The 56,809-nt window shown below is 67.4% G+C and carries 50 protein-coding genes and 4 tRNA genes (1 of these 54 cut by a window edge); 14 read left to right on the top strand and 40 right to left on the bottom strand.

What is annotated here, in order from left to right:
• From HMPREF0043_RS09895 to HMPREF0043_RS09830, 13 genes are all read right to left on the bottom strand, one after another.
• Positions 1-1,226: the 5' portion of a formate--tetrahydrofolate ligase gene (locus HMPREF0043_RS09895; RefSeq protein ID WP_084432582.1), read on the bottom strand. 565 nt of this gene lie to the left of the window's left edge; the window shows 1,226 of its 1,791 coding nt (coding positions 1-1,226); it begins with the start codon at positions 1,224-1,226; the stop codon falls past the left edge of the window.
• A 1,249-nt stretch (positions 1,227-2,475) separates the two neighbouring features.
• Entirely contained in the window at positions 2,476-3,519 is a 1,044-nt protein-coding gene (locus HMPREF0043_RS09890) for an NAD(P)H-dependent glycerol-3-phosphate dehydrogenase (protein WP_021602952.1), read from the bottom strand.
• Positions 3,520-3,527: 8 nt separating this feature from the next.
• Complete coding sequence (locus tag HMPREF0043_RS09885) at positions 3,528-5,087, bottom strand: xylulokinase (RefSeq protein WP_021602951.1); 1,560 nt, start codon at positions 5,085-5,087, stop codon at positions 3,528-3,530.
• 342 nt (positions 5,088-5,429) lie between these two features.
• Positions 5,430-6,989 carry a xylulokinase gene (locus HMPREF0043_RS09880; RefSeq protein WP_021602949.1) on the bottom strand — a complete coding sequence of 520 codons (1,560 nt, stop codon included), beginning with the start codon at positions 6,987-6,989 and terminating at the stop codon, positions 5,430-5,432.
• A gap of 69 nt (positions 6,990-7,058) precedes the next feature.
• Positions 7,059-8,120: an NAD(P)H-dependent glycerol-3-phosphate dehydrogenase gene (locus HMPREF0043_RS09875; protein ID WP_021602948.1), complete on the bottom strand. Its 1,062-nt coding sequence runs from the start codon at positions 8,118-8,120 to the stop codon at positions 7,059-7,061.
• Between the two features lie 121 nt (positions 8,121-8,241).
• A complete protein-coding gene (locus HMPREF0043_RS09870) occupies positions 8,242-8,943 on the bottom strand; it encodes an L-ribulose-5-phosphate 4-epimerase (protein WP_021602947.1) in 702 nt (233 codons plus the stop codon).
• Positions 8,940-10,622 (bottom strand): ribulokinase, encoded by a 1,683-nt coding sequence (locus HMPREF0043_RS09865; RefSeq protein WP_021602946.1) that lies wholly within the window; start codon positions 10,620-10,622, stop codon positions 8,940-8,942. The genes HMPREF0043_RS09870 and HMPREF0043_RS09865 overlap by 4 nt, the downstream gene beginning before the upstream one ends.
• Before the next feature lie 37 nt (positions 10,623-10,659).
• Positions 10,660-12,027: a sn-glycerol-1-phosphate dehydrogenase gene (locus HMPREF0043_RS09860; protein WP_021602945.1), complete on the bottom strand. Its 1,368-nt coding sequence runs from the start codon at positions 12,025-12,027 to the stop codon at positions 10,660-10,662.
• Between the two features lie 96 nt (positions 12,028-12,123).
• Positions 12,124-13,671: an FGGY-family carbohydrate kinase gene (locus HMPREF0043_RS09855; RefSeq protein WP_021602944.1), complete on the bottom strand. Its 1,548-nt coding sequence runs from the start codon at positions 13,669-13,671 to the stop codon at positions 12,124-12,126.
• Positions 13,672-13,797: 126 nt separating this feature from the next.
• Positions 13,798-14,646, bottom strand: coding sequence for an HAD-IIA family hydrolase (locus tag HMPREF0043_RS09850; protein WP_021602943.1), 849 nt, complete (start codon positions 14,644-14,646; stop codon positions 13,798-13,800).
• Positions 14,647-14,716: 70 nt separating this feature from the next.
• On the bottom strand, positions 14,717-15,781 hold the full coding sequence (locus tag HMPREF0043_RS09845) for a hypothetical protein (RefSeq protein ID WP_021602942.1): 1,065 nt from the start codon (positions 15,779-15,781) through the stop codon (positions 14,717-14,719).
• A gap of 185 nt (positions 15,782-15,966) precedes the next feature.
• Positions 15,967-16,437, bottom strand: a complete 471-nt coding sequence (locus tag HMPREF0043_RS09835) for a ribose-5-phosphate isomerase (protein ID WP_021602941.1) — start codon at positions 16,435-16,437, stop codon at positions 15,967-15,969.
• A 178-nt stretch (positions 16,438-16,615) separates the two neighbouring features.
• The gene (locus tag HMPREF0043_RS09830) at positions 16,616-17,431 is read right to left on the bottom strand and encodes a DeoR/GlpR family DNA-binding transcription regulator (protein WP_232206128.1); all 816 of its coding nucleotides are present in this window, start codon (positions 17,429-17,431) and stop codon (positions 16,616-16,618) included.
• A 357-nt stretch (positions 17,432-17,788) separates the two neighbouring features.
• Between HMPREF0043_RS09830 and HMPREF0043_RS09825 the strand changes: the two genes are divergently transcribed.
• Positions 17,789-18,376, top strand: a complete 588-nt coding sequence (locus tag HMPREF0043_RS09825) for a GrpB family protein (RefSeq protein WP_021602938.1) — start codon at positions 17,789-17,791, stop codon at positions 18,374-18,376.
• Between the two features lie 413 nt (positions 18,377-18,789).
• On the opposite strand, the gene HMPREF0043_RS09820 is transcribed toward HMPREF0043_RS09825, so the two are convergent.
• From HMPREF0043_RS09820 to HMPREF0043_RS09795, 6 genes are all read right to left on the bottom strand, one after another.
• Positions 18,790-20,163 carry an MFS transporter gene (locus HMPREF0043_RS09820; protein ID WP_021602937.1) on the bottom strand — a complete coding sequence of 458 codons (1,374 nt, stop codon included), beginning with the start codon at positions 20,161-20,163 and terminating at the stop codon, positions 18,790-18,792.
• Positions 20,164-20,292: 129 nt separating this feature from the next.
• Complete coding sequence (locus HMPREF0043_RS09815) at positions 20,293-21,243, bottom strand: sugar kinase (protein ID WP_021602936.1); 951 nt, start codon at positions 21,241-21,243, stop codon at positions 20,293-20,295.
• Complete coding sequence (locus tag HMPREF0043_RS09810) at positions 21,236-21,907, bottom strand: L-ribulose-5-phosphate 4-epimerase (protein ID WP_021602935.1); 672 nt, start codon at positions 21,905-21,907, stop codon at positions 21,236-21,238. The genes HMPREF0043_RS09815 and HMPREF0043_RS09810 overlap by 8 nt, the downstream gene beginning before the upstream one ends.
• A 36-nt stretch (positions 21,908-21,943) precedes the next feature.
• Positions 21,944-22,894: an L-ribulose-5-phosphate 3-epimerase gene (locus HMPREF0043_RS09805; RefSeq protein WP_021602934.1), complete on the bottom strand. Its 951-nt coding sequence runs from the start codon at positions 22,892-22,894 to the stop codon at positions 21,944-21,946.
• Positions 22,891-23,568, bottom strand: coding sequence for a 3-dehydro-L-gulonate-6-phosphate decarboxylase (locus tag HMPREF0043_RS09800; protein ID WP_021602933.1), 678 nt, complete (start codon positions 23,566-23,568; stop codon positions 22,891-22,893). Before HMPREF0043_RS09800 ends, HMPREF0043_RS09805 begins: the two co-directional genes overlap by 4 nt.
• A 1-nt stretch (position 23,569) precedes the next feature.
• Complete coding sequence (locus tag HMPREF0043_RS09795; protein WP_021602932.1) at positions 23,570-24,562, bottom strand: phosphotriesterase family protein; 993 nt, start codon at positions 24,560-24,562, stop codon at positions 23,570-23,572.
• 383 nt (positions 24,563-24,945) lie between these two features.
• Here HMPREF0043_RS09795 and HMPREF0043_RS09790 point away from each other — a divergent pair, with 383 nt between their 5' ends.
• Complete coding sequence (locus tag HMPREF0043_RS09790; RefSeq protein ID WP_021602930.1) at positions 24,946-25,941, top strand: sugar-binding transcriptional regulator; 996 nt, start codon at positions 24,946-24,948, stop codon at positions 25,939-25,941.
• 144 nt (positions 25,942-26,085) lie between these two features.
• Here the strand turns inward: HMPREF0043_RS09790 and HMPREF0043_RS09785 are convergent, their stop codons facing one another.
• Both HMPREF0043_RS09785 and dtd read right to left on the bottom strand, forming a co-directional pair.
• Entirely contained in the window at positions 26,086-28,668 is a 2,583-nt protein-coding gene (locus HMPREF0043_RS09785; protein WP_021602929.1) for an ATP-dependent Clp protease ATP-binding subunit, read from the bottom strand.
• 1,075 nt (positions 28,669-29,743) lie between these two features.
• Positions 29,744-30,190 (bottom strand): D-aminoacyl-tRNA deacylase, encoded by a 447-nt coding sequence (gene dtd / locus HMPREF0043_RS09780; RefSeq protein WP_021602926.1) that lies wholly within the window; start codon positions 30,188-30,190, stop codon positions 29,744-29,746.
• 298 nt (positions 30,191-30,488) lie between these two features.
• On the opposite strand from dtd, the gene HMPREF0043_RS09775 reads away from it, so the two are divergent.
• Positions 30,489-31,337: a class I SAM-dependent methyltransferase gene (locus tag HMPREF0043_RS09775; RefSeq protein WP_021602925.1), complete on the top strand. Its 849-nt coding sequence runs from the start codon at positions 30,489-30,491 to the stop codon at positions 31,335-31,337.
• Positions 31,338-31,548: 211 nt separating this feature from the next.
• On the opposite strand, the gene HMPREF0043_RS09770 is transcribed toward HMPREF0043_RS09775, so the two are convergent.
• From HMPREF0043_RS09770 to HMPREF0043_RS09755, 4 genes are read right to left on the bottom strand one after another with little or no spacing between them, the layout of a single operon-like run.
• Positions 31,549-31,911, bottom strand: a complete 363-nt coding sequence (locus tag HMPREF0043_RS09770) for a DUF2516 family protein (RefSeq protein WP_198010333.1) — start codon at positions 31,909-31,911, stop codon at positions 31,549-31,551.
• Positions 31,912-31,915: 4 nt separating this feature from the next.
• On the bottom strand, positions 31,916-33,298 hold the full coding sequence (ygfZ, locus tag HMPREF0043_RS09765) for a CAF17-like 4Fe-4S cluster assembly/insertion protein YgfZ (protein ID WP_021602923.1): 1,383 nt from the start codon (positions 33,296-33,298) through the stop codon (positions 31,916-31,918).
• The gene (locus HMPREF0043_RS09760) at positions 33,295-33,870 is read right to left on the bottom strand and encodes an FABP family protein (RefSeq protein WP_021602922.1); all 576 of its coding nucleotides are present in this window, start codon (positions 33,868-33,870) and stop codon (positions 33,295-33,297) included. Before HMPREF0043_RS09760 ends, ygfZ begins: the two co-directional genes overlap by 4 nt.
• Before the next feature lie 9 nt (positions 33,871-33,879).
• Positions 33,880-35,037 (bottom strand): hypothetical protein, encoded by a 1,158-nt coding sequence (locus tag HMPREF0043_RS09755; protein ID WP_156897591.1) that lies wholly within the window; start codon positions 35,035-35,037, stop codon positions 33,880-33,882.
• 185 nt (positions 35,038-35,222) lie between these two features.
• On the opposite strand from HMPREF0043_RS09755, the gene HMPREF0043_RS09750 reads away from it, so the two are divergent.
• The 3 genes from HMPREF0043_RS09750 (at position 35,223) to HMPREF0043_RS09740 (ending at position 38,203) form a co-directional block, all read left to right on the top strand.
• On the top strand, positions 35,223-35,897 hold the full coding sequence (locus HMPREF0043_RS09750; RefSeq protein WP_198010332.1) for a winged helix-turn-helix transcriptional regulator: 675 nt from the start codon (positions 35,223-35,225) through the stop codon (positions 35,895-35,897).
• A 663-nt stretch (positions 35,898-36,560) separates the two neighbouring features.
• Positions 36,561-37,187, top strand: coding sequence for a DUF47 domain-containing protein (locus tag HMPREF0043_RS09745; protein ID WP_021602917.1), 627 nt, complete (start codon positions 36,561-36,563; stop codon positions 37,185-37,187).
• Between the two features lie 2 nt (positions 37,188-37,189).
• Positions 37,190-38,203 (top strand): inorganic phosphate transporter, encoded by a 1,014-nt coding sequence (locus HMPREF0043_RS09740; protein ID WP_232206126.1) that lies wholly within the window; start codon positions 37,190-37,192, stop codon positions 38,201-38,203.
• A 12-nt stretch (positions 38,204-38,215) separates the two neighbouring features.
• On the opposite strand, the gene HMPREF0043_RS09735 is transcribed toward HMPREF0043_RS09740, so the two are convergent.
• On the bottom strand, positions 38,216-38,839 hold the full coding sequence (locus HMPREF0043_RS09735; RefSeq protein ID WP_040318303.1) for a hypothetical protein: 624 nt from the start codon (positions 38,837-38,839) through the stop codon (positions 38,216-38,218).
• A 315-nt stretch (positions 38,840-39,154) separates the two neighbouring features.
• Here HMPREF0043_RS09735 and HMPREF0043_RS09730 point away from each other — a divergent pair.
• Positions 39,155-39,226: transfer RNA gene (locus HMPREF0043_RS09730), tRNA-Lys, on the top strand.
• Between the two features lie 155 nt (positions 39,227-39,381).
• Here HMPREF0043_RS09730 and HMPREF0043_RS09725 read toward each other — a convergent pair.
• From HMPREF0043_RS09725 to HMPREF0043_RS10380, 10 genes are all read right to left on the bottom strand, one after another.
• Entirely contained in the window at positions 39,382-39,834 is a 453-nt protein-coding gene (locus tag HMPREF0043_RS09725) for a Dps family protein (RefSeq protein ID WP_021602914.1), read from the bottom strand.
• Between the two features lie 428 nt (positions 39,835-40,262).
• On the bottom strand, positions 40,263-40,526 hold the full coding sequence (locus tag HMPREF0043_RS09720; protein WP_021602912.1) for a hypothetical protein: 264 nt from the start codon (positions 40,524-40,526) through the stop codon (positions 40,263-40,265).
• Between the two features lie 227 nt (positions 40,527-40,753).
• On the bottom strand, positions 40,754-42,112 hold the full coding sequence (locus HMPREF0043_RS11285) for a trypsin-like serine peptidase (RefSeq protein ID WP_156897590.1): 1,359 nt from the start codon (positions 42,110-42,112) through the stop codon (positions 40,754-40,756).
• 392 nt (positions 42,113-42,504) lie between these two features.
• Positions 42,505-44,391, bottom strand: coding sequence for an alpha-amylase family protein (locus HMPREF0043_RS09710; RefSeq protein ID WP_021602907.1), 1,887 nt, complete (start codon positions 44,389-44,391; stop codon positions 42,505-42,507).
• A 1-nt stretch (position 44,392) separates the two neighbouring features.
• Positions 44,393-44,920: a universal stress protein gene (locus HMPREF0043_RS09705; RefSeq protein ID WP_021602906.1), complete on the bottom strand. Its 528-nt coding sequence runs from the start codon at positions 44,918-44,920 to the stop codon at positions 44,393-44,395.
• Positions 44,921-44,928: 8 nt separating this feature from the next.
• The gene (locus tag HMPREF0043_RS09700; RefSeq protein ID WP_232206124.1) at positions 44,929-46,260 is read right to left on the bottom strand and encodes an MFS transporter; all 1,332 of its coding nucleotides are present in this window, start codon (positions 46,258-46,260) and stop codon (positions 44,929-44,931) included.
• A 59-nt stretch (positions 46,261-46,319) separates the two neighbouring features.
• Positions 46,320-46,793: an SRPBCC family protein gene (locus tag HMPREF0043_RS09695; RefSeq protein WP_021602904.1), complete on the bottom strand. Its 474-nt coding sequence runs from the start codon at positions 46,791-46,793 to the stop codon at positions 46,320-46,322.
• 252 nt (positions 46,794-47,045) lie between these two features.
• Positions 47,046-47,837, bottom strand: coding sequence for an endonuclease/exonuclease/phosphatase family protein (locus HMPREF0043_RS09690; protein WP_232206122.1), 792 nt, complete (start codon positions 47,835-47,837; stop codon positions 47,046-47,048).
• 50 nt (positions 47,838-47,887) lie between these two features.
• On the bottom strand, positions 47,888-48,295 hold the full coding sequence (gene msrB, locus HMPREF0043_RS09685) for a peptide-methionine (R)-S-oxide reductase MsrB (RefSeq protein ID WP_021602902.1): 408 nt from the start codon (positions 48,293-48,295) through the stop codon (positions 47,888-47,890).
• A 307-nt stretch (positions 48,296-48,602) separates the two neighbouring features.
• The gene (locus tag HMPREF0043_RS10380; RefSeq protein ID WP_021602901.1) at positions 48,603-50,489 is read right to left on the bottom strand and encodes a mechanosensitive ion channel domain-containing protein; all 1,887 of its coding nucleotides are present in this window, start codon (positions 50,487-50,489) and stop codon (positions 48,603-48,605) included.
• Between the two features lie 286 nt (positions 50,490-50,775).
• Between HMPREF0043_RS10380 and HMPREF0043_RS09675 the strand changes: the two genes are divergently transcribed.
• From HMPREF0043_RS09675 to HMPREF0043_RS09660, 4 genes are all read left to right on the top strand, one after another.
• Positions 50,776-50,848, top strand: a tRNA-Glu gene (locus tag HMPREF0043_RS09675).
• Positions 50,849-50,867: 19 nt separating this feature from the next.
• A tRNA-Asp gene (locus tag HMPREF0043_RS09670) sits at positions 50,868-50,941 on the top strand.
• Between the two features lie 37 nt (positions 50,942-50,978).
• Positions 50,979-51,051, top strand: a tRNA-Phe gene (locus HMPREF0043_RS09665).
• A 127-nt stretch (positions 51,052-51,178) separates the two neighbouring features.
• The gene (locus HMPREF0043_RS09660) at positions 51,179-51,472 is read left to right on the top strand and encodes an antibiotic biosynthesis monooxygenase family protein (RefSeq protein WP_021602900.1); all 294 of its coding nucleotides are present in this window, start codon (positions 51,179-51,181) and stop codon (positions 51,470-51,472) included.
• Between the two features lie 128 nt (positions 51,473-51,600).
• Here HMPREF0043_RS09660 and HMPREF0043_RS09655 read toward each other — a convergent pair whose 3' ends face one another.
• From HMPREF0043_RS09655 to HMPREF0043_RS09645, 4 genes are all read right to left on the bottom strand, one after another.
• Positions 51,601-52,443 carry a PRD domain-containing protein gene (locus tag HMPREF0043_RS09655; protein WP_021602899.1) on the bottom strand — a complete coding sequence of 281 codons (843 nt, stop codon included), beginning with the start codon at positions 52,441-52,443 and terminating at the stop codon, positions 51,601-51,603.
• Positions 52,444-52,475: 32 nt separating this feature from the next.
• A complete protein-coding gene (locus tag HMPREF0043_RS09650; protein WP_021602898.1) occupies positions 52,476-53,882 on the bottom strand; it encodes a glycoside hydrolase family 1 protein in 1,407 nt (468 codons plus the stop codon).
• An 88-nt stretch (positions 53,883-53,970) separates the two neighbouring features.
• Positions 53,971-54,399: a PTS sugar transporter subunit IIA gene (locus HMPREF0043_RS10375; protein ID WP_084432565.1), complete on the bottom strand. Its 429-nt coding sequence runs from the start codon at positions 54,397-54,399 to the stop codon at positions 53,971-53,973.
• Positions 54,345-55,070, bottom strand: coding sequence for a PTS transporter subunit EIIC (locus tag HMPREF0043_RS09645; protein WP_021602896.1), 726 nt, complete (start codon positions 55,068-55,070; stop codon positions 54,345-54,347). Before HMPREF0043_RS09645 ends, HMPREF0043_RS10375 begins: the two co-directional genes overlap by 55 nt.
• On the opposite strand from HMPREF0043_RS09645, the gene HMPREF0043_RS11815 reads away from it, so the two are divergent.
• The 3 genes from HMPREF0043_RS11815 to HMPREF0043_RS09635 form a co-directional block, all read left to right on the top strand.
• Positions 55,069-55,233 (top strand): hypothetical protein, encoded by a 165-nt coding sequence (locus tag HMPREF0043_RS11815; RefSeq protein WP_021602895.1) that lies wholly within the window; start codon positions 55,069-55,071, stop codon positions 55,231-55,233. The two genes, HMPREF0043_RS09645 and HMPREF0043_RS11815, sit on opposite strands and share 2 nt — an antisense overlap.
• Before the next feature lie 114 nt (positions 55,234-55,347).
• Positions 55,348-56,418 carry a Fic family protein gene (locus HMPREF0043_RS09640; protein ID WP_021602894.1) on the top strand — a complete coding sequence of 357 codons (1,071 nt, stop codon included), beginning with the start codon at positions 55,348-55,350 and terminating at the stop codon, positions 56,416-56,418.
• Positions 56,419-56,494: 76 nt separating this feature from the next.
• A partial coding sequence (locus HMPREF0043_RS09635) for a hypothetical protein (RefSeq protein WP_021602893.1) occupies positions 56,495-56,809 on the top strand: 315 nt, incomplete at its 3' end.

Below are 56,809 nucleotides of genomic sequence, written 5' to 3'. Positions count from 1 at the left end.
CCCAGTGGCGCCACCGCCTCCTCGATGGCGGCGATCTCGGCGGAGGTGTCGGCGGCGAACCGGTTGACGGCCACGACGACGTTCTGCCCGAAGACTCCGGCGAGGTTCTCGCAGTGCCGGACGAGGTTGGCGCTCCCGGCGCGCACGGCACCGGCGTCCTCCGCCTCCAGGTCCGCCAGGGCGACGCCGCCGTGGTATTTCAATGCCCGCACCGTCGCGACGACCACCGTCAGGTCGGGGGCGAGGCCGCTCTGGCGGGCCACGATGTCGATGTACTTCTCCGCTCCGAGATCCGCGCCGAAACCCGCTTCCGTCACGACGATGTCGCCGAGCTTCGCCGCCGCACGCGTGGCGATGACGGAGTTCGTGCCGTGGGCGATGTTGGCGAAGGGCCCTCCGTGGACGAACGCGGGGGTGCCCTCCAGGGTCTGGACGAGGTTCGGGGCGAGGGCGTCGCGGAGCACGGCCGTCATGGCTCCGACGGCGCCGAGATCCGCCGCGGTGACGGGCTCTCCGGCAGACGACGTGCCGACGACGATCCGCCCGAGCCGCTCGCCCAGGTCCGCGAGGGAGTCAGCCATGCAGAAGGTGGCCATCACCTGGGACGCCGCCGTGATGTCGAAACCCGTCTCCCGCGTGACTCCTCCGGTCCGGCCCCCCAGGCCGGCGACGATGCTGCGCAGTGCGCGATCGTTGATGTCGATGGACCGGCGGATCGCCACGCTGCGCGGATCGATGTCGTGCGTGCCGAAGTGCAGCGCGTTGTCGACCATCGCGGCCAGCAGGTTGTTCGCCTCGGCGATGGCGGCGAAATCGCCGGTGAAGTGGAGGTTGATCTCGTCGCCGGGAGTCACCTGGGCCTTTCCCCCGCCGACGGCTCCGCCCTTGATGCCGAAGACCGGCCCCATGGACGGCTCGCGGAGGGCGAGCACTGGGCGCCTTCCTATCCGCGAGAGGCCGTCGGCCAGGCCGATCGACGTGGTCGTCTTCCCCTCGCCTGCGGGCGTCGGGGAGACAGCGGTGACCAAGACGATCCGGGAATCCCGCTCGGGCAGGCCTCGCAGATAGTCGAGATCGATTTTCGCCTTGCCGTGGCCGTAGACGAGGACGTGCTCGTCCGGGACTCCCAGGGCGGCGGCAACGTCCCGCATCGGCCTGACGGCGATAGTGGATTCAGCCGGGGTGGTGGTTCCGGCCGGGGCATCCGGTTCGGTTGCAGCTGGCATCGGTCCGATCTCGGCAGACGGGCCGGCTGGGGATCGGACTGCGGCGGGCGTCGGTTCGATCCCGGCGAATGGCCCGAGTTGGCTGGTGTTCACAACGACTCCTCGTTTCTTTCAGCGCATCGCGGCGTTTCTTTCAGCGCCTCACGACGCCGCCCCTTCCGGTGCACCGGAAGGCGGTCGCCCTGCGCCACAGACTGCCCAGCTCTTTCGATCTAGCGACGATTGGTCTGCAACCCGGGCGATTGGCCTGTGGTCTAGCGACGTTCGCCGCGGGGAAGACGAATGGCAGCCGTCGGCCAATGTTATGCCAGCCGGCGCGGCGTCCGTCAACCGCGCGCACATATACGATACCGGCAGACGCATGGCATGGGCGCAAGCGGTGCGTCGGCGGGCCAGACAGCGAGCGGGCGGTGGACGGTTAGCCCGGCGATACCCAAAGCCAGCCTGGTGACACTCACAACCGGCCTAGTGATACTCAAAACTCCGGTGAACTGACATCTCACCGGGTCGAAAACCGGTGAAATATCGGCGTTACCTGAGTGTCACCGGGCACAAGATTCACCCTTCGGCACCAATCTAGGTTTCACCGGGTGCGAAATCTAAACACAGAGATACACTACGACAATAGAGTGAATTATATTCACTTTAATGCTTATATGTAATAGCTTTACAATAATTTACGACTTTAAGCAGGCGAAAGAATGTACAACTACACGACGGAGCGCCTGGCCGACGCCCGGCTGCAGCAAGTCATGCTGCCGAAATGCCCGCCTACACGACGACGAGACGCCAGGCGAGATACGAGACAGAACCAAAGGGGCTGGAAACGCCACGCATACGACGGGATGCCCGGCCGTCAGGCCGGACACCCCGTCTTGCTTCCCCTGAAGGGACCCGTATTCGATTGAGTCAGGTCGAAATAGGCTTCCCAACATCCGGGCGAAATCCCGTCGCGATATCCCAAGGCCTTCTTCACGAAGCCGCTTCCAGCCATTTCAAGCGGAAAGCGTCCCCGAGATCGACGAAGTCGACTGCGTCGTCCGCCGGTCTCAGGCGGAAGCCCGCCCGAGGCCCTTAACGCCCATCCCTCACCGCGCGAGGGCGGGCCGGCGCTGGGACGCCGCGCTGCCAAAGCCCAGCATTGAAAGCCGGCATCGCGGAAACCCAGCGCCGCCGACGCCTGGCATCGGAAGCCTTGAAGCCCGACATCGCCAATGCCCAAAGCAAGGCGCCGCCCCTCGGCTCTCGCTCAGGGGCGAGGGGGAAGCACAGCCTGCGCCACGATGTCCGCATAATCCGGGTCGTCGGCCTCGACGACCCGGCGTGCAGCGTACAGAAGTGGCAGCTTCTCTTTGATCTGAGGCGCAGACTGCTCCACCAGCTGAATAGCCAGCGGAAGTGCGGGAACCCCTTCGACGGTCTGCTCGAGGCCGGCCATCGTCGCCAAGGCCGCCTTGGCGCCCTCGCCGCGGCCGATGCGCACGCCGTAGACCTTGTTGCGCCCGGACAGTCCGGTCACCTCGAGGTCTCCGACGCCCGGCAGGCCGTAGGCCGTGGCCGGATCGGCGCCCAGCGCCGTCGAAAGGATCGACATCTCGCGCACCGCCTCGTTGAACGTCGCGGCCTTGAGGTTGTGATGGGGCTTGCCCGTCTTCTCCTCCAGCCCGTCGGCGATGCCCAGCATGATCGCGTACACGTTCTTCATCGGCGCGCAGATCTCAACGCCCACTTCGTCGTCCGTGGCCTCGATGCAGTAATGCTCCGAGCGGGCGGCGCGCGCGAACTCCACGGCGACGTCGCGGCTCTTGCATCCGAAGATCGTGGCCGTAGGCTCGCCGGCCGCGCACTCGTTGGCCTTGACCGGCCCGGCGATGGCGACGATCGGCGGAAGTTCGACGTCGGCGGCCTTCGCGATCGAACGGATCCCTTCCGGCAGAAGGAGGATCTTGCCGTCGACCGGCATGAACCCCTTCGACGTCAGCCACAGCGCCTTCGCCTTGGCGATGCCGGGCAGGGCCATCTCGGTCACCTTCGGCACGCCCTGGGAGGCGACGGAGACGACGACGACGTCGACGCCGTCGAGCGCATCCTCCAAGCCGGCGGACCGGAACGGATGGACCTTGCCGGAGATGACCACGTTGATGCGCGGATGCGGGCGGCCCTCCTCGATCGCGTCGATGAGATGGTCGTCCAGCCACGTGCCCCACAGGTTGACGTCCCAACCGGCTTGGACGAGGGCGTTGGCCAGGCCGGAGCCCATTGCCCCGGCGCCGAGTATCGCGACTTTCGGCATGTCTCCTCCTATTCCTCGGCTCCCGAGAGCTCGGCGTCGGGGTGACGCTTGGCGAACTCGTGGAGCAGATCGTTCGTCTCCTTGAGGTTCGAGTACAGGCGGCCCTGGATTTCCCCGAGTTCGGCGTAGACCTCGTGCTCGTCCATATTCGGCTCGGTCACGTCGGTGAACTGCGCCATCCTCTCGGCCGCCGTCGCAATCGACGTGTCGCCGAACACGCCGGTGGAGGCCATCGCGACGATCGCGGCGCCCAGCGCGGAGATCTCCTCCTCCTTGCACCCGGTGATCGGCAGGCCGATGGCGTCGGTCATGATCTGGCGCCACAGCGGCGAGCGCAGCCCGCCGCCCATGCCGCGCACCGCGGTCAGCTTGACCCCGGTCGCCTCCTCCATGGCGTGCAGCGAGCGCGACATCTCGATGCAGATCGCCTCCAGGAGCGAGCGGTACATCGAGCCCTTCCCATGGGTTCCGCGCCAGCCGACGATCGCGCCGCGGGCGACCGGCTCCCAGTAGGGCGACTGGACGGCGTTCCAGTACGGGAGCGTGACGAGCCCGCCGCTGCCGGGCGTGCGCGCCGCGGCCAGCGCTTCCAGCTCCGGGTCGGGCGCGCCCGCCAACTCGGGCCTGCCGAGGGCCCGCCGGAACCACGTGGCCAGGTAGTTGCCCGAGGATTGCAGGACCTCCAGGATGTACGTGTCCGGGATGCCGCCCGCGAGGGTGCGGTAAACCTGACCGAACTGGTACTCGGGGGACGTGACGCCGGCGTTCACGGCGGTGCCCATGTTCAGGTAGGCGACGTCAGGGGTGACCGCCGCGGCGCCGACGCCGGCCGCCTGGCCGTCGCCGCAGCCGGCGATGACCGGGATCTCGGCGACCCCCCATTCCTTGGCGAGCTCGGGCTTGAGCGCGCCGAGGGTCTGCCCGGGCTTGACGAGGCCGGCCATCTGATCGCGGCGCACGCCCGCGATCTGAAGCAGGCCCTCGTCGTAGTCGAGCTTGGCGATGTCGAAGAGGCCCAGGGAATCGGCGCAGGCGGTCGAATCGACCCACGAGCCGGTCAGACAGAAGGCGATGTAGGCCGAGACCGTGGTGACCTTCTCGGCGCTCGCCCACAGGTCGGGCTGGTGCTCCTTGACCCACGCCATCTTGTAGATGGCCGGGGTGACGTCGGCGGGCTTGCCGGAGAGCTGGTGGATCTCGGGCGTGCCGTACCTGAGGATTTGGTCGGCGGCGCGGATGTCGAGCCACAGGATGCCGTTGCGCAGCGGCGTGCCGTCGGCGGTGAACGGCGCGAAGGACTCGCGCTGGTGCGTGATGCCGAAGGCCGCGATGCGCTCCTTCTCCGCCGGGGTCAGCTTGCCCACGGCCTCCCCCACGGCCTCGTGGGTGGAGGTCCACCACTGGCGCGGGTCGTGCTCGCCGAACCCCTGCTCCGGTGAGAGCAGGGCGATCTCCCGCCTGCCCAGAGAGATGACGTTTCCTTGCGTGTCGACGACGATCGCCTTGGTCGAGGTCGTCGACGAATCGATGGCTATAACCAGGGGGTCGTCAGCAGATATATGTGACATGTTCAGTCCTTTGTTTCGTCATTGAATCGATAGATGGGTGCGTGAATTCACTGATAGTGAATAGATGAAGTTATGCGTGATCTGCGATTGCGATAAACGGATACCTGCGTGGGTCGACGGGCGGCGGCCGTTGACGGGATCCACACCGGATACCGAGGTCCCTGTCGGATGCCCTGTGGCCGGGCATCCGACAGGCGATGTACTCGACGCCGGAATGCACAGAATTCCGGCCCCATTGCCGAGATATTCCCGGCGCCGAGCGCTTGTGATGGGCGCGGGCAGAACGTCGCGGCCGAAGGCGTCCGCCGAGCTCGCCCGCTGCCCGTCATTCCTCGTGGACGGTCACTCCTCACCACCGGTCAGCTCGGCGTCGGGATGCCTGCGGGCGAACTCGTGGAGTTGCGCGTCGGTCTCCTTCAGGTTCGAGTACAGGCGGCCTTGGATGGCCGAGAGCTCGTCGTAGATCGCGTGATTGCCCATGTCGGGCTCCGTGACGTCGGTGAACTGCGCCATCCTCTCGGCGGCCGTGGCGACGTCGTTATCGCCGAACACGCCGGTGGAGGCCATCGCGATGATCGCGGCGCCCAGCGCGGAGATCTCCTCCTCCTTGCACCCGGTGATCGGCAGGCCGATGGCGTCGGTCATGATCTGGCGCCACAGCGGCGAGCGCAGCCCGCCGCCCATGCCGCGGACCTCTTTGAGCGGCACGCCCGTGGAGGCCTCGAGCTCGCGAAGGGATCGCGCCATCTCCAGGCTGACGCCCTCCAGGAGCGAGCGGTACATCGAGCCCTTCCCGTGGGTTCCGCGCCAGCCGACGATCGCGCCGCGGGCGACCGGGTCCCAGTGCGGGGACTGGACCGCGCCCCAGTAGGGCATCGTCACGAGCCCTCCGCTGCCGGGCGTGCGGGCCGCCGCGAGCTCCTCGAGCTCCGGGTCGGGCGCGCCCGCCAGCTCGGGCCTGCCGAAGGCGCGACGGTACCACCCGGCCAAGTAAGCGCCCGAGTTCTGGACGAGTTCGAGGATGTAGGTGTCCGGCACGCCTGCGGCTTCGGTGCGGAAGAGCTTCTCGTAGCGGTATTCGGCGGAGGGGACGCCCGCCACCACGGCGGTGCCCATGTTCAGGTAGGCGACGTCGGGGCTGACCGCGGCGGCGCCGACGCCGGCCGCCTGGCCGTCGCCGCAACCGGCGATGACCGGGATCTCGGCGACCCCCCACTCGTCGGCGACGGCCCGCTTGAGCGTTCCGAGGACCTGCCCGGGCTTGACGAGCTCGGCCATCTGATCGCGGCGCACGCCCGCGATCTCCAGCAGGCCCTCGTCGTAGTCGAGCGTCCTGATGTTCGACAGGCTGAGCGAGTCGGCGCAGGCCGCCGAGTCAACCCACGAGCCAGTCAGGCAGAAGGCGATGTAGGCCGAGACGGTGGTCACCTTGTCGGCGGCGCGCAGCGACTCCGGCTCGTGCTCCTTGAGCCAGGCCATCTTGTACAGACCGGGTGTGACGTCCGCCGGGCGCCCGGACAGCGCGTGTATCTCGGGGGTGCCGTAGCGCTGGGCCTGGTCGGCGGCGCGGATGTCGAGCCACAGGATGCCGTTGCGCAGCGGCGTGCCGTCGGCGGTGAACGGCGCGAAGGACTCGCGCTGGTGCGTGATGCCGAGCGCGGCCACGCGCTCCTTCTCGGCCGGGGTCAGGCCGGCGAGGGCTTCGGCGATGGCGTCGCGGGTGGAGGTCCACCACTGGCGCGGGTCGTGCTCGCCGAACCCCTGCTCGGGCGAGAGCAGGGCGATGTCGCGCTTGCCGAGCGCGAGGACGTTTCCCGCGGCGTCGACGACGATCGCCTTGGTGGCCGTCGTCGACGAATCGATGGCGACGACGAGGGGACCGTCGGTGGGTGTGGATTGCATGCATGCTCCTTGGAGAGGGGTGGGGTTGCGTCCCGGCGGCGTGGGCTCCTGCCGGGACGCAACCCGGGATTACTTGAGACCGCCGAAGAACCGGTCCCACGGCATCTCAAGCGGCGCGTCCTCGGCCACGACCGAGTAGAGGAACCGGCACAGGGAGTACTCGTCGGGTCCGATGACGCCGCGCTCGGTCAACGGGCCGAGCGCCTTGCCGATCACCTTGATAGCCGCGACGCCTTCGAGCGTCACGCCCTTCATAAGGCGATCCTGAACTTCGGAGAAGGGGACGCCCTCGCCGACGTATCCGCCGGCCTTGACGTTGCGGCCGCCCATCGAGGTGACGAACATGTCGCCCACCCCGCCCAGGCCGTCGGCCGTCACGGGATCGCCTCCCATGAGGGTCACGAAGGACCTCAGCTCCTTCTGCCCCTGGGCGAAGACGGCCGCGCCGTAGTTGTACATGACGTAGCGGTCGTTCTCCTTGCCCGCCGCGCGCAGCATCCCCTGGGCGAAGCCTGCGGCGAAGGCGTAGACGTTCTTCGTAGCAGCGCCCGTCTCGTGCCCGACGAAGTCCGTGGACGTCCACACGTGGTAGTAGTCCGTGCGGAACAGGTCGGCGAGGTAGTCGAGGTCGTCCTGGTCCTGTCCGCAGAAGACGACGCAGGTGTCGTGGTGGACGGCCAGCTCGCCGGCGATCGACGGGCCGACGATGGCGTTCCAGGAGACGCTCTCGGCCAGCTCGGGGTCGAAGTAGGAGCGCAGGACGTCCGGGAGGATGCGCATCGTGCCGTCGTCGTCGGCGCGCATCCCCTTCGTGACGGTCAGGAGCTTCTGGCCCGGCTTCATAAGCCTGGCCAGGTGCTCGCCCGCCCATTCGATGCCGAAGGAGTTGACGCCGCACATGACGACGTCGGCGCCGTCGAAGGCTTCCTCGGCCTGTTCCAGCTGGTAGGCGGTCACGCCCGGATTGACCTTGAGCCCGAGATCGGGGTGGACGCCCGTCGACTGGATCGAGTCGATGATCTCGCGGTCGAGGAAAGTGCCGACCAGGCGCACTTCGTTGCCGTTCTCCGACGCCGGGAACGAGAGCGCCGTCGCCATGATTCCACTGCCCAGCACTGCGATTCGTGCCATTGCTCATCCTTCCTCATGCTGCGCGTCGCGCGCATGTCTTTCCTTGCCGTTCCAGGCCGAAGGCGCCGGGCGGGCGGCAGGTCCGGGTATCGGAGCCGGCGCCGCCCGGCGCGGTCCGGCGTCAGTGTTGACCGTACACATTCTGATAGCGGGCGTAGAGGGAGTCGATCGCCCCCTGCGCCACGGGGACGGGGTCGCCCAGCAGCTGCGCCATGGCGACCGTGCGCGCCACTTCCTCGACCATCACGGCGGCCTTGACCGCGGCCTGGGCGTCCTTCCCGATGGTGAACGGGCCGTGGTTGGCCATGAGCACCGCGGGCGAGCGCGAATCCCTCAGGGTCTCCACGATGCCGCGCCCGATCGAGTCGTCGCCGATGATCGCGAAGGGGCCCACGGGCACCTCGCCGCCGAACTCGTCGCCCATCATCGTCAGGACGCACGGGATCGGGCGGTGCAGCGAGGCGAAAGCCGTCGCGTACGTGGAGTGGGTGTGGACCACCCCGCCGACGTCCTCCATGTGCCGGTAGACGTAGGCGTGGGCGGCCGTGTCGGACGAGGGGGTCAGGGCGGCGGGCGTGCCGTCGTCGATCTTCTCGCCGTCCAGCGTGCACACCACCATGTTGTCGGCGGCGAGCTCGTCGTAGCGGACCCCGGAGGGTTTGATGGCGAACAGGTCGGCGCCCGGGACGCGTTCGGAGACGTTGCCGGCCGTCCAGACCACGAGGCCGTTGGCGGGAAGCTCGGCGTGCAGCCGCGCCACCCGCTCCCTCGTGGCCCGGACGGAGGCCTGAACGTCCGGTGCGAGCTCGGACAGGCGGATCACTGCTCGGCGTCCTTGTCGCGGAAGACGCGCGCGCGGATGTCCTTCAGCCGGTGCATCGGCGAGACGCCGTTGTAGCGGCCGAAGAAATCGTGCAGCTCCTTGTAGATGTCGTATACCTCGTCGTAGCGGGCGGAGGCTTCGAGATTCGGCTCGTAGGCGTGCTTCTCGACCGAGGACATGGCGTCGGCGGCGGCGAAGACGTCCGGGTAGACGCCGGCCGCGACCGCGGCGAAGACGGCCGAGCCCAGCGCGCCGGTCTGCTCGGCGGCGGAGACCGAGATCGGGCGGCGCGTGATGTCGGCGAGCATCTGCATGTAGTACGCGTTCTTCAGTAGGCCGCCGGCGGCGACGATCTCGTCGACCTTGATGCCGTGCTCGACGAAATTGTCGATGATGACGCGGCAGCCGAAGGCGGTCGCCTCCAGCAGCGCACGGTACATGTCCTCGGGGCGGGTCGTCAGCGTCTGGCCGACGATGAGGCCGGAGAGACGGGCGTCGGCCAGGATCGAGCGGTTGCCGTTGTGCCAGTCGAGGGCGACCAGGCCGTGCTCGCCGATCTCCTGGTCCTTCGACTTCTCCACGAGCAGGTCGTGGACGGAGACGCCGCGCGAGGCCGCCTCCTCCTTGTACTCGACCGGCACGCAGGTGTCGACGAACCACGCGAAGATGTCGCCGACGGCCGTCTGGCCGCCCTCGAATCCCCAGTAGCCGTCGACGGCGCCGCCGTCGACGATCCCGAACACGCCGGGGCAGTCACGGTACTCTTCGCCGTTGAGCACGTAGCAGGAGGACGTGCCCAGGATCGCGGTGAGCTGGCCCGGGCGGACGGCGTTCGCCCCGGCGACCACGACGTGCGCGTCGATATTGCCGGACGCGACGGCGATGCCCTCGGGCAGGCCCGTCAGCTCGGCCATCTCCTTCGTCAGCCCGCCGACCTTCGCGCCGAGCGGCAGCACGGGGGCGCTCATCTTGTCCTCGAACACGGTGCCGAAGCCGGGTTTGACGGCTTCGAGGTACTCGTGGGAGGGATATGTCCCGTCCTGGAGCATGCGCTTGTAGCCGGAGTCGCCCGCCGACTGGGTCAGGGTGCCGGTCAGGCGCCACGTCAGCCAGTCGAGGAGGTTGCACACCACGGCGGCCTCTTCGTAGACCTCGGGCGCCATCTCGAAGACCTCGAGGACCTTCGGCAGGAGCAGCTCGGAGGAGAGCACCCCGCCGTAGCGGCCCAGCCACCATTCGCGCCGGGCCTCGGCGACCTTGACCAGGCGGGTGGCCTGGTCCTGGGCGCCGTGGTGCTTCCACAGCTTGACGTATGCGTGGACGTTGTTCTCGAAACCGGGCTTCTCGCACAGCGGCACGCCGTCCTCGTCGGTGAAGAACACCGTGGCGGAGGTGGCGTCGACGCCGATGCCGACGATGTCGGCGGGGTCCACACCGGAGGCCTTGACGGCCGCGGGCACGGATTCGCGCAGCACCTTGATGTAGTCGGCGGGGTTCTGCAGGGCGAATTCGGGCGGGAGCGGCTGGTCGTCGCCGGCGGTCAGGGTGCGGTCCATGACGCCGTGCGGGTATTCGGTCACGTGCGTGCCCAGCTGCTCGCCTGTCGCGGCGTCGACGACGATGGCGCGGCCGGAGAGCGTTCCGTAGTCGATGCCGATCAGGTATTTCTTGTCGGACATGGTCTCTCTTCTCCTCGGAGGTTTCAGGGGGTTCGGGTCATGCGGACGGATGGCGGTGCCGGCCCCAGAAGCCCTCGGGCGAGAACAGCCTCTCGACGACGTCGCCGTAGACCCCGAGGTCGACGAGGATGTCCAGAACCGTGTAGCGGTCGCGGATCATCTGGGCCTTGAAGTGGGTCTGGCGGAAGCGGTCCCAGTCGATCTCGATGAGTTCGGGGTGGTAGGGCGCGCCGACGGTCTTCAGGCGGTCCATGACCTCGCCGGGCGCCATGAGCTGGGCGCGCAGCCTCTCGCGCAGTTCGGGCCACTTCTCCTTGAGCAGTTCGATGCGGGCGACGAGCTCCTCGCCCTCCGTCCTCTTCTTCAAGGAGTGGCGGACGGCCTCGTCCTGCATGCGCGGCTTGAGGGCCGCTCGCACCTCGGATTCGACCTGCTCGGGCGTCTTGACGGCCGCGAGCGCGCGGTCGACGTCGAAGTCCTCGGCCTCCATGGCCAGGAACTCTTCCCAGATGGCGCAGGAGGCGATCGTCCCGATTCCCACTTTGAACCCGTGGGAGAGCGGGGGCTCCCAGTCCAGGCCGTGGCCCTCCATCTCCCACGTGTGGGAGAACTGGTGGCCGGCACCGGATGCCGAACGCGAGGACTGGCCGGCCTGCATGGCCAGACCTGACATGAGGTTGCCCTCCATGAGGCCCTCGATGGCCTTCTTGTCGCCGTTGCCGATGGCTTCGGGATCGGCGAGGGAGCCGCGCAGCGGCCCCTGGACCATGTCCCACACGTATTCGTTGATGGGCTCGATCCCCAGGGCGTCGGCGAGGATCCAGTCGGCGCCGGCGGGGATCTTCTCGATGAGGTCGCCGTATCCGGTGGCGGTCAGGCGCTTGGGCGCGTGGCAGACGACGTCGTTGTCGGCGACGAGGCCGGCGGGGCCGGGGCACGAGCGGGTGATCTTGAATCCGTCGCGCGAGATGGAGGCGCCGAAGGCGGCGAATCCGTCGACCGAGGCGGCCGTGCACACGTTCATGTACGGGCGGCCGAGCTCGCCGGAGGCCAGCTTGGCGATGTCGTTGAGCGTGCCCGATCCGATCGAGCATACGATCGTGTTCTCGAGAGGGGCGATGTGGTCGCGCAGGATCTCGACGTTCTCGTACCCCGCGTACAGGGTGGGCTTCCCCGGGAAGATGTAGGGGTCTTCGGCGAATTCGACTCCGGCCGCCTCGAGCGAGGCGACGACTTCCTCGCCGGTCGCCTCGAAGGTGTTGCCGTCCGCGACGACCAGGGCCTTCGCCCCGGGGAACAGCTTGGTGAAGATTTCGCCTGTCTGGTCGGTGACGCCGTCGCCGAAGACGATGTCCTTCGTCTCGACGGCCGTCTTGAGGGCCTTCGCGATGAGATCGCTCGACATTGCTTTCCTCCTCCGTTCCGAGCCGGTTCGGCTCCTTGGTTGATCTTGCTGCGAGGCCCGGGGCCTTCCTCGCCGGATGGGCCCCGGGCCTGGTGGCTATTCGGCTGCGTGCTCGGCGGCGACGTGGTCCACGGTGTCGTGGATGAGGTCCTGCACCAGCGGGAACTGCCTGCAGTACTGGTCGGCGTAGAACTCGTACTGCTCGTGCTTTTCGGCGTCGGGTTCGATGCGCTCGCGCTCGTGGACCATCGCGTCGGCGGCCTCTTGGACGGAGCCGTACAGGCCGGCCCCGGCGGCGGCGAGGATGCACGAGCCGAGGGTGACGGCGTCGCCCACCTCGGTCAGGGTGATCGGGACGCCGGTGACGTCGGAGTGCATCTGCGTCCACATAAGGGATTTCGTCGCGCCTCCGCAGGCCACGAACTCCTCGACCTGGAATCCGGCCTCGCGCAGCTTGCGCAGGTTGGCTTCGACGCCGTAGCAGACGGCCTCCTGGATGGCGCGGTACATGTGCTCGCGGCTGTGGGCGAGCGACAGGCCGGTGAAGACGCCGCGGGCCTTGGAGTCCGAGTAGGGCGTGCGGTTGCCCTGGAAGGACTCGTTGATGACCAGCCCGTCGCAGCCGATCGGGATGTCCGCCGAGCGCTGGTTGAGGATGTCGTAGGCGTTCAAGCCGGTCTGCTCGGCGGCCAGGTTGATGTCCGGGCAGAAGTTGTCCTTGAACCACTTGAGCACGGACCCGGAGGAGACCAGCGAGATCTCGACCGTGTACTGGCCTGGGACGACGCCGTCGGTGTAGCCGCCGAAGAAGCCGGGGCCGGAGACGGGGTCGGGCGACTGTCCGGACATGACGTGCGAGGAGCCGGTCACGAGCGACATCTTGCCCGGGCGCAGGACGTTGAGGCCGATCTGGCCGTGCCACGCGTCGCCGCCGCCTTGGGCGACGGGCGTGCCGGGGATGAGGTCGAGGGCCTCGGCCGCGGTCTTGGACAGGCCGCCGACGAGCACGCCCAAGTCGTTGACCACGGTGGGGAGCTTGTCGAAGACGTCGCCGGCGCCGGCCTCCTCGTAGAGGTCGGTGGGCCAGCCGCCGTTGTCGCGGTCGTAGTACATGCGGTGGGCGGCGGTGTTGATGTTCTGGGTCCACTCGCCGGTCAGCTTGAAGGTCAGCCAGTCCGGCGCGTCGACCAGGCGGTAGGCCTTGTCGTAGGTCTCGCGCTCGTTCTCGCGCAACCAGGCGGCTTTGAAGGGGAACCATTCGGCGGTCGGGGGCAGGGTGCCGCCTCCGGTGTAGCGCCGGGCGGGCGACGTCGTATCGACGACGCGGGCGGCCTGCTCGGTGGCGCGGACGTCCATCCACATGATGGCCGGGCGCAGGGCCTCCCCGCCGTGGTCGAGGGCGACGACGGTCATCGTCGTCGCGTCGTAGGAGATACCCTTGATCTCGTGCGGCTGGACGCCGGAGCGCTGCATGACGCTGTGGACCGAGGCGCGCAGGGCGTTCCACCAGTCGACCGGAGACTGCTCGGCCCAGCCCGGCGCCGGATGGGCCGTCGGGTAGGCCGTCGCCGCGAAGGCGACGGGCGCGCCGTTCAGATCGAAGATCCCCACTCGGCACGACTCCGTGCCGAAGTCGATGCCCATGACGTACGGACCGCCGGTCAGGGAGTTGGGGTTGGAGAAGACGGACAAGAATACCTCCGCGTTGAGTCTTGTTGGTGCGTGATTATGCGTGATGTATTTAGTTTTGGATGTATTGAATTTTAGGCGTCAGCTGTCGCCGTCGGACCAGCCCCACTGGAGCCGCGTGCTCTCGGGGATGAGGTGGTCGATGCGATCCAGGACGTATGTGGGTTGATCGGCGGGGTCGAGCGCCTCGGCCTCCTCCAGCGTCGAGTCGCCGGTCAGGAGCAGGCACGAGGCCATTCCCGTCTTGATGGCCATGCCGATGTCGGTCATGAGCCGGTCGCCGACCATCATGCAGTCGGCCGGGTCGACGTCCAGCCCGTCGATGGCGGCGGAGAGCATGGTGGCCTCGGGCTTGCCCATGTTCGCCTGGCACGTGGCTCCCGTGCAGGCTTCGATGGCAGCCACGATGGAGGCCGCGTCGGGCTCGCCGCGTCCGCCCGGGAAGGGGCAGTAGCGGTCGGGGTTGGTCGTGATGAGGAAGGCCCGCTTGTGGAACCAGATGGCGTCGAAGGCGATCTGGAGCTTCCGGTATTCGAAGGTGCGGTCGTAGGAGGCGATGACGATGTCGATGCTCTCCGGGTCCTCGCTCATCGCTATGCCCGCTTCGGCGAGGGCTTTCTTGAGGGGCTGCTCGGAGATCGGGAAGACGACGGCGTCGGGGTGGTTCGCCTTGAGCCATCGGACGGTCGTGACGACGGTGTTGGCGATCTCCTCGATCGGCGTGGGGATGCCTAGCTTCTCCAGCTTTTCGACGTAGAGCTGGGGGTCCTTCGTCGGGTTGTTCGACAGGAACCGGACTGGCCGTCCCAGGGAGCGCAGTCCCTCGACGAGCCGCTTCGCGCCCGGGAGGAGATCATCCCCAAGATAGATGGTCCCGTCCATGTCGAAGATGTAGGCGTCGAAGAGGCGCTCGGGCGAGGTACGTTGCATGACTGTGCTCCCTGGGAGGTATTGGGCCGCTCGGGTTTCCGGCTTCCCCGAGCGGCGGGCGGGTTGATCCTTAGAAGAGAAGCGCCAGGCTCACAACGGCGGTGTTGCAAATCCAGATGGAGGCGGCCGGAGGATCGATATGGGACGTGCCGCGGTTGTACCAAAGCCGTGCGAAGAGCTCGCAGAGGAAGGCGGCGAGCAGGCCGGCGAGGAGGGCGGCGGCGAGGGCTCCGATGGACGGGCCCACGTTGGCGGCGATCCACCCCTGCGTGTCCGTCTTCATCACGAATTCTCCGCCGAATATCGGGAAGAACTTCAGGGCGGCCAGGCCGGCGGTGATGGTCACGTGGTGCTGGACCGGCATGTTGCGGTTCGTGATGAGGAACAGGATGATGATCGCCGAGATTCCGAAGGTGAAGGTCTGGGCGTTGTTGACGGCCGCACTGGAATCCAGGCCCCTGGAGTGGAGGGACGTCCCGATCTGCGACGCGAGGAAGATCGACGCTCCGCCGGCCAGGATGCCGAAGAGCGAGCCCATGGCGAACAGCTGGCCCGGCTTCTCCTGCCACTCGAGCCAGCGGCCGTTCGGGCCGGGCTTGATCTTGGCCATCAGGCCCTTGCCCTCGGCGTACAGGTGGGAGCTGTGGAGAGAGCCTTTGAAGAGCCCCTTGCCGGGGTCGCCGCCGAACAGAACGCGGGCGACGATGCCTGAGATGACGACGGTCAGGGCCACCGAGTCAGTGTGCGTGCCGAACCACGGAATCTTCGCGATGCCGATCTGGACGGCGTATCCCAGGATGCCGAAGATCGCGCCGACGTAGATGACGTCCGGACGTCCCAGCCCCGCCAGCGGAGAGTTGACGTCCTTGCCGTCGTCCATGTACCCCTTGTACCTCGCGTAGATGGCGGCTGCGGCGCCGCCGGCGAAGATGATATGCGGGCCCATGAACGGGCCGAAGGCCAGGTAGTCGAGCGCGAAGGTGCTGCCCGTGGCGGCGAGGATGCCCCAGGAGGCGAGGACCGTGAAGCCCGTCAGCACGAAGCCGTAGTTACCGCCGATGGAGGCGCCGACGGCCCCTCCTGCGATGGCGGCAAGGAGTCCGAAGACGAAGACTCCGATCGAAGCTGTAAACATCGATGTTCCTTTAAGTCAGGCGGATGGACATCCGCTGTATTTGTCGTGACGGTCCCCGTCGTTGGGAACCGCGTGGAAATCCCAATTGTGATTGCGGCCGGCGTGGATGATCCTCAACCGGCCATGCACGGCGTTGAGTCCGAAGGTCGTGCGTGCTCGCTCCGGCTCGCGAGGGGAGCTGGGTTTCAACAGCCTTCCGCCGTGCCGTTCTCGTACTCGACGAGGACGTCGATGTTGGCCTTCGAGTGCGAGGATGGGTCGAAGGTGTACCCGAGGAACTCCCGGGCAAGGCGTCGAGCCAGTTCACGCCCGATCACACGCTGACCCAGGCACAGGACGTGGGCGTCGTTGGAGAGGATGAGCCGCTCGACCGAAAAGCTGTCGTGAGCCGTACTCGCCCTGACGCCCGCCACTTTGTTCGCTGAAATGGCCATGCCCATCCCCGTGCCGCAGAAGAAAATGCCACGGTCGGCCTTCCCCTCCGCGATCACGCGCGCGCCGGCGACTCCCACGTGAGGGTATAGCGTGGTCTCCCCCTCGGAAACGCCGACGTCGATGACCTCATCGACGCGTTCGTCCTGCTCAAGATCCTTTTTGATGATCTCTTTGTAGTCGTAGCCTGCGATGTCCGCAGCGACGACGATGCGCAATCCCATGCTGTGCCCTTCCTCGTGACACTGATCCGGCAGAACGGAGATGCGTGCTCTCCGTCCGTGAAAAGAAGACTAACACCGGACATGTTATTTTCCCCGCATGCGATGTTAGCTTGAACATACTCCCATCCGAGCGGCCGGAAGTGAGAGGAGTTGCAGAGGCGGGGCCGCCTCGGCGCGGTCAGGGTGTGCCGGTGGCCACGACGACCTCCACGCCCTCGGCCCTCATCCCTTCGACCGTCCCCTCGGGCGTCCCCCGGTCGACGATGACCGCCGAGAACTCGGCCATGCTCGCGAAGCAGAAGAGCGCCTTGCGCGCGAACTTCGTGTGGTCGAGCAGGAGGAACGTGGTGTCGGCGGCGTCCAGCATGGCCCTCTTGACCGCGACGATGTCCTCGTAGGGGTGATAGCAGCTCCAGTCGGAGATGCCCGAGGCCGAGACCATAGCGTAGTTGGCATACATCTGCCCGATCATGGCGACCGCCGAGGGCCCCACGAGGGATTCGGCCCAGCCCTGGTAGACGCCTCCCACGATGATGAGGTTGCCCGCCCCGAGCCTCTCGGCCTCCTCGGCCACGAGGAGGGAATTGGTGACGATCGACATCGTCTCGATTTCCCAGAGCGCGCGGACGACCCACACCCCCGACGTCGAGTCGTCGAGCATGATCGAGCTTCCCGAGGGCACCATCGCCGCTGCGCACGACGCGAGCTCCTGCTTGGCCTCATGATTCTGCTCGAGCCGGAACCTGGCGGAGGCCTCGTGCAATCCGGACGCCTTGGCCGCCACCTTCCCATGGTGGCGTTGCAGCATCCCCGCCTCTTCGAGCCGGGCGACGTCCCTGTAGACGGTCATCGTCGACACGCCCAGATGCGCCGCCAGGTCCTCGACGGAGACGGCCCCTCTCCTCATGATGTATTCGGCTATCCGCGCCCGCCGGGCCTGGGGTCCTTCCACCTGTCCGGCCACGATTCCTTCGTCGGATGCTGGAAGTCTCACGCTCACCTCTCTCATGGGGTTCCGAAACCCTCGCCGGGCCGATCCCTCGTCTCCCGGATGCGCCCATCCGAACGCCCCTTCGGCTCCCGATCCCCGCCGGACGTCGCACCCCATGCGCCGGTATGCGACGTCTGACCGCAGCCTACCCCGAGCGGGACCGACGGCGGCAACGGGCCCGCCGGAGGGCCGGCCGGACCGGCGGGGGAAAGGCCGGAACGGCGGGGGAAAGGCCGGAACGCGACCCACGCGTGGGACGTGCCGGATGGGGCGGACAGCAGCGAAGACGGGGGCGGTCAGACGTCCCATCAGACAGGAGCGACCGCGGCAGCGTCGGCGCCGGCGGGTAGTGTCGGGGCCATGAAGGACCTGACGACGATGAGCCTCGAGGAACTCTGGCAGCTTTTCCCGATCGTCCTTAAAGAGCACGATCCCGCCTACCGCGAGTGGTACGAGGAGGAGCGCGCCAGGCTGTCGGCCGTGTGGGGGCCGCGCCTGGCGCGCATCAGCCACATCGGCTCCACGGCGGTTCCCGGGCTGCTGGCCAAGCCCACGGTGGACATCCTCATGGAGCTGGACCCCGACGTCGACCCGAGGGAAGTCCTCGACCGCACCCTCGACGAGGGGTGGCTGGCGATGTCGGGGGCGCCGACGCGTCCGGTGAAGCTCGTCTTCAACAAGGGGTACACGCCCGAGGGGTTCGCACGGAAGGTCTTCCACCTGCACGTGCGCACGCCCGGGGACTGGGACGAGCTCTACTTCCGCGACTACCTGATCGACCACCCCGGCAGGGCGCGCCAGTACGCACATCTGAAAATGGAATTGAAGGGCAGATACGAACACGACCGCGACGCCTACACGCAGGCCAAGGGAAGCTTCATCGGCGAGACGACGGCGCTGGCCCGGGCAGCGTATCCGGGCAGGCATCTCCCGCGGCCGCGCGGTTGACCCCGCCTCGCACCCTCCACCGCTCTCCGAGCCCCGCACCGGCCGCGGCCGCGAGCAAACGAGGAGTTCCACTCCAGCCGAGCACCGGCGCCTGCCGCGGCCATAAGACTGGAATCGAGGCCGGCGAGGACGGCGCCGGCTGTCCACTCGCCCGACCCCGCTTTAGCCCGTCCCCGCCTGCGCGCAGACGAGGACGGTGCCCCGCACTTCGAATGCGTTGAATTTCGAGGCGTCCCGCTTCCGCCCGGACGAAAGCCGTGTGGGCGGGCTGGGGGCCCGGCAGCGAGGTGCTGCCCCGCTTCCGCGCGGACGAGGGCCGTGTGGGTTCTATGGCGCGAGGGCGGTGTGCGGCCGCAAGCGGCCGCACACCGAGGGCCGGGCACGCAGGAACGGGCGCGGAATCGGCGGTCCGGTTAGATCTCCTCCAACGCCCTGCCCTTCGTCTCCTCGGCGAAGAGGTAGACGATCCCGCCGAGGAAGAGCAGACCAGCGAAGATGAGGAAGGGGATGAAGACGACCTCGGGCGAGAGCTTGTCGCTGCCGACGAGCAAGCCGAGGAGGTAGGGGCCGGCGACCTTCGCCACGGCTCCGATGCCGTATCCGAGCCCGAGGCCGGTGGAGCGGGCCTCGGTCGGGAACTGCTCGCCGCCGAAGGCGTTGAGGATTCCGAAGGCGCCGTCGCCGAACGTCATGATGACGAAGATCCCCGCGAAGAAGACGTAGCCGGCGGCGCCGACGTCGTCGCCGTCGACCATCTGGGTCGAGAAAGCGGCGACGAGAGCGCCGAGACCCCCGATGACCCCACAGCCGAACATGGTCCAACGCCGCCCGATGCGGTCGGATATCCACGCCGATCCGAGCCGCCCGAGCAGGTCTCCCAGGGAGACGAGCATGAAGAGCGTGGAGACCGAGCCGGCGCTGAACTTGAAGGACTGGCCCAGCAGGGACTGCCCCCAGGACTGGACTGTGAAGGACCCCAGGATGAAGGCGAAGGAGCCGAGGGACACGACGAGCAGCTGGCGGGGGTACTTCCGGAAGATCACCGAATAGGATGCTGAGCTAGCCGCGGGCAGGGGCGGAAGCGCGGCGACCTGCTCGACGGGGATCTCCATCGCCCACGCGTAGGCCCGCTTGGCCTCCTCCTCCCGTCCCTTGGACTGGAGGAAGCGAGGGGACTCCGGGATGAACCGGGCCCAGGCCAAAAGGACGATCGGAATGCACCCGATGGCGATGAGGCCGCGCCAGCCCAGCGGGCCTCCGAGGTACTTGGTGACCAGGCCGCCGAGGAAGATGCCCGCGGGGATGAACACGGAGGTCAGCCCTGCCAGCAGGCCGCGCTGCTTGGCGGGAACGAACTCCTGTACGAAGGGAACGGATGTGATGTTCAGGCCGCCGACGCCGATGCCGACGCCGGTGCGCAAAACGGCCAGGAGGACCCAGCCGTTGACGGGTGTGAATGCCGAGCCCGCGGTGAAGACCACGAGGACGATGATGCAGGCGACGAAGGCGTGCTTGCGTCCGAAGACGTCCGCCAGGCGGCCCCACAGGATGGAGCCGATGACCGTGCCGAGGCCTGCGCCTGCCAGGATGACGCCGGACTGGAAGCCGGTCAGATCCCATCCGGGGGTCTCGATCAGGAGGTTGACGATGAATCCGATGAGGAACATGTCGAAGAACTCCGACACGTTTCCCACGATCGCCATCCCTATGAGGGACTTCTGATGGCCCGTCAGGCGATGGTTGTCGATTTGTTCCGGGGCCGTGCGCCCCTGCGGTGCTGCGCTCATCTATGTCTTTGACCAATCGTGAGTAGAGGTGGGAGGGGTCGAGGCGGCGGGCATGGCCGGCCGTCGACGGGTGGGCCCGTCCTCCGCCGCCCGGGCCGGCCCGTCGGTGGACCGGCCCGGGCGGCCGACTCAACGGAGGATGTCCGTGGTCGTCGGGAGGTCGAGCTCGTGCGGAGCCACGTGGGTCAGGTCGCCGTAGTGCGTGAGGGCGTAGGAGGACGTCCGCAGGCCGTAGCCGATCCCGGCCTCGACGTCGCCGTCGAGGAAGCCGTGGAGCGTTCCGGCGACGAAGGAGTCGCCGGCGCCGGGCCTGTCGACGACGGGCACCTGGATGACCTCGAATCGGCGGTCCTTCTCGGCGGTGGACAGGTAGACGCCGTTGATCTGGTCGGTGGAGACGACGACCGGCACGTCGAAGGCCTCTCGGAGGGTGCGGCACACCGTCATCCCGTCGCCCGGGATTCCGAAGACCCTCGTCCCGTCGGAGCGCGAGCAGAAGACGATGCTCGACTTGCGGGCGATGGGCTCGAGCACCCTGCGCGCCGAGTCGGCGTCCCACAGCAGCGAGCGGTAGTTGACGTCGAGGGCGACGTCGATGCCCCGCTCGGCGGCCTGGTCGACGAAGTATCCGACCACCTTGGCCGTGTTCTCCGTGAGGGCCGCGGTGATCCCTGTGACGAAGACGAGCCTGGCGTCCAGCATGGACTCCCAGTCGAAGTCCTCGATTCCGGCGTCGCGGAACGGTGTGTACAGGCGGTCGTAGATGACCTTGGCGGGCATGGGGTACTCGCCGGGCTCCATGAAGTAGAGCGCGACGCGGCCCCTCTCGGTGCGGACGATGTTGCCCAGGTGCACTCCCACGGAGCGGAACTCGTCGAGCACGCGTTCGCCGAGCTCGCCCTTGGGCATGACCGACGCCCACGAGGCGCTCCGCCCCAGCTGGGAGAGCAGCCCGGAGACGTTGGCCTCCGAGCATGCGGCCGTCATGCGCAGCTCGCGGGCCGTGACCAGCCTGTCCCCCTTGTGGCAGGTCAGGCGGATCTGTCCCTCTCCGATGGTGGAGATGTCGAATCTAGGCATGGCTGACTCCTCGGGATGCTGCGGCTGTTCCATAGCGGTGCGTGTAGCGGTCGTAGTTCGCCTCGATGTCCGCCGCGGGCAGCTCGGCGACTTCGCCGATCCCCTTGGCGATCGCGACGGTTCGGGCGACGTCCTCGACCATGACGGCCGCCTGGACGGCCTTCTCGATGGTCGGGCCGATGGTGAAGACGCCGTGCTTGGCCAGGAGGATCGCCGGGCTGTGCCCGATGTTCTCGACGATCTGCACGCCGATCTCCTCCGTTCCGATGGCGGCGTAGCCTCCGCACGGCACGGGGCCGCCGAATTCGTCGGCCATGGCGGTCAGGCAGCAGGGGATCGACCGGCCCGTGGCGGCCCACGCCGTGGCGTAGGTGGAGTGGGTGTGGACGACGCTTCCCACGTCCTCGCGACGCCGGTAGACGTACAGGTGCGAGGCGGTGTCCGAGGAAGGCCCCCTCTTGCCCTCGACGATCTTTCCGTCGAGGTCGACGACGACCATGTCCTCGGGCGTCATCCGCTCGTAGCGCAGCCCGGAGGGTTTGATGACGACCAGGCCGCTCTGCGGATCCCGCGCGGAGAGGTTCCCGCTGGTCCACGTGACCAGACCGTGGCGGGGCAGTTCGAGGTTGCCTTCGCAGACCTCTTCTTTGAGTGCTTCTAGCATGCGGTTCTCGTTTCCTCGAGTAGTGGTGGAATCGGGTCAGGCGATGTGGAATCCGGCGCCGAGGGCCTTGTCCTGGATGAAGCGGCGGGCGGCCTGGCAGCGTTCGATCGAGTCGGGGGCGTCGTCGTTCCACATCTCGATCATGAGCCGGCCGGACCAGCGCTGGCGGGCCAGCAGGGCGAAGGAGCCGTCCCAGTCGACGACGCCCTCGCCCATCGGGACCCGGCGCGGTTCGCCCCGCCGGACGTCTTTGGCGTGCATGGCGACCATGTGGCCTTCGCCGGCGGCCAGCTCGGCGGCCGGGTCCAGGCCCTGCTCGGCGATGTTGCCGATGTCGGGGTAGACCTGGAGCCACGGGGAGTCGATCGCGTCGACCACCTCCATGGCCCGGGTGATGGACGTGATGTCCCTGCCGTCGACGTTCTCGATGCCGAGCATGACTCCGTACGTCGCGGCCTGGGCCGCGGCCTCGGCCAGCATCTCCCGGTAGTGCCGGGCGGCGTCGGGGTTGGGTTCCTCGTAGTAGCAGTAGTATCCGGCGACTTGGAGCACGGGGATGCCCAGGTCGTGGCACAGGCGGATCCCCCGGGTCATCGCGTCCCGGGCCCGCTCGCGCACGCCCGGGTCCGCGCTGCCGGGGCCGATCTTGCGGTGCACGGACAGGCACAGTCCGCCGATGGCCGTCCCGACCGTCTCCACGGCGCGTCTGACGACGCCGCGGCGGGCGCGGTCCCAGTCCAGGCGGGCCTCCCGCCGGGGGCTCTCGTCCACGGACATGTCCACGAAGGAGAACCCGGCCTCGGGGACCTGGGCGAGGAAGGCTTCCCAGTCGGCGCGTGTGGCCAGCTCGTTGCCCCGCAAAGCCTTCTCGTAGATGCCCAGCGTGATCGTCCCCGCGCAGTCCCGCGCATCCCGGCCGTCTCCCGCACGGGCCGCGGCCGGCCGCTCGGCCGAGTCCCGGACGGCCGAGGCGTCTCGCCCGCTCACGGCCAGACCTCCGCGATCGTCTCCTGGAGTTCGGCGGCGGCCGCCGCCGGATCCTCCGCCTCGACGATGGCGCGGCCGGCGATGACGATGCCCACCGGCTTGCCCGCGAACGCCGGGAGGTCCTGCGCCGAGACTCCGCCCGTGACGGTGACCGTGAACCCGATGGAGGCCAGCTCGTCGATCCTCGCCAGGTCCTCGGGCTTCCACGACAGGTCGCCGGCGGCCTCGCGATCGCGCGATCGCTTGACGATGACGTGCTGCACGCCGATCTCGCGCCAACGCCTGGCCCGTTCGGGGTCGTACCATTCGTCGGCCAGCTCGACCTGGACCTCGCCGCCGAACTCCTCGGCGACCTTGCACACCTGCCGGATGGTGGTCAGGGACGCCCCGGCCACGCACGAGACGAGGTCGGCTCCCGCCTCGAACGCCAGACGGGCGATCTTCGACCCGGCCTCGGCGATGCGGACGTCTGCGAGGACGGGCTTGTCGGGGTAGAGTGCACGGACGACCCGAACCGCGCGATAGCCCTCGCACAGGATCAGGATGGTGCCGCATTCGATGACGTCGACGTTCGCCGAGGCCTTCTGGAGGGGGCCGAGCGCGCTGGGAAGGTCGAAGGAGTCCAGCGCGATCTGCAGCCTGGGCCTGTCGGTCAGCCTGGATCTCTCGGTCATCTCAGGCCTTCACGGGGTCCCAGGCGAAGAAGGCCGCCGCGTTGCCCACCAGGAGGTCCTGGACGTAGGCGCGGTCGAAGCCCTCGTCGTCGATGAGGCGCGGGGCGAAGACGGCCGGATCGAAGTCGATGCCGGTCACGGACCCGTAGGCCTTCTGGTAGGAGGACTTGCCGGAGTCGGTGCCCAGGAGGATCCGCTTGCCGTAGCCCTTCTCGCCGAGGACCCGCAGGAGGTTGACGCGTGCGTGGTCGGGCACGTACTTGATGCGGTTGGTGCCGTCGAGTTCGACGTAGCATCCGAGCTTCACGATCTGCTCCTGCACCCAGGGGTCCCAGTTGCGCTGGATGTGGCCGATGGCGACCTTGGCGGGGTCCACGCCCTGATCGACCAGGAAGCGAGCCTGCTCGGGGCCGCACGTCCCGGCGGTCACGTGGGTGTTGACTGGGCAGCCGGTCTCCTTCGCGGCGATGGCCACCGCCTTGCCCGTCTTGACCTCCCACGGGGTGATCCTGCCGTAGGCGGTGGCCCACTTGATGACGCCGGCCCTGACGTCCGTGCGCTCGACGATGGGGCCCATGTAGTCGAAGCGGTCGACGCCTTCGGTGATGTCGGCTATGAGCAGGTCCGCGATCTGGGCGACCGTGTACTGGTTGACCCAGCTCTGCCGCCATTCCAGGTAGACCTTCTGCTGGTGGAAGCCCGTCGTCTGGACGACTTGCAGGCCGGGCACGCGGCCGGCGACTTCACGCAGCTTGAGGACGTCGCGCCCCGAGGAGGCGGGGCACATGTCGACGATGGTTCCGCCGCTCGCCCACTTCTTCGAGGCCTCGACGAAATACGTCGCCTCCTCGACCGCCTTGTCGACGTCGTCGAGGAGATGGTCGGGATCGATGTAGACCTCTCCCGCGCCGACGCGGATGAGGTGGTCGTGGGCGTTGACGACTCCGAGTGTCTCGGGCGCGACGTCCCCGTCGATGGTTCGTACGATCGCCATCGGTTCTTCCTTTCCTTGCTTCTTCGCCTGGTTGTTATGCGCCGCCTGCGTTTGCGGTGCGCGCCGCCTTCCGCGGCGGCCGCCCCAGCGCGCTGCACGCCGGCTCCGCCTTGTCCGTCCGGTGCGGGGCTAGAGGCGTCCGGTCCGCCTGGACGGCGGACCAGCGCCGACCGGGCGATGGCGGTGGGCCGGCCGCTCGGCCGGCGCACCGCCGGTGCCGTTCATCCGCCGACGTTGCCGGTTGGCGACACCCCCGATCCTGCTACGACATCCCCCGTCGCCCAAGGCAGGAAATGCACATACGTACTTCAGCACCCCGGAGATATTGACAAATAAGGCCTTTAATCTAAAGTTTTAGAATATGCACCTAAGGAGTCACGCACATGTGTGCATTGTTTTCCATTGAGCGGGATCGGGAGCGCCTTCAGCTGCTTCTGAGGGTCGCAACGCTCTACTGGATCGAGGGCGAGTCCCAGGCGGACATCGCCGTCGAGCTCGGCTACTCTCGGCCGCAGATCTCGCGTCTGCTCGCCGAGGCGCGACGGCGCGGAGTGGTCAGCGTCAACGTCCACCATCCCCTCGAGCGCGCGCTGGAGCTGGAGGCAGCCCTCACCGAGCGCTTCGAGCTGGCGAGCGCGCGCGTCGCCACCCACATCGACGACAACGACGCCGAGTCGACGGCTCCCGTGGCGGCCCTGGCGGCCGAGACCGTCCTGTCGATGATCCGGCCGGATTCCGTCATCGGGGTGACGAACGGCCGGGCCGTGTCCCAGGTGGTCGCCGCCCTGCCGTCGACGCGCTACTCGGAGGTCACCGTGGTCCAGGCGATCGGGACCATCGCCCACGAGAACCACATGGTCGACTCCCCCGAGCTGTGCCAGAGGATGGCGTCCGTCCTCGGTGCGAACTACCGCATCCTGCCCGCACCGCTGTATCTGGACAATTCGCGGACCGCTGCGATTCTGCGGCGGGAAAGCTCGATCGGCCTGACGATCTCGATGGCGTCACACGCCGACATCCTCCTGACCGGCATCGGGGCGACGACGAAGGCCGGCTCGGGAGCCATCTTCGACCTGTGGCTCAGCCCGGAGGAGATCGGCGAACTGCGCAAGATGGGCGCGGTCGGGCACATCGGCGGGCATCACATCGACGTCGACGGCCGGCACATCGACGGCGAGCTGTGCCGTCGCATCCTCGGCGTTCCCTTCAACCGGCTGCGCGAATCGTCCCTCGTCGTGGCGGTGGCGTGGGGAGCGCAGAAGGTTCCGGCCATCACCGGGGCGCTGCGCGGCGGCCTCGTCTCGCATCTCGTGACCGACATGCGCACGGCCGGAGGCGTCCTCGCCTTCGACAACCGGCTCGGCGAGGAGGGCAGGTAGAAGGGGCAAACGGGCGGGAAGCCACCCATAGAACCGGGCGCCCATAAGACGACGAAGCGTGGCCCCACGGATGGGGCCACGCCAAGGGGTCGAACTGGCTTCCGGGCCGGCCGAACCGGAGCGCCGGCGGCGGCCGTCGGAGCCTCAGTTGGCGGCGGACAGGCCGCTCGGCTGCGTTCCGGCGTCCTGCCGCCGGTGGTCGACTCCCGCGGTCAGACCGTCCATGTTCTCGGGTTCGGCGATGGCGACCACGTCGTCGGGAAGCGGCGCGTCGGGGTCCTGCCCGGTGAAGGTGAAGGTCACCGGGATGTTCTCCTCGTCGACGTCGACCACGATCGTCTGCCCCTTGGCGAAGTCGCCGAAGAGCAGCTTCTCGGACAGGACGTCCTCGATGTCGCGCTGGATCGCCCGGCGCAGCGGACGAGCGCCGAGGACCGGGTCGTAGCCGCGGTCGGCGAGCAGCTCCTTGGCCCGCCGCGTGAGCACGAGGCGCATCTCCTGCTTGGCCAGGCGCTTGTCGAGCTTGCCGATCATGAGGTCGACGATCTTCAGGATCTCCTCGCGCTGCAGCTGCGGGAAGACGATCATGTCGTCCACGCGGTTGAGGAACTCGGGGCGGAAGTGCTCTTTGAGGGCCTCGCCCACGCGGCTCTTCATCCGCTCGTAGGTCGAGGACGTGTCGCCGTCGAACTGGAATCCGGTGGTCACGCCCTTGGCGATGTCCTTCGTGCCGAGGTTGGTGGTCATGATGATGATCGTGTTCTTGAAGTCGACCATCCGGCCCTGCGAATCCGTCAGCCGCCCCTCTTCCAGGATCTGGAGCAGGGAGTTGAACAGATCGGGATGGGCCTTCTCGACCTCGTCGAAGAGCACCACGGAGAAGGGCTTGCGGCGGACCTTCTCGGTCAGCTGGCCGCCCTCGTCGTAGCCGACGTATCCGGGAGGCGCGCCGAAGAGGCGCGAGACCGCGTGCTTCTCCGAGTACTCGGACATGTCCAGGGTGATGAGCGCCGACTCGTCGCCGAAGAGGAACTCCGCCAGGGCCTTGGCCAGCTCCGTCTTGCCGACGCCGGTGGGCCCGGCGAAGATGAACGAGCCGCCGGGGCGGTTCGGGTCCTTCAGGCCGGCACGGGTGCGGCGGATCGCCTGGGAGAGGGCGACGACGGCCTCGTCCTGGCCGATGACCCGCTTGTGCAGCTCCTCCTCCATGCGCAGGAGCTTGGCGGACTCCGCCTCGGTCAGCTTGAAGACCGGGATGCCGGTGGCCATGGAGAGCACTTCGGTGATCAGGTCCTCGTCGACGACGGAGACCACGTCCATGTCGCCGTCCTTCCACGCCTGCTCGCGCTCGGCGCGCATGGCGCCCAACCGCTGCTCCTCGTCGCGGAGGGCGGCGGCCTTCTCGAAGTCCTGGCCGTCGATGGAGGCCTCCTTGTCGCGCCGCACCACGGCGATCTTCTCGTCGAGCTCGCGCAGCTCGGGCGGGGCGGTCATCTTGCGGATGGCCAGGCGCGCACCGGCCTCGTCGATCAAGTCGATGGCCTTGTCCGGCAGGAAGCGGTCGTTGATGTAGCGGTCGGCGAGGGTGGCCGCGGCCTCCAGCGCGTCGTCGGTGATCGTCACGCGATGGAAGGACTCATAGCGGTCGCGCAAGCCCTTGAGGATCTCGATGGTCTGGGCGGTGGTCGGCTGGTCCACCTGGATGGGCTGGAACCGGCGTTCCAGGGCGGCGTCCTTCTCGATGTGCTTGCGGTATTCGTCGAGGGTCGTGGCGCCGATGACCTGGAGTTCGCCGCGGGCCATCATGGGCTTGAGCAGCGACGCCGCGTCGAGGGCGCCCTCGGCGGCGCCCGCGCCGACGAGCGAGTGGATCTCGTCGATGAACAGGACGATGTCACCGCGGGTGTTGATCTCCTTGAGGATCTTCTTCATGCGCTCCTCGAAGTCGCCGCGGTAGCGCGAGCCCGCCACGAGCGAGCCCATGTCGAGGGCGTAGAGCTGCTTGTCCTTAAGGGTCTCGGGCACGTCGCCCGCGGCGATGGCCTGTGCGAGGCCTTCGACGACGGCCGTCTTGCCGACGCCCGGCTCGCCGATCAGCACGGGGTTGTTCTTGGTACGGCGCGACAGGACCTGCATGACCCGTTCGGTCTCCAGGTGGCGCCCGATGACGGGATCGAGCTTGTGGTCGCGCGCCGACTGCGTCAGATTGCGGCCGAACTGGTCGAGGATGGTCGACCCGGCCTTCTGCCCTTCCCGGGCGCCTCCGCCGACGCCGACGGGCTCCTTGCCCTGGAAGCCCGAGATGAGCTGGTTGACCTGCGAGCGCACGCGCGGCATGTCCGCGCCGAGTTTGGTCAGAACCTGCGCGGCGACGCCGTCGGGCTCACGCGTCAAGCCGAGCAGGAGGTGTTCGGTTCCGATGTAGGAGTGGCCGAGCTGGAGGCCTTCGCGCATAGCGTATTCGATGACCTTCTTGGCGCGCGGCGTGAAGGGGATGTGGCCCGACGGGGGCTCCTGCCCCTCGCCGATGATCTCGATGACCTGAGCACGCACCTCGTCAAGGGTGATGTCCAGAGCCTCCAGCGCCTTGGCGGCAACGCCTTCGCCCTCGCGGATGAGGCCGAGAAGAATGTGTTCTGTGCCGAGGTAGTTGTGCTTGAGATTGCGCGCCTCATCCTGCGCAAGCACGATCACCCGGCGAGCACGGTCGGTGAACCGTTCGAACATTGGTACTCCTTGAGAGATTTGCGGCGCCGCAGATGCGTGACTCCTCAGCGGTGCACTCGCTGTCAACGAGCACCCGGTGCGGGCGATCCCTTCGCGAACCGGTTCCACACCGGAGATCTCCGTACCGGAGACCCGTTCGTGGCCGGACGCCTCTTGACGGAGAGCGGGAGAAAGCGGACCTGCCCCGGCGCCCGGTCGGACTTCCGGCGCCCGGTCGCGTTCACGCTCCCGGCTCCCTCGCGAAAGGGCCGTCCGCGCGGCGGGCCGACGAGTGCCCGCACCGCGGCGGTTTGACCCCACTCTAACGACGATTTCCCCGGCGGGATCCACCTGTTCGCCAGGGGCGTGAGTCAGGCGGTTCCCCACCCCGACCCCTCCCCTCCGGCCCGACCGTCAGATCCTCCGGCTGGTTCCCCCGCTTGCCGGTTCTTCTGACTCTTGATCTTCTCGTCTCCCGGGTCCTTCGTCTCCATCGTGCCTCTTCGTCGAACCACTTATGCCTGGCCCCCTTGACCTCCTTGGCAAACCCCTATTTACCCGTCTACTCGGTGAAACCCAGGTAGAGGGCAGATTTCACCTGTGAATCGACCGGTGAAATCTCAATCTGGCGAAGTTTCAGCGGAATAGGAACAACAGGAACAGAGGTTTCACCGGAGAGACACCGTCACAACCGATACTCCACCGTTTAAGGTCGGTGAAGCACCGTCGAAGACCAAGGCAGCTACCCCTTCGACTGCGTCCCAGTTCGACTGGGTCCCGGCCATCGGACTGCGCTCCCAACCATCCCCTTCAAATGCCTCAGTCCGTCCCTTCTCGCAGTCTCGGTTTCGCGTCCACACCCACAACTCGACGGTCTAGGCCTCAGAAGGCGGCGATAAGCCCCCTCCACTCCCCGCAGCTCCACCGTTTTGATCAGTGTGGACATTGGAAGCATAGGGTGTCATGCAGACGTGCAGGTTTTAAACACGAAGCAATATTTAGAAAAATAAGATTTAGATATAACATGAGATTTGAGGACGGCACGGGATTTACGAGTAACGTGAGGTTGAGGGGTGATTCAATCTCCTCCTCGCTCTCACGCTTCAACGAGGATCGTGAACGGTCCGTCGTTGACGAGTTCGACGTCCATCATCGCCCCGAATCTTCCTGTCTCGACGTGCAGTCCGTAGACATCGCGCAGCTCGCGCGCCACTTCTTCGACGATCGGCTCAGCGACATCGCCTGGGGCGGCGTGCGACCAACCCGGCCGCCTCCCCTTGCGGACGTCGGCGTATAGCGTGAACTGGGAGACGAGGAGCACGGCTGCCCCCGCTTCCTCGGCCGAGCGGCGTTCGTCGTCACCGCCGTCGGACGAACGCAGAATCCGCAGCTGGGCGATTTTGCGAGCGGTCTTCTCGATCTGCGCCCGCCCATCTCCGTGCGTCACTCCGACAAGCACGCACAGTCCGGAGTCGACCGCCCCGACGACGGCGCCGTCCACTCGCACCTCGGCGCGTCGAACCCTCTGAATGACCGTCCGCATGCCGCTCCTCTCCCCTTCCTCGTCCTTTGGCCGACAACACTCTATTCCTCGGCCGACGGCCGCCAACTCCGCAGTCCACATGGTCCGCAGTCCACTCGCCTCCTCTCGGTCCGTGCGCCGCTCATTCAAACGAAACGAGTTTCGGGCGGGCTTGGAGGCAGATCCCTCGCAATTCGCCTGGACATCAAGCGCGAAGTCGGCGACAAGGCGAGCGGCGAAACGCTGAGCCGGCCAGGAAACCCGGCCGACGAGAGCGACAGATCGCTTCCGCGTCTGTGCCAGCCTAGGCTGACAGTCTATGACGTCCTATTGGAATCACAACACGGCTTATCACAGAGAGCTCGTCAACGCGGTTCCCGTCAGGAGGCCCGCACCGGCCGCTGGGGACGCCCTCGATCCGAACGGGGTCAACGATGCCGCCTCACATCGGGGCCCCGTCACCGTCCTCGACATCGGCTGCGGCGACGGGCTGCTCGTCGAGCGCCTGCTGGCCACGGGGGCAACGGTGACCGGAATCGACGCCGATGCCGCGGCGGTCGTCCAGGCCAGCCGTCGCCTCGGACTCCCCTGCCGCCTCGGCGCTCCCGGCCCCGCGTGCAGCACCCCGCCGGGCCCCATGTCCATTTCCGATCCGTTCTCCGGCACTCCCGCGGATCCCGCCGAGGCCTCTTCTCCGCTCGATCCCGTCCAGACGGACCGGCGCACCGCCGGCGGACCGAAGGCGACGATCCTCCACGGGGACGCCCTGACCGTACCCGAACTCGACGGTCAGAGCTTCGATCTCATCACCTGCGTGGCCGCCCTGCACCACATGCCGCTGGAGCCGGCCCTTCTCCGCATGCGCGAGCTTCTGGCTCCCGGCGGCCGGCTCCGCATCGTCGGGCTGGCGGCGAACGCGTCGGCGGTGGACTGGATCGTCTCCGCTGCTCTGCTCGTGCCAGTCAGGCTCGCCAGCGCCATACATCGGGAATCCCGCGACATCGGAGTGCCCACGTCGCATCCCCGCGAATCCCTCCGCGAAATCCGCGCCGCCGTGGCGCGCCTTCTGCCCGGCTGCCGGATCCGACGCCGTTTCTACTACCGATACACGATCGCTTGGGACAAACCGAGAGCCCAACCGGAGCCGCAAAACCGACCGGATCCATAGACCCCCGGATCGCAGGGAACCCGTCCGAAGCCCGATCGCTCGGTCCGGAATCCAATCGCCCCGGCCGGAGCCCGGTCCCCGGCCGGAGTCGTGACGGCTTCAGATACCCGATGCTGGCTACGCGTGGACAATACGCAATGGCCGCTAAGCGGACATCCGTGACAGTCCGCTACAGGCCATTAGCGGACTACTAGGCGAACGGCCCTGCAGGCTACCAGCCGCCGCGACCGGAGCCGCCGCCTCGACGCCTTCGACGCCATGTGCCCCTCGAGCCCATCCGCTGCTGCTCGGGGCCGAGGTAGAACACCGAGGCGATCACGGCCGCCAGCCGCAACCATGAGGAAAAGGGCAGGACGACGGGCATGATGTACGGCCACACCATGACGAGCGCTCCCGCGCCCAAGGCGCCCATCCAGAAGCCCTTAGGCCTGCGAGCCAATCCGAAATCGCCCGACGGGCGCAGGAGGCAGGCGATCAACGCGAACAGGACGAGACCCGAGAGCGCGATCCACACCCCGAACGACAGGTAGGAGCTGAAAGCATACGTGTCCGACGCTGCGTCGATCGTCTTCATCTTCTCATTTCCCTCCGTCATAGTCTGGCGACGCTTCCATTCCGTCGCCGTCCGGCGACGCCTCAGTTCCGCCATGGCGCGGCGATGCCTCGGCTCCGTCGTAAGAAGTCTCGCCGTCCAGCGAACCGACTCGCCGAGCGGCGCTGGGACGGTCAGCTCCGCCGGCAGCGCCGGAAGCGCCACCTGCACGCGATCCACCACCCGGCAGCCGGCGCGAGCCGCGGAACTCCGCGCCAGGCCGTTCGGCGGGGGACGCGCTCGACTTCCCGCCGGGATCGACGATCGCTTCCTGCCCGGCGGTGAAGCCTCCGACGTCGACGACGGCGTCTACGGCGACGGCCCGCCTGATCAGGGCGAGGGCGATCGGCCCGTCCTCGGGGTGCCGCACGGAGGCCAGGACCGTTCCCGCGACCCGTCCGTCGACCTCGACCGCGGTGCCCGGCGCCGGCAGTGCGTCGAGCGAGCCCTCCAGGTACAGTTCGACCAAGCGCCTCGGCGGACGTCCGAGGTTGACGAGTTTGGCAACCGTCTCCTGCCCTCGATAGCAGCCTTTGTCCAGGTGCACGGCCGTGCGCAGCCAGTCGAATTCGTGCGGCAGGGACTTCGCCTCGACGTCCTTGGCCTGCGGGCGCCAAGCCGCAAGCCGCGCAGCCTCCCATGCGAGCGCGCCGGCGGGCGTGTAGCCGGCGTCGGCGAGCCGCGCGACCGCCTCGTTCAGGTCCCTCCGCTCGACGAGGACGACGAACCTTCCCCACCCCTCAGCCGGGTGGGCCGATCCGGGCGGCGTGTAAGTCGCACCGCCCGCGGCCGGACCCGGCCATGGATCGGTCCATATGAGGGGGACGGTTTCGGCGTAGGCGATCTCCCGCCACGCATCGCTCGGCTGCGCGCCACGATCGATCGCACTCCGGACAAGCCCATCGGCCGCATGTCGGCCGAGACCTCCGATCGCGGCGAGGTCCTCGCGGATCGCGACTTCGACGCGCATCGTGAAGCGCATCGAATCGAGGAAGTCGACCCACCCGGCTCCGTGGCCGGGATCGGTGACAAGCCAGGTCGCCTCGCCGTCCTCGACCGCGAAGGCGGCGTTCTCGACGTGCCCGGACGGGCCGAGGAGCAGGGTCTCCGTCGAATCGCCGGCTCGGAGCCCGATCATGCGCTGGCTCGTCAGGGAGTTGAGCCATCCCAGCCGGTCCGGCCCCGAGACGCGCACGACGTCCCAGTCGGAGAGGTCCACGAAAGCCCGGCCGCCGTCGAGCGCCCGGTACTCGGCGGACGGGTCGCCGTAGTGCAGGGCCGGCCCGCAGGCGTCCGTCGGCCCGGAAGCGAGCATCGTCTTGGCGTCGGGGACGCCCGCCGGCACCGCACCGTCCAGATCCAGCGTCATTCGCGTCCCACACGGGTCAGGCGCCCGGCCATGTAGCTGCGGAGCTCGTGCCCGAACGCCGCTATGTCGTAGGCGACGAACAGATCCGAGGCGACCAGCCCGGCCATGATCCGGGCGCCTTCGAAGGCTGCCGCCGTCGGCGTGGAGGCGATGGCGTCGGCCGTCATCTGCACTTGCGGGCCTTTGATGACCCCGCCCCACGTCATGCAGTGCCCGGACGGGTTGGCGGTGACGGCTTCGAGGATCGTCGCGCCCTCGCGCCGGTCCACGCCGGGAGCCGCGCGGACGTATCCCGTCAGGCTCGACCACAGCCGGTCCTTGGTCAAGCGGGAGTACGCGACGTCCCCGCGCTCCTCTCTGTCGACGGCGCCCGGCCCCTCCGAGGCGAGCCACGTACGGGAGGAGAGGGCGAGATAGGGGCCGCCGTCGTCATTGCCGACGGTCATCTCGTGGAGGTAGGCAGCGGCTTCGACGTCCTCGTACTCGAGGATCCCCGCACCCCGCCACGACCCGACGAGCCAGGCCATCGGATACGCCTCGGGCGCAAGGCCCTCGGGAATCTCAAAAACCATGGCCTCAGGCTACGACAGGAACAGCGCCGCGGCATAGGAGATCACGCCGAGGGCACAATGCGGGACGACGGCGAGGCTGATCGCGACCCTGCACCCCTTCAGGCTCCTGGCCGCCAGATCGGTCAGACCGGCCACGACGCCGTACATGAGCGCGACGCCGAAGACCCAGACGAACGCCTTGAGCAGATAGGGCGGGCCGATGACGAATACCAGCACGAGTCCGCCGATGTAGGCGTAGAAGGTCAGCCAGGCGATGAGCCATCCGCTGCGGCGCTCGCGTTCGAAGCGCGCCCCCGTGGCGTACCTGCCCAGGGAGCCGGACAGAATGCAGACCGCGACGACCGGTGCCAGCCCTCCGTGGAGTCTGTCGACGAGGACCACCCAGAAGGCGCCCGACACGGCTATCAGGCACCCCACATACGTTCCAGCGATCTGCTCCAGGCGATTCCCGCTCCGGTCCTTGCGCACCATCTCCCCGATGAACACCGCGAAGACCGCGAAGGCGGCGACGTAGACGAGCTGCAGCCCGCCCAGCCAGGTCGCTCCGACCGCGAGCGCGGAGACGACGCCCATGATGACGCCGGCGACCCGCGGATGGGGCAGGCGCATCGCGCGCACCCACCCGGGGACGAACGCGACGAGCAGTCCGACGACGAAGAGGACCGTCACCAGCCAGGGAAGGAGTGACTCGTCGCCGCGGTCCGGGCACACGTCCCGAAGGGCCCTGCACGGCCGGCCCGAGGGAACGCCCGCGCATGGGTTCGGGCATCTGTCGCGTCTGTGGGCGTCGCCGGCGTATTCCAGCCATCCGGCCACGGCCAGAAGCACCGCGCCGACCGACGCGGACAGGAGGCCGCACCAGTCGTCGACCCGCGAGGAACGACCCCGGTTCGCCGACCCGGAGGCGCGGGCACCCCGCCGGGCGTCCGCGGGGCCAACGACCCGGCCGGCTGACGGCACGTCACCGCCCCTTCCGTCCGCCGGAGCGTCCGCGGAAGGCGGACCCGCCCGCTCGGCGCCGCCATGCAAGGGCTCGGCACCGGGAGCGTCTGCGCCCGACGGGCCCGTCCCTCTGGCCGGGCTCGCGCCCGCGGGCATCGCGGCTGCGTCGTCTACAACGTTCCCGCGGGATTCGGGGGCACCGGTGGACTTGGGTGAGTCGCTCATGCGGTCATTCTCGCATGTCCGCATTCCACTCCTCACCTCGTCCCGCCCTCCGGTCCGCGCGCCGACGCCGGCCCGGCGGATCACATCCCCGGCGTGCACTCCGACGTCCGAGCGCGACGCCTGTCGCCTTCGCGCAGCCACCGCTTAAAATGGTCGCTGAAAGGAGAGATGAAGGGGAGAGGGCCGTGGACGCTGTGCTTCTGACCGCCGAAGGCGGCGGTCCGGGATCCGTGCTGCCCGGGCTCTCGCTTCTGACCCTCGACGTCCACGTCGCTCCCCTGACCACGTCGGCGCTCGCCGCGAGCCTCGACGCTCCGGTCATCATCCTCGACGGGCGTCGGGACCTCGTCTCCGCGCGGACGCTTTGCCGCGCCGCAACCGATCCCATGGACGCGCCGCCCATTCTGCTCGTGTTGGAGGAAGGCGGCTTCGCCGTCGTCGCGGCCTCGTGGGGCGCCGCCGACACCGTCCTCTCCAGCGCTCCGCCGGCCGAGATCCAGGCGCGGTTGAGGATTCTGCGCGAGCATGCCACAGCCAGCGTCGTCGTGGAGGATCCTCCTGCGATCGTCGAGGCGGGAGAGCTCACCGTCGATCCGATCTCCTTCAAGGCGGAGATCGGAGGGAGGCGTCTCGACCTGACGTACAAGGAATTCGAGCTCCTCCGCTACCTCGCGAACCACCCCGGTCAGGTGCTCTCCCGGGAGACGCTTCTCGAAGACGTCTGGGGGTACGCCTACTACGGCGGCTCGCGGACGGTCGACGTCCACGTGCGTCGCCTGCGGGCCAAACTGGGCCCCGAATACGACGCGGTCATCTCCACCGTCCGCAACGTCGGCTATCGCTTCGACCCGGAGGCCTGAACGCCTCGCGCCCCCGCACAACCGGGCGACGGACCGTCCCTCCAGGCCAGTCGACCCCGGCCTTCGCGACCGGGCAGCGGGGTACGACCGGGCGACGGACCGAATCGGACGACGGGCGGAGAGGACACTCGAGAATCCGAGCCCGCAGTGGCATGACACGGCTGGCGTCCATGCCGTATGCTTGAGGCACGACATCGGATCGCGAAAGCCCCGGGCTCCAACTATTGCCGCTGCGAGCGGCCTTCGCGCCGACTGGCGCTCTCAGGTCCGGTGTCCCTTTCAATGGGGAGGTCACACGCGATGTGGCCTCCTCGTATTTTCCCTTCACGCCATGTCTCCCTCGCGTTCGCGCCGGCATGTATCCCGGCGCAGTCGGACGCACACGCGCGCCTCCGACGCCCATCGGCGGTCGCGCCCGGCCGGAACGCGAGCGCGATCCGGGTCGCCGAACCCACACGAGCGGCCTTCCCGAACAGGTGCCCGCTCGCCCCGCACTCCATGGCCGCAGCCTGCGACCGCCCGATTTTTCCGCGGATTCACGCCGATGAGGTCGAAGCGCGCCGACGCGTCGGAGAAGATGGCGGGCACTTTCCCTGAAAATGCCCTATTCTGGCGGGTGGACAGCCTTCGCCGTGGAGGCAACCGTTCAGATCAGGAGATCTCGTGTCACCTAAGTTCTCGAAGTCCGATTCGCTGTTCGATTTGCTTACAGCACAATCCCAATTCCTTCTTCAGTCAACGAAGATCCTTGCCGAAATCGTCGGCGCCGACCACAAGAGCAGGATCGATCTGAATGAGGAGCTGCACAAAGTCGAGCAGAATGCGGACGACGCCTGTCACGTCGTACTCAACAAGATCAACCAGTCCTTCGTCCTCCCCTTCGATCGCGAGGATCTCTACGCCCTCGCCTCGGTTCTCGATGACTGCGTCGATCTCATCGACGAGGCCGGCGACAACATCATCCTCTACCGCCCGCAGTCCCTTCCGGCCGGGGTGGCGACCCAGGTCGAGATTCTGCAGTCCTGCGCCAAACTGACCAACGAAACGATGGGGCGCCTCGCCCGCATCAACGACAACGAGTCCGTCCGCGAGTCGTGGATCCAGGTCAACGAGCTGGAGAACCAAGGCGACAAACTCTACCGGTCGATGATAGCCGAGCTGTTCGCCGGTGGAACGGACGCCCTCGAAGTCCTCAAGATCAAGTCCGTTCTCGAGACCCTCGAGAGCGCGATCGACGCATTCGAGCATCTCTTCGGGACCGTCGAGGCGATCGCCATCAAGGAGTCATGACAGTGGACACGACCTTCTTCCTGGTCGCCACAATCGTCGTCGTCGCCCTCATCTTCGACTTCACGAATGGCTTTCACGACGCTGCGAACGCCATAGCGACATCGGTCGCGACACGAGCGCTGTCACCGAGGATCGCCCTCGTCATCGCCGCGATCATGAACTTCCTCGGCGCGCTGCTGGGAACCGAGGTGGCCAAGACCATCGGCGGCGGAATCGTCGACATATCACCGGATTCGGGCACGCACGGCCTGGTCATCGTCTTCGGGTCCCTTCTGGGCGCGATCGCGTGGAATCTCATCACGTGGTGGTTCGGACTTCCCTCGTCTTCGTCCCACGCACTGATCGGCGCCCTGGCGGGGTCCGGCATCGCCGCCTCCTTCACCGTCCACTGGCCGGTCATCCTCGACAAGGTCGTCCTTCCGATGATCTTTTCGCCGCTCATCGGCTTCGTGCTCGCCTACGTCCTCATGCGGATCCTCCTCAAGGTCCTCGCGCGGGCGGCCTATAGGAAGACGATGCGTAGGTTCCGGCGGGCCCAGATGTTCTCGGCATCGGCCATCGCCCTCGGTCACGGCCTCCAGGACGCCCAGAAGACCATGGGCGTGATGGTCCTGGCCCTGACTGCGGGCGGATACCATACGGCGGCGGACGCCCACATCCCCCTCTGGGTTCAGGTGAGCGCCGCGGCGGCCATCTCGGCGGGCACGTACACGGGCGGATGGCGGATCATGAAGACGCTGGGGCAGAAGATCATCGACCTCGACCCGGCTCGCGGATTCGTCGCCGAGTCCGTGGGCGCAGGGGTTCTCTACACGACGGCGTTCTGGCTGCACGCGCCGATCTCGACCACCCACACGATCACCTGCGCGATCATGGGCGTGGGCGCGACGAAGCGGCGTTCGGCCGTCCGTTGGGGGATCGCGGGAAACATCGTGACGGCCTGGGTCTCCACCCTTCCGGCGGCGGCGGTCATCGCCGGCCTGGCGACGTGGATCCTCCAAGCCGTATTCCTGTGACCGGCCGCCCGGCTATTCGAGGCGTCCCTGCTCGACCAGCGTCGCTGCGACGAAGAACTCCCTGGCGGTGGCCAAGAGAGCCGAATCACGGCGTGTGACTTCGGTGGCCAGCGGATGGGTATCGGCCTCGATCCACACGGCTTCGATCTCGCCCAGATGCCGAGCGAAAGTCGCGGATGACTCCAGAAGAGCGGCGAAGTCGCCCTCGTACGCTCCGGCGAGGACCAGATCCCATTCCTGCCGGATCGCACCGGGTTTGGGGATCGAGTTCGCCTCGCCTGCATCTCCCCGCCCCCGCAGGGCCGTGACGACGGCTTCGAACCGGCGTGCGACGTCGTCCGGCTCCCTCCGGATCCATTCGCGCAGGAGGTAGCCCCTCCACAGGATTCCCGGCAGGCTGTCCTCCGGCGAGCGCACCCACGATTCGGCGACCACATCGACCCCCTCCGAATCGACGAGCGCCTGAACGCGCGCCACCGCGTCGCGGTCGGTCTCTCGAAAATGCCTTCCCATGGGAAGGAGCGCCTGAGCCGACGTATGGGCGAGCTCAGAATTGTAGGCGACGTCCGCCTCCCCCTCGATGGCCTCTATCTGGGCGTCGTCCAATTGCGCCGGACGGCGAGGCTTTCTGTTCATGGCAACCTCCTTTGGCTCCCCTCCATTGTCGCTCACATGGCCCGCCAAAGGAATCGGATTGCGTCGACCAACGGTGGGAGAAGGCACAGGCGACGCGGAAGGCGCGGATCGTCTGTCTGGTGCCGACACATGACCGCACCGCAGCAGGCCTGACGCGAAGCCGGCACACGCCATGCTGAAACCGCGCTCCGGCCCACCGCAACTGCAATCCGCGCGAGGCCGGCATCGCCCGCAGCACCGAATGGGTTGCGAACGCCACTGCGAGATCGCAGTCCCCGCTTCGACGCAGACGCTCACAGGCTGTACACTCATTATGGGCCTGTAGCTCAATGGTAGAGCCGCGGACTTTTAATCCGTAGGTTGTGGGTTCGAGTCCCACCGGGCCTACCGCGGAGGGGGCGGAACCGACTGTCATCGGTTCCGCCCCCTCGCGTATTCGAATGCTCGGATGCAGCGGCCGCGTGTTCGCCCGCCGCGGAGAACGGCGTGACACCACTGCTCGGCCAGCCGGATGCCCGCCGGCCGGCGCGGCAGAAGGGCTCTTAGGCGCGCGAGGCCGAGCGAAGCATCCAGGCCTGCTTCTCCAGCCCCCTGGCGATGCCGATGAGAAGGTCGTTGGTCAGGTGATCGACTTCGTCGACTGCATCGAGGGTCGCCTTGATCCGGTCGGAAGCTCCCATGAGGAGTTCCTCGAACTGCGGGTAGACATCGTCGACCTTGAGCACCCCGGCCTCGATCTGCTTGAGACCGGTCTGGGCGGCGACGGTGGCAGCGCGCCCGTCAGGGGTGCCGCCGAGGGCGGCGAGGCGCTCGGCGACGTCGTCCGCGCCGACGCGGACCTCCTCGACGATCTCGTCGAGCTGGAGGTGGAGCGCGCGGAAGCGGGATCCCTGGATATTCCAGTGCGCCTGCTTGCCGAGCAGGGACAGGTCGGTCAGATCGACGAGGGCCTGCTGGAGCGCCTTGTCGACGACGGGCGAGAGTTGGTCAGTCATTGTTACTCCTCGGATGTCAGATTCGTTTTCTGGAACTATTCCAGTCTAGATGCCCTCGCCCGCCGGAGGCATGTCTTCCCGGCGGATGAGACCATGAACACCGTCATATCTTGCCATCGTTCGCCCGGGCAGCGGCGAGCGCCACACGTGACGCCTCCCGCCTCCGGTCACCGCACTGCCGGTGAGCAGGCTGGGACTCACGCCCGAGCAAGTCAAGCTCGCCGCGCATCCTCACGGGCGAGCTAAGGCGTCTCCGTGGCCCGCGCCACGGGTGCGGGGTCGGGGCGACATGAGAATGAAGATCCGGCCTACCGGGGCGCTGCAAACGTGCGGGCTGGAACCGCGCTCGCCCGCCGGGCTCCGCCTCCGGCGCAGGTCCGATTCGCGCCCTCATGCCGAGTGCCGCTGGCGCGCTCAGCGCCGACGCGTCAGTGGACCTTCACATTCGCGAGTTGCCGTACCTGCCGGCCGGCGATGGGCTGGCTCGTCGTCACGAGGACGGTGGCTTGGCGAGCGATCGTCGTGCACATATCCGGCGCATCGGGGAGGGTTCCGGATATCGTGGCGACGTCGATCGTGGTCGAGGTCTCTTCGACGACGACTCTAGAGCCGTAGCACCTCTTATCCCCGGACGCGAAGGAGAAGCGCAGCTGGTTGTCCGACACCTGCTTGTAGCCGCTCCACCGAACCACGCTCTCGTGGGTGAGATCGTCACGCGAAGGATCGTCGGACCCCGACGTCCCCGTGCTCTTGCCGCCCCCACCGGTACTCCCCGTGCTTCTACCGGTGGCACTGGTGCCACCGGTAGAAGACGGATGTGAGGTAGAGTCACCGCGAGGCGAAGCCAAGCAGGCCCCTGTGAAGACGACGGCCGTCAGGGCCGCAGCCAATGCGTAACCTCTACTTCGCATAGTCATCGTCAGTCGTTATTGGCCTTCTCGTAGAGACTTCCCATTCGATTGTCGAAGTACGACCCGCCGATGTAGACCGGGGCCCCCTTAGCGGGCTTGAAGGAGGTCACGCTTCGCACGTACCCCAGACCGCTGGCGCTGTCGTGATCCTGCAGCCACGGGCCTCCGGACGCCCCTCCACCGAAGTTGCACCCTTCGATGTTGTGGAAATACCAGCGGGTGAAGAGCCCGATGGTCCTCGTCCCGGTTCGCCCGGTGCAGACCTGCATGCTCTCGCCGTTGTCGATATTGCCCGGGTATCCGTACACGGTCGCGTCGAACCCGTAGGACCCGCCGGTGACGATGCCGTGCCCCCCAACGGTGTCGGTCAACTTCTGACCTTTCTCATTGTTGAACGTGTTCACGAAGGCGACATCCGAATTAAAACCTTTTCCACTAGGTCCATTCTGGATCCAATCGTTATAGGTACGCATAATACGCGCCTGGAACGTCCCATAAGGCCGGCTTCCATGGTTGTAATCGGGAATGAAGACCCAGTTGGAATGCCAACCCTTGTTCGGCCCTTCGTACACGCAATGACCGGCTGTGATGACGGTATTGTGGCTCTTGCTGCCGACAACCGAACCAGAGCACATATAGTCATTTCCATCGGACTTCCTGAAGAAGACCTTCCCGTTGGTGCGAGTGGCACCCGTCGCGGGTTTGGAAGAGGCCGCAGGCGCAACGTTCCCCTGAACGGAGGAGCCGCCTTGCTGCACTGTTCCGCCGTTCTTCACCGTTCCTTGAGGCGCATTCGCCGGCGCTATGGGCTTGCTGAGAACCCGTGCCGGCTTGATCGACTTGAGGCTGTCGCTCTGGGACTTGCGCCTCGGATCGATGAGCTTGCTCGTCTGGGACTTGCGCCTCGGATCGATCAGTTTGCTCGTTTGAGACTTGCCCTTGCTCGCAGAGGCGTTGCCGGACTGGTCGGAGACGCCGCTGGACTGGGACGTGCCGTTGCTCTGGGTACCGCTGGTCGGAGACGTCGACGATTTGTCGGAGGCCTCGGAGGGAGTCGGCATCGGCGCGGGCTTGGCGTTCGCCAACCGCTGGGGAGTCCAGTAGTCGTACACCTCCTTGTAGCCGCGGGAGTTCGCGTCGTTGACGGGAGCGTCCGCCGAAGAAACCGTCAGCTTCTGCGGATGCGGGATCCGCGAGCCGTCCTGTGCGACCACAGGCGCCCTCGTAGCGCTGCTGGAAGGCGACAACGTCGGCTGGCGTCCCGGCCCTGTGTCCTCGGCGGCGCTCGCCTCCAAGGAAAGCACGGAAAGCGACAGAGCCAACGTCGATCCGAGGATCACTCGGGGAATGACTGTCCTTTTTTTCATCACAACCTACAATCCGGCCCTATGGAAGCCCCCGCCGTCCTTCGGGCGACGCACCCGACTGCTTCGCAGTTCAGATGCTGTTATCTCTTACTTTGGGCACGGCCGATTCGCCCGAAGGGCCAAACCTGGCGCGCGGAAACTTCCAGGTTTCACAGACCCGTCGCGAACAACGGCCGCACCCACGACGGTATTCACTTCGCGCACCCGCTGTCAACGGATATCGGAGACCTCCCCTACTCACGGCGACTTCCCGCCCGTGGCGCACCGCCCGGCCTCAGGCCGAGCCAGCTGAAGGCTGAGCCCGCGCCGACGCTGCTACTCGCGCCGCTGTGGGCGTCCGGCTTAAGCCGGACGCCCACAGCGGCGACCGCATCCCGATCGCGGATTGCGGGCTAGATCTCGGCCCCGACGAACCAGGCCGCCTGGTACGGCGCGAAGTCGATCCGCGGCAAGCGCAGATCCCAATCGTATCCGCCGAGCAGCTCGTGGGCGTCGAATCCCACTCGTTTGGCGAGGACGTCGTGACGCAACGACACGGTCTCGCCGGTGAAGTTGTACACCTGGACCATCTTCCCCAGAGGATGGTTGCGTTCCAGGATGAGCAGACGGTGCTCCGGGCTCTCGATCGGAACGGAGGGGGTCGCCGCATGGATCTGAGTCGTGGCGGTGCGAACGGCAAGGATGTGCCGGATCGCCGCGTTGACCCTGCCGGCGGGACTGGCCGTGTCGGTCTCGACCGCCTTGGCCAGATCCCAGTCCATGAACGGACGGTGCGCCCAGCGGTTGTCCTCGGCATGCGACGGGTCGTCGACGTAGTGCATGTCGTTGAACATCCCGAGTTCGTCGCCCATGTACAGCAGGGGGACCCCGCCGTAGCCGCTGATCACGGCGTACATGAGCGCGATCCGGGCGACCGCCAGCTCGACGGCCTCCTCGTCGCCTTCCTCGACGGCCTTCTCCAGACCCGCCAGGCTCGCGCAGCTCCCCGAGATGCGGCGGTCCCCGGTGACGGGGTTCTCTTGGAAGACCAGCCCCCGGGCGAACGAGCCCGGGAAGGCTCCCGAGTAGAAGTCGGAGAGGTACTTGCGGTGCTCGAACCCCGTCACGCCGACCATCTCGGCGTCGTGGTCCGAGATCGCCCAGCCGATGTCGTCATGGCAGCGGACGTACGTCGCCCATGTCGCGCTCGTCGGCTTGAGGGGCATCTCGGCCAAGGCCACCTGCGCCATCTCCGCTCCGCCCGTGGCCAAGGAGTTCCACAGCTGAACCATGAGCTCGTTGTGATAGGCCATGTCGGAGACGAGACCGTAGTGGTGCCCCACACCCAGGTAGGGCATGAGATCCTCGGGGGCGACGATCGCCTCCGCCTTGAACGCCACCGCGGGAGCGGCGATGCGAAGGCACCCGCGCAGGACCTGCGTGAGGTCGTGGACCTCCGGCTGGTTCTGGCAGTTGGTCCCCATGCGCTTCCAGATGAAGGCGATGGCGTCCAAACGGAAGACGTCCACGCCCTTGTTCGCCAGCCAGCAGATGAGCTCGACGAATTCGTAGAGCACATCGGGATTCGCCCAGTTGAGGTCCCACTGGTACTCGTTGAACGTCGTCCACACCCACTGGCCGGCCTCGTCGTTCCAGGTGAAGTTGCCGGGGGCGAAGTCCGGGAAGATCTCCGGCAGAGACCTCTCGTACTGATCCGGCATCTCGCGGTCGGGGAACATGATGAAATAGTCGCGATACCGCGGCTCGCCCCTGCGGGCGGCCTCGGCCCACTCGTGTTCCTTGGCCACGTGGTTGAGGACGAGGTCCATCACCAGGCTGATGCCGTTCTCCCGCAGGCTCTTCGTCAGCCGTTCGAGGTCGTCCATCGTGCCGAGGTCGGAGCGCACCTTGCGGTAGTCGGCCACCGCGTAGCCGCCGTCGTTGGCCCCATCCCTCGGCTGGAGGAAGGGCATGATATGGAGGTACTTCACGCCCAGTCCCGTGAGATAGTCGATGTGCTCGCCCACACCCGCCAGGTCACCGGCGAAACGGTCGGCGTATGCGACGTACCCGATCATCTCGGGCTGCTGGAGCCAGTCGGGACGCAGAATGCGCTCCTGGTCCAGGTCCTTGAGCTCCTCGGGCCGCTCGGACATTGCGGTCGTGACGATCTCGGCGAGCCTGGACTCGACTTCGTCGACCCGTCCCGGGTAGAGGATCTCCAGGCTGGACCGGATCTGAGGGATGTACCGCGCCCAGCGCAAGTCGAAGTCGCGCTGGGTCGCTGCGTCAAGCCCCATGTCAGGTCTCCTGGGTCTCTACGACGACGTCCTCGCCGACGTTGGGCTCGTCGGAGCCCGGCAGGGGCCGCACGATGAGCACGTCGCGGTGGGCTTTGCGCACGACTTCGGATGCCACGTTCCCGAGGAGGCGCCCGACGATCGACGTGTCGCGGATGGCGCCGAGGACGAGGGCGTCGACCTCGTATTGCTTGGCGGCCTCGAGGAGGGCCACCGCCGGCTCGGCGTCGACGAGGAGCGCCGCGGCCACGCGCGCACCGTGCTGTTCGACGATAGCGACGGCCTCTTCCAAGGCCTTCGTCGCAGTCGCGGCGCCCGGCACCTGGCCGAGGGTGGCCACCTGGGCGGCGCTCGCCTCCTGGCTGGCGCTCTCGCGCGGGCTCAGCGTGGTGTAGGCGCAGACGATGACGACGTCCGCCCCGTTGGCGGCGGCGAGGCCGGCCGCCCTAACTATCGTCGGCTCCGCGAGGAGACTGCCGTCGGTGCCGACGAGAATCCGGTTGTAAGCCGGTACTTCAGTGATGCTCATTTATTCCCCTACTTCTCCTTCTCCGAAAAGACCTTGGGAGGTGCGGTGACGTCGTCCATATCGCGGACGATGGGCGGCTCCTTTATCCAGAGCGTCGCCGCAGCGGCCAGCCCCATGCAGACCCCGGCGAACGTTATGGCGTGCGTCGGGTTTCCGCCGAGCAGATGCTTGAAGACCCAGCCGAACGACACGGTCTCCAGAAGCTGCGGTATGACGATCATCATGTTGACGATTCCCATATAGACGCCGTAGCGACTGGATGGGACCATGCGCACAGCCATGATATACGGGACGCCCATCATGGACGCCCAACCGATGCCGAATCCGACCATCGGAATGAAGACGAGGTACTTGTCGGTGATGTGCGGGAAGATCAGCAGACCGACCATCGAGAAGAGCAGACAGACGATGTGGACCCACTTCGCTCCGCGCTTCTTCGCCACGGAGACGAGGGAGAAGGCGACGCAGAACGTCACGACGTTGTAAAAGCCGTTGACCAGGCCCGTCCACGCCGTGGCGTCCTCGTAAAGCGCGGACTTCGTATCCTCCGTGCCGTAGATCGATTTGGCGATCGACAGCGAGACGTACTGCCAGTAGACGAAGAGCGCGTACCACTGGAACAGGTAGACGAGGGAGAGCTTGCGCAGCTCCTTGGGCATCTCGACGATGGCGACCCAGATGTCCTTGAGGGCCCCGAAGCGCTCGCGTTCCTTCTCCGCACGCATCTTCTTGAGCTCTTCCGGCGTCGGCGGGATCTCATTCGTGGAGAGGACCGAGACCAGGACCGACCCGATCGAAAACACCGCGCCGACCCAGAAGGCCGCGAAGACCCAGTAAGGCAGGCCGCCCGCGCGCGACTCTCCAAGGAGCCACTTGAAGAGGAACATAGAGATGTTGGCGAGGGTGATGCCGAAGCCGGTGAAGAAGGACTGGGCGAGGAAACCCTTGGCGGTCTGGCTCGGGGGCAGTTTGTCCGCGATGAAGGCGCGGTAGGGTTCCATGGCCGTGTTGTTGGAGGCGTCGAGCAGCCAGAGGAGGAGCACGGCCATCCACAGCGCGGAGACCATCGGGAAGAGGAAGAGACAGACGGAGCACCCCACTGCGCCGACGAGGAAGTAGGGCTTTCGCCGCCCCCACTTCTCGCTCCATGTGCGATCGGAGAGGGCGCCGATGACCGGCTGAATCAGCAGGCCGGTGATGGGGCCGGCCATGTTGAGCAACGGCAGTTCGTCTGGAGTGGCTCCCAGCAGATTGTAGATCGGGTTGATGGCCGTCTGCTGCATGCCGAAGGAATACTGAATGCCGAAGAAACCGAAGTTCATCAAGAGAATCTGCTTCATCGACATCATCGGCTTATGCCGAATGAGGGTTGTCGTCTTTTCGCTCATGGGACCTCGTTCTATGAGGAGACGCTCTGAGTGGCGTCGAGATATTCCTGCAAATGATTGAGAATGGACTCCCAGCCGTCGGAATAGTCCTGAGCGGCTTCGGAAGTGTAGGGGCCCTGCACGATGCGTAGAAGCGTCTTGCCATGGCCGAGGCGAGTGAATTCGACGCGAAGCTCAACGGGTTTGGCGGGATCGATTCCGGGGATTCCGCTGATGCGCTGCTTCGTCACCAGGACGTCCGGGTAGAAGACCTCCGTGTAGAGGCCGTCAACCACCCATATCCGGGATGGGTCGTCGTCGCGGGTCTTGGTGTGCCGGAGTCGTCCGCCCAGCTTCGGGTCCAGTTCCACGGACTCCGGCACCACGTGCCAGCCGTCCGGAGCGAACCACTGGGCGAGTGCCTTCGGCTCGGTGAAAGCCCGGAACAGAACGCTTCGCGGCACATCGAATTGCCGCTCGACCTCGAGGATCGTATCGGGTTCCATATCGATTTCTCCGTTGCAATCGGGGATGGGCAATCGTCGGTTGCCCGGGGTGAGAGGCCGCAGAGACCATGTGATGCCAGCTGCTTCGGTACACGCCAGTCGCCGCCTGGTGATGTAGATCCTACGCCCTCGTGGGACCGATCCTAAGCCCATTCCGTGAGAAAGTGTAACCGTGCCCACTACGTGAGATGCGGTGTAAACACGGTCTCCGCCGACCTAGGGGCGGGGCTTTGCCGGTCTAGGGGCAGGGCTTTACTCGAACTCCACGTCTGCCACGAGGCCCGCGTGGTCGGAGACGGGAAGGTGGACGACGCTCGCCTCTCCTCCGGGGACCATTCCCCACCCGAGGACGTGATCGATCTGGGCGTCCGGGGCGTCTTCCGGATAGGTCAGGCCCTCAGCCAGAACGCCGAGTCCGCTCCCCCTGCGCACCTTCTCCACGTCCATGTTGAGATCCCCGAGCACGAGGATCGGAGCCCCGCGAATGCCGCGACGCCGGGCGATCCGCGGCAGGCGGCGCTCCAGCCAGGCCAGTTGGCGGGAGTTGAGGGCCGAATTCGGCGCCAGATGGGTGGCGCACACGAGGAGCGGGCGCCCCGCGTCGAGCGCGGCAACGATGGCCATGCGCTGCTCTTCGAAACGGATGTACCGCCCCGCGACGCCGCGCTCGCCGGAGAGGTCGCGGCGGATCGGGGACTTCCAGCTGGGCAGGCGCAGGACCTTCCAGGACAGGACGGGGAGCCGCGTGGCGAGGGCGATTCCGTATCCCGACCGGCGGCGTCCGCGCAAAGCGGCGGCGAAGGCCGTCAAGAGGCGCCGAGCCGGCGCGAAACGCCGGTTCGCCAGGTTCGAGGCCGCCGAAAGCGATCGATAGGCGGAGGGGGCGAGGCCTCGCAGGGGTTCGTCGACTTCCTGCAGCGCGAGGACGTCGAGGCCGAGTTCGGACAGTTCCGTCGCTGCCGCTTCGAGGGCGTCTCCGGCGGACAGCCCCGCCTCGCGGGCGCCCGCGGAGGGAGTGCCGCGCTGAACGTTGAAGGTGGCCACTCTCATCCCGGTGGTGTCGCAGTCAGGGCGAGAACGCCCCAGCGGCGCGGCTAGTCGTCGGCGTCGAATGTCAAGCACACCGAGTTCATGCAATAGCGCAGCCCGGTGGGCGTCGCGGGCGCGTCGGGGAAGACGTGGCCGAGATGGGAATCGCACGCGGCGCAGCGCACCTCAGTGCGCGGATAGCCCAGCTTGTAGTCGGTGTCCGTCGTGACGGCGTCGCTGTCGGCTGGATCGTAGAAGCTCGGCCATCCGCAACCGGACTCGAATTTCGCGTCAGAGCGGAAGAGCTCGGCCCCGCAGGCGCGACACCGGTAGACCCCTTCGCGGCTTTCGTCCAGCAGCTCGCCGGTCCAGGGGGCCTCCGTGCCGGCTTCGCGCAGCACGTGGAACTCGAGCGGAGTCAAAGCCTCGCGCCATTCGTCGTCGGTACGGGGAAGATGCGGCTTGTCGGTCACGCATCCATCGTGGCGCACACTGCCCCCCTCAGTCCACCGTCACTCGCTCTCGGCTGAGAGACTCCGTCCGCAGGAGGCGCCCGCGGGAAAGAATGGCTCACCCCCGGGGCCGCGGGCCATGGCGCTCACTCGCGAAGCGCCCGCGGGAAGGCACCCGACTGTGCATCGGCCGGGAGCCCGCGCGGAGTGTGCGCCTGAGAACGCGCACCTGGCCTTGGGGGACCCCGTCGATCCGGGGCAGAGGCCTCTCGGAATCTTCGCCGAGGGCAAGGCGCGCATCGTGTCGACCCGCGCCTTGCCGCAGGCTTCACTTCCTGACGTGCTTCGACTCTCCGTCACGAGGGGAATCGGGCCCCAACCCGCCCTGCACTCCGGTCTCGCGGGCCTCGACTTCAGCCTGCGAGGCGATGTCGTCGACGTTGTATATGGCGGTCTCGGTCATAGACGCGCGCTTGTGGCGGCGTTCACGCTCCGACTCACCGGCGCTGTGGCCGCTCTCGCGGGCCTCCTTCCTCCACGCGGCCTCGTCGCGCTCGCGCAGCGCGTCCTCTCCCGGACCGGAGAACTCCCGTGCGCGCTTCTCGGCTCCGGCCGACCCTGAGAAGATCGACGACTCGTAGCCGGTCTCCATGAGCTCCGGCGGAACGGAGGAGATGCGCTCAGTCTGCGCCAGGCCCGACTGACCCGATGCGGGCAGCGGCCCTCCGGACTCGGACAGCCCGTAGGCGATGACCTCGGTCGCGGCAGCCGGCGAGGCGGCCCTCCCCCGGCCGGCGCCTCCCGCCTGCGAGCCCCCGCGCCTGCCTGCAGCTTCCTTCTCGGCGGCTCTCCTGTTCGCGTCCTCGGTCGCCGCCGCCAACTGCTCCTTGGCTTTGTCCAGCTTGGATCTGGCCGCACGGGATTGGCCGGCCACGCCCGACTTCGCATCCTTGGCCTCCAACGCCTTCCACGCGTCGGTGAAACCCGCGCCGTATCCGGCCGCACCGGAATCGGCGCCGCTCCCCGCGCCCTTCCCGCTCGCCGGGAAGGCCCCGGTCTGCGCGGCGCCCTCCCCCGCCAGGAGCTTCGCAGCCTGGGCGTCGCCCTCCGGCACCTCGGCGAGGGGATCGGGATCGGAGAAGCTGCGCGAATGCGGAATCGCGTCCGGCGCATTCGCCTGAATCCACCGGACCAGGCGCTCCCGCACGTAGAACTTGAGGTCGACCAACTCGGAGGGACTCTTGGCCGACACCAGCGCGGACACCTGGAGCGAGGTTCCCTCGGACGTGCGGACCTGGATGATGCCGGTCTCGCCGTCCCACAGGTCGGTGGCGCTGAGGATCCGATCGAGTTCGGCCCGCAACTGGGGTATCGGCACACTCCAGTCGAGCTGGAAGTCGACGTAGCCGAGCATGTCGGGAGTGCGTCGGGTCCAGTTCTCGAAGGTTTGGGTGGTCAGCTCCTTGGACGGGACGATCAGGCGCCGGCCGTCCCATACCTTGAGGACGACGTAGGTGAGGGTGATCTCCTCGACCTTGGTGTACTCGGTCTTCCAGATGACGATGTCGCCCACCCGGATCGAGTCGGAGAATGCCAGCTGCAGTCCGGCGAAGAAGTTGCCGAGCGAGGACTGGGCGGCGATGCCGGCGACGACGGAGAACAGGCCCGCCGAAGCGAACACCGAGGTCCCGGCCGCGCGGGCGAGGGGGAAGGTCATGAGTATGGCGGCCATACCCAGCAGCCAGATCGTCACCGTGGTGATGCGGTTGAGGATCTGAAGCTGTGTCTGCACTTTGCGATACCGGGACTTGCCGGTCTCCCTCAGTCGCGAGAGCAGGACGTCCTGGATGCCGAGCACGATGTTGGAGACCAGCCACGTGAGGGAGGCGATGCACAGGATGAGGAAGCCGTGCTGGGCCAGTTCCCGCCAATGAGGCTCGGACTCGCCCGGATTCTGCGGCGAGGCCAGGAGCATCCCGGCCCACGCGCCCGCGACGGCCAGAGCCGCGCGGAGCGGGCGAACCGCGGGATGGGCCGCCGCCCTGGCCATCGCGTTGCGGCGCACGATGAGCCGTCCGATCACCTGGATGACGATGGCGGCGATGATTCCGATGAGGAAGCCGATGGCGACGGCGCCGAGCACTCCGATGGCGCTGACCGTCGCCTTGACCGCGGCTTCCGCCTCGCCCGTGGGCGAGTCCGATGGAACCGGCACCGATGGGGACGGACTGGGCGACGGAGTGGGCGTCGATGGCGACGGAGTCCGCGTCGCCCCCTTAGTTCCGACGATGACTCCAAGACTTCTCGACAAACCGACAACTGCGTGAACGTACAATGCTCCCATGGGACAAGGCTAGAGCTCCCGTGCGGGCAAGGCTAGGCACCAGACGCGGTGACCAAGGGCACAGGTCATCCGGTTTTGCAAAGGCCGTCGCGCTTCCTCTAAGCTAGACGAGTTCCGCCAACCGGAAACGGCCAGGAACGGACAGGAAACTTGTCCCGCCCCTATCGTCTAGTGGTCTAGGACGGCGCCCTTTCACGGCGCTAACACCGGTTCGAATCCGGTTGGGGGTACGCAGGCCAATGCCTCATTGGCCCCGTAGCGCAGTCGGTTAGCGCGCCGCCCTGTCACGGCGGAGGTCGCGGGTTCAAGTCCCGTCGGGGTCGCGGGTCGATGCTCGGGAGACCGAGCTTTCGTCCGTCTGGCTCTGTAGCTCAGTTGGTAGAGCGTTCGACTGAAAATCGAAAGGTCACCGGATCGACGCCGGTCGGAGCCACTGTGAAGAGCCGTTTCTCTCCCCATTCGGCATAGTAGGGTAACCGCCATAGGATTCACTTGCGAGCGAGCAGCGGTTGCCATTCGGCGACATGCCGATCGTCGTTCGATGACAGGAGGAGAGAACCATGACATTCGTCAACATCACCGCACTCGCCTTCCCGGAGGGCGCCCAGGCGGAGATCGAGCGGCGCTTCGCGGCCCGGAAGAAAGCCGTCGACTCATTCGAGGGATTCCTGGGATTCGAACTGCTGCGCCCCGTGATCGGCGAGGACCGATACTTCGTCGTGACCAGATGGGATTCGCGCGAAAACTATGAGAAGTGGGTCGCCGCACGGCCCACGGGCGGGCACGCCGACGACGAGCGCCGGGGAATGAGCGTGGATCTGCTCGGGTTCGAGGTCGTCCAGCACGACGAGTGATCCGCCGGGGCGGCGCGAAACCCGCAGCCGATCGGCGCCTGCCGCATCTCTTTCGGCCACCGACCGCGCGGGGAGGACGCCGCAGAGATGCACCACGAAGCGGGCTGATGCTGCCAGACCGGCACGCACTAGGAGGAGGCCGCCTTGACGTCGCACGCCAATCGGGCGAGATGGACGGTCAGATAGGCCACCTCGTCGTTCGAGATCGAGTGGCCGAGGCGAAGCTCCAGCAGGGCGCGAATGCGCTCGGCCAGCCTGTGGGCGGCGGGTTCCTGCTCCTCGAGCATCGCCACCACCGAGGGTGCGGGTCCTGCGAGCCCCAGGCCGTCGCGGTCCCGGACGAAGAAATAGCGCAGATGGGCGGCGAACCTGGCAGCGTCGACGGAATCGGGTTCGAATCCGGGCATCGCGTGGGACAGCAGGTCGAAGACCCGCCGGATCAGGGCGGAGTGGGCGAACGTCTTCTCCATGCCGGCCGCCCCGGTGCAGGCGTGGAATAGATGCATGGCCAGAGCGGAGGTCTCGCCTGCCGGCAGCGGAGGATCCAGGCGTTCGTTCAGGCGTTCGAACAGACGCTCGGCGACGGCCAGCTCCTGCGGATGCAGATAGGCCACCTCCGCGCGAAGCGGGTACTCGATGCGCTCCCCTCGGCGCACCCGCTCGACGGCCCGGTGGATGTGGTCCGCCGCCGAGACCACGGACAGCGCCGGAAGGCTGGCGCCGAGGCTGCGCACGGCGGCTCCGAACAGCTCGGTGACCAGCGTCAGCCGCTCCGGCGGGATCTCGGAGAGCACCTGCGCCACGGTGGCGGCGTTCCCCACCGGGACGAAGCGCCTGACCACCCTGTCCGCCTCGACCGGATCCCCCGGGTGGGCGCGGAAGCCCAGACCGCGTCCGGTCAGCACCGTCTCCCGCCCGAGTTCGTCTCGGGCGAGCACGACGTCGTTGTTGAACACTGCGGATATTCGCATGACGCCCCCGGGCGGATCCCGCCCGGCGCCGATCAGCCGAGATCGGCGCCGTTGCCGGCGATGATGGCCCGGTAGGCGTCGAAGGACTTCTTGCGGTAACGCTCCAACGTCCCGGTGCCGTCGTCGTTGCGGTCCACGTAGACGAACCCGTACCTCTTCGACAGCTGCGCCGTCGAGGCGCTGACCACGTCGATCGGGCCCCACCAGGTGTAGCCCCAGACGTCGACTCCATCCCGGAGGGCCTCCCGGACCGACTTCAGATGGGCGGTGAGGTACTCGATCCGGTAGTCGTCGACGACGGTCAGCCGCCCGTCCACCTCGACCAGCTCGTCGCGCGCCCCCAGGCCGTTCTCGACGACGAACAGAGGCTTGCCCCAGCGGTCCCAGAAATCGTTGAGGACGATGCGCAGCCCGACCGGGTCGATCTGCCATCCCCACTCCGAGCTCGGCAGGGTGGGATTGGGGACGCCGCCCATGATGTTGCCCCTCCCGGCGCGGACGCCGGGATCGGCCGAGGCGCACACGCTCATGTAATAGCTGAAGGAGACGAAATCGACGGTGTGCCGCAGAGTCTCGAGGTCCTCGTCGGCGACGTCCAGCTCGACCCCCAGCTCTCTGAGCTTGCGGAGGAAGAAACCGGGATAGGCGCCGCGGCAGTGGACGTCGGCGAACGCCAGCGAGTCGCGCTCGAGCTGCTTGGCCGCCCACACGTCGGACGGGGCGGGCGTGAGCGGGTAGGCGGGAGACGCGATGACCATGCACCCGATCTTCAGCTCCGGGTCGATCTCGTGGGCGATCCGGGTCGCCGACGCCGAGGCCACCAGCTCGTGGTGCACCGCCTGGTAGAGGTCCCGCGGGGAGAGCTCCTCCTTCGGCGTCCAGATGCCGCCCGCGAGAAGGGGGGCGTGGAGCACGGCGTTGATCTCGTTGAAGGTCAGCCAGTATTCGACGCGGTCCGCGAAGCGCTCGAACAGCGTCCGGGCGTAGCGCTCGTAGAAGGCGATCATGCGGCGGTCCACCCAGCCGTTGTAGGCGCGGGCCAGGTGCAGCGGGGTCTCGTAGTGGCTGATGGTGATCACCGGGGTCATGCCGCGGGAGAGGCAGGCGTCGATGAGCCGGTCGTAGAAGGCCAGGCCCGCCTCGTTCGGGGCCTCCTCGTCGCCCCGGGGGAAGACGCGGCTCCAGGCGACGGAGAATCGGAAGGCGGTGAAGCCCATCTCGGCGAACAGGTCGAGGTCGGATTCGTAGCGGTGGTAGAAGTCGATGCCCTCGAGCTTGAGGTTGTCGGGGGTGGGTTCCTCCGTCGGCGGAGCGGCGATGCCCTTCGGCATGACGTCCTGGATGGAGGGCAGCTTTCCGTCCTCCAGGTAGGCGCCCTCCAGCTGGTTCGCCGCTACGGCGCCGCCCCACAGGAATCCTTCGGGAAAGGCGTTGGTCATCTCGGTTCCTCTCTTCTTCTCGGTTGTCTCGTACGGTCGATCCGTCTGCTGGCTGTGGCCGTTCGCCCCGTCTCCGTTCGGCCACGATTCACAGGGTGACCGTGATCGCGGTCTCGCCTGCGGCGATGGCGTCTCCGGATGCGGGGTCACGGGTACGCCGAAAAACTCGAGCGCACTGCCAGAAAATGGCGTCTCCGGATGCGGGGGTCACGGACTTCAACACCGCCGTATTCGTGACGACGACAGTGGCGGTCGAATGCCCGGCGGCCTGGACGGCCGCCAAGTCCACATCGGCGAGCACTTGGCCCGCCTCGACCCGCTCGCCTTTCGCCACCCTAGGCGTGAAGCCCTCCCCCGCCATGTCGACGGTGTCGATCCCGACGTGGACCAGCACCTCCGCTTCCTCGTCGGTCCGGATGCCGTAGGCGTGCCCCGAATCCACGAGGACCATGAGCCTACCGCTCACGGGGGAGCGGACGGTGGACTCTGCGGGTACGATTCCGAGCCCCGTCCCCATCGTCCCGGAGGAGGACACCGGATCCGGGACCCGGTCCGGGGGATGATGCGGCCGGCCAGAGGGGCGGCGACCAGCACGTCGCCGGCCGGATGGGCTGCGGCGGAGGCGGCCGAATCCGAACCGGCGGAGGGCCGGCTGGAATCGGCGGGATCCGCTCCGGACTCGGCGGGGTCGGCCGCGGGAACTGCGTGGTCGGCGATCGGGGAATCCGAAGCCGCGCGATCCCGATCGCCGGGCGCCCCTCGCCCGGGAACCGCCCGGTCGTCGACTCCCCAGAACAGGGTGGCGAAGAAGCCGATCAGGACGGAGACGGCCACCCCGGTGAACAGCAGCGGCAGCCTCGGCGTCCGCAGATATCCGGGGACGCCCACGATGGAGGGGACGACGAAGACGTGGATGCCGGCCCTCGCGAAACCGGCCAAGACGCCGCCGACGGCGCCTCCCAGGACCCCGAAGTAGAACGGGAGCTTGCGGGGCAGGTTGATCCCGCAGATGGCCGGCTCGGTGATGCCGGCCAGGAAGCCGGAGAACGCCGCGGGCCCCGCGAGCTTGCGGGTCTCGGGGTCGCGGGTGCGGATCATCACGGCCAAGGTGGCGGCCTGCGCCATCACGGCGCCGAGCACCGGGCCGGCCAACACCGTGAACCCCTCGGAGCCGATCCGGGAGAGCATGATCGGGACGAGGCCCCAGTGCAGGCCGAAGATGACGGAAACCTACCACGAGCCGCCCATGACGGCGCCGGCCAGCGACCGCAGGATGGGGTGCACGATCTCGCTGACGAGTTCGATGAACCGGTTGAACAGCGAGCCCCTCCTCCGCTCCTCTCCGGTCTGATTCCCGTCCTCCTCCCACTCCGCCGATGTGCAAAAGAACTTCGCACGTCCGCAGGACGTGTAAAAATTTCGCCCGATCTTTTACGCGTTCCGCCGTCGCGTCTAGAATCTTCCCATGTGGAAGCCCGACGAGCCGTATAACGACCTCCCTCCCCCGCCGGTCGACAGACTGGAGACCCGCCCCGTCCTGCGAGCGGCGGCGGAGGCGAGAGGGGCACTGGCCGGGCTGAACCAGGCGGTCAAGCGGATCCCCAACCCCGCCATCCTGATCTCCTCCATCCCGCTCCTCGAAGCCAAGGCGAGCTCGGAGATCGAGAACATCGTGACCACCACCGACGAGCTCTTCCGGCATGCCAGTTTGAAGGACGCGGCAGCGGATCCGGCGGTCAAGGAGACGCTTCACTACCGTGAAGCCCTCTTCGCCGGACTCCGGGGGATCCGCCAGCGCCCCCTCAGCGCGAACACGGCAGCCGAGGTCTGCTCGTCGGTGACGGGACACGAGATGAGCCTGCGGTCTCTGCCGGGAACCTTCATCGGGAATCCGGTGACGCTGCACCCCTGCTATACGCCGCCCGAGGGAAAGGAGCTCCTCGCCCGCAAGCTCCGAGAGTGGGAGGAGATCGTTCACGCCGGCGATGAGCTCGACCCGCTCGTCGCCATGGCAGCGGCCCACTACCAGTTCGAGGCGATCCACCCCTTCACCGACGGCAACGGACGGACGGGCCGGATCCTCAACATCCTCATGCTCGTCGAACGCGGCCTTCTGGCCGAGCCGGTCCTCTACCTCTCGCGTCACATCGTCCGGAATAAGAATCAGTACTACGACCGTCTGCTCGCCGTGACGAGCGACGGCGCATGGGAGGAATGGCTGTCCTTCATGCTCATCGCGGTGCAGTCGACCGCGGAGGAGACCCTTTCGACCCTCGACCGCATCCAGGGGCTCCGCTCCTCCATCCGAGATCAGACCCGTTCCCTCTTCCGCGGCGGGTTGAGCGCCGACTTCCTGGACGCTCTCTTCCACCAGCCGTACTGCCGGATCGCAGACATCGTCCGCGCCTGCGGCGTCTCGCGCCCCACGGCCGCCAAATGGCTCGAAGGCCTCGTCGAACTCGGGTTCCTCCGGGACGAGAGGATCGGCCGCGAACGGATCTTCGTCAACCTGCAGCTGATGGACGCCCTCTCCTAATCCGCTCCCCGGCCCTGCGGGGCGGGCATTCCGCCGCCGTCCGCGAACGGCGGCCCGTGCACGCTAGGAAGGAAACATGAAAGCCTCGATTCCGCGCATCGTCCTGCGGACGGCCCTGGGCGCGGCGGGATGCGCCTACGCGTCCCTGGTTCTCCTGCCGGGCTCCGCCCTCGCGTCCTGGCTGTCGAGGATCCCCCTGGTCGCACAGGCCATCGCCTTCCCCTCCATCGCAGCGGCCGGGACGGTTCTCGCCGTCGCCGCGGCCCTCCTCGGCGGGCTCCTCGCGAGGAGAGGCGAAGGCCCGCGCGCAGGCGGCGGACAGCGAGCGGCGAAGGGAGGCGGGCCGCGGCCGACGAGGCGGGGGCCGACCGGGTTCGCCCTCGCGTGCTCC

Source organism: Actinobaculum sp. oral taxon 183 str. F0552 (assembly GCF_000466165.1).
Lineage (GTDB): Bacteria > Actinomycetota > Actinomycetes > Actinomycetales > Actinomycetaceae > Peptidiphaga.
This window is presented reverse-complemented; position numbering and strand designations above follow the sequence as displayed.

Excerpts from the sequence above, each read along its gene's own strand:
- HMPREF0043_RS09795 (WP_021602932.1), bottom strand. The coding sequence starts at position 24,562 with ATGGCGATCGTACGAACCATCGACGGGGACGTCGCGCCCGAGACACTC.
- HMPREF0043_RS10375 (WP_084432565.1), bottom strand. The coding sequence starts at position 54,399 with ATGGGGACGGGGCTCGGAATCGTACCCGCAGAGTCCACCGTCCGCTCC.
- HMPREF0043_RS09865 (WP_021602946.1), bottom strand. The coding sequence starts at position 10,622 with ATGTCCGACAAGAAATACCTGATCGGCATCGACTACGGAACGCTCTCC.
- HMPREF0043_RS09770 (WP_198010333.1), bottom strand. The coding sequence starts at position 31,911 with ATGAAGACGATCGACGCAGCGTCGGACACGTATGCTTTCAGCTCCTAC.
- HMPREF0043_RS09810 (WP_021602935.1), bottom strand. The coding sequence starts at position 21,907 with ATGCTAGAAGCACTCAAAGAAGAGGTCTGCGAAGGCAACCTCGAACTG.
- HMPREF0043_RS09820 (WP_021602937.1), bottom strand. The coding sequence starts at position 20,163 with ATGAGCGCAGCACCGCAGGGGCGCACGGCCCCGGAACAAATCGACAAC.
- HMPREF0043_RS09890 (WP_021602952.1), bottom strand. The coding sequence starts at position 3,519 with ATGCCGAAAGTCGCGATACTCGGCGCCGGGGCAATGGGCTCCGGCCTG.
- HMPREF0043_RS09885 (WP_021602951.1), bottom strand. The coding sequence starts at position 5,087 with ATGTCACATATATCTGCTGACGACCCCCTGGTTATAGCCATCGATTCG.
- HMPREF0043_RS09875 (WP_021602948.1), bottom strand. The coding sequence starts at position 8,120 with ATGGCACGAATCGCAGTGCTGGGCAGTGGAATCATGGCGACGGCGCTC.
- HMPREF0043_RS09655 (WP_021602899.1), bottom strand. The coding sequence starts at position 52,443 with ATGCGAATATCCGCAGTGTTCAACAACGACGTCGTGCTCGCCCGAGAC.
- HMPREF0043_RS09785 (WP_021602929.1), bottom strand. The coding sequence starts at position 28,668 with ATGTTCGAACGGTTCACCGACCGTGCTCGCCGGGTGATCGTGCTTGCG.
- HMPREF0043_RS09860 (WP_021602945.1), bottom strand. The coding sequence starts at position 12,027 with ATGTCGAGCGATCTCATCGCGAAGGCCCTCAAGACGGCCGTCGAGACG.
- HMPREF0043_RS09880 (WP_021602949.1), bottom strand. The coding sequence starts at position 6,989 with ATGCAATCCACACCCACCGACGGTCCCCTCGTCGTCGCCATCGATTCG.
- HMPREF0043_RS09650 (WP_021602898.1), bottom strand. The coding sequence starts at position 53,882 with ATGACCAACGCCTTTCCCGAAGGATTCCTGTGGGGCGGCGCCGTAGCG.
- HMPREF0043_RS09850 (WP_021602943.1), bottom strand. The coding sequence starts at position 14,646 with ATGCAACGTACCTCGCCCGAGCGCCTCTTCGACGCCTACATCTTCGAC.
- HMPREF0043_RS09760 (WP_021602922.1), bottom strand. The coding sequence starts at position 33,870 with ATGGTTTTTGAGATTCCCGAGGGCCTTGCGCCCGAGGCGTATCCGATG.
- HMPREF0043_RS11815 (WP_021602895.1), top strand. The coding sequence starts at position 55,069 with ATGATCGGGACGAGGCCCCAGTGCAGGCCGAAGATGACGGAAACCTAC.
- HMPREF0043_RS09700 (WP_232206124.1), bottom strand. The coding sequence starts at position 46,260 with ATGAAGCAGATTCTCTTGATGAACTTCGGTTTCTTCGGCATTCAGTAT.
- HMPREF0043_RS09735 (WP_040318303.1), bottom strand. The coding sequence starts at position 38,839 with ATGAACAGAAAGCCTCGCCGTCCGGCGCAATTGGACGACGCCCAGATA.
- HMPREF0043_RS11285 (WP_156897590.1), bottom strand. The coding sequence starts at position 42,112 with ATGAAAAAAAGGACAGTCATTCCCCGAGTGATCCTCGGATCGACGTTG.
- HMPREF0043_RS09705 (WP_021602906.1), bottom strand. The coding sequence starts at position 44,920 with ATGAGCATCACTGAAGTACCGGCTTACAACCGGATTCTCGTCGGCACC.
- ygfZ (WP_021602923.1), bottom strand. The coding sequence starts at position 33,298 with ATGACGCTGGATCTGGACGGTGCGGTGCCGGCGGGCGTCCCCGACGCC.
- HMPREF0043_RS09790 (WP_021602930.1), top strand. The coding sequence starts at position 24,946 with ATGTGTGCATTGTTTTCCATTGAGCGGGATCGGGAGCGCCTTCAGCTG.
- HMPREF0043_RS09660 (WP_021602900.1), top strand. The coding sequence starts at position 51,179 with ATGACATTCGTCAACATCACCGCACTCGCCTTCCCGGAGGGCGCCCAG.
- HMPREF0043_RS09845 (WP_021602942.1), bottom strand. The coding sequence starts at position 15,781 with ATGTTTACAGCTTCGATCGGAGTCTTCGTCTTCGGACTCCTTGCCGCC.
- HMPREF0043_RS09725 (WP_021602914.1), bottom strand. The coding sequence starts at position 39,834 with ATGACTGACCAACTCTCGCCCGTCGTCGACAAGGCGCTCCAGCAGGCC.
- HMPREF0043_RS09825 (WP_021602938.1), top strand. The coding sequence starts at position 17,789 with ATGAAGGACCTGACGACGATGAGCCTCGAGGAACTCTGGCAGCTTTTC.
- HMPREF0043_RS09695 (WP_021602904.1), bottom strand. The coding sequence starts at position 46,793 with ATGGAACCCGATACGATCCTCGAGGTCGAGCGGCAATTCGATGTGCCG.
- HMPREF0043_RS09800 (WP_021602933.1), bottom strand. The coding sequence starts at position 23,568 with ATGACCGAGAGATCCAGGCTGACCGACAGGCCCAGGCTGCAGATCGCG.
- HMPREF0043_RS09855 (WP_021602944.1), bottom strand. The coding sequence starts at position 13,671 with ATGGGCATCGACTTCGGCACGGAGTCGTGCCGAGTGGGGATCTTCGAT.
- HMPREF0043_RS09835 (WP_021602941.1), bottom strand. The coding sequence starts at position 16,437 with ATGGGATTGCGCATCGTCGTCGCTGCGGACATCGCAGGCTACGACTAC.
- HMPREF0043_RS09710 (WP_021602907.1), bottom strand. The coding sequence starts at position 44,391 with ATGGGGCTTGACGCAGCGACCCAGCGCGACTTCGACTTGCGCTGGGCG.
- HMPREF0043_RS09645 (WP_021602896.1), bottom strand. The coding sequence starts at position 55,070 with ATGCTCTCCCGGATCGGCTCCGAGGGGTTCACGGTGTTGGCCGGCCCG.
- HMPREF0043_RS09815 (WP_021602936.1), bottom strand. The coding sequence starts at position 21,243 with ATGCCTAGATTCGACATCTCCACCATCGGAGAGGGACAGATCCGCCTG.
- HMPREF0043_RS09755 (WP_156897591.1), bottom strand. The coding sequence starts at position 35,037 with ATGAGCGACTCACCCAAGTCCACCGGTGCCCCCGAATCCCGCGGGAAC.
- HMPREF0043_RS09775 (WP_021602925.1), top strand. The coding sequence starts at position 30,489 with ATGACGTCCTATTGGAATCACAACACGGCTTATCACAGAGAGCTCGTC.
- dtd (WP_021602926.1), bottom strand. The coding sequence starts at position 30,190 with ATGCGGACGGTCATTCAGAGGGTTCGACGCGCCGAGGTGCGAGTGGAC.
- HMPREF0043_RS09640 (WP_021602894.1), top strand. The coding sequence starts at position 55,348 with ATGTGGAAGCCCGACGAGCCGTATAACGACCTCCCTCCCCCGCCGGTC.